Source organism: Cryobacterium glucosi, assembly GCF_004402235.1.
Lineage (GTDB): Bacteria > Actinomycetota > Actinomycetes > Actinomycetales > Microbacteriaceae > Cryobacterium > Cryobacterium glucosi.
This window is the reverse complement of the sequence record NZ_SOFS01000032.1, coordinates 1-56,724: the sequence shown is the minus strand read 5'-3', so window position 1 is coordinate 56,724 and position 56,724 is coordinate 1. Positions and strand designations below refer to the sequence as shown.

The following is a 56,724-nucleotide window of genomic DNA, read 5'->3' as shown; positions in this document are numbered from 1 at the left end:
GTGTCGAGGACGGCGGATGCCTCTTCGCTCGTCGAGCTCTGGGCGAGTGCGAGTTCGGAGACGAGCACCTGGCGGGCCTTGACGAGCATGTTCTTCTCGCCGGCGGACACGCCGCGCTCCTGGTCACGACGCCACAGGTCGCGGACGACCTCGCCGACACGGTAGACGCTGCCGCTCGCCATCTTCTCCTGGTTGGCCTTGTACCGGCGCGACCAGTTCCCCGGCTCCTCGACGAAGGATTCGCGGAGAACGTCGAACACGGCCTGGACGCCGGCGCTGTCGATGACGTCGCGCACGCCGACGAGCTCGGCGTTCTCGATCGGCAGCTTGATCGTCAGGTCGTTCGCGTGCACGGTGAGGGTCATGAACTTCTTCTCGATCCCCTTCACGGCGCGGGTCGTGATTTCGGTGATGGTGACCGCGCCGTGGTGCGGGTAGACCAGGGTTTCTCCCACGGTGAAATTCATATGCTGCCTCTGTTCGTTGGTGATGCGGGGTTCTCGCGACCATCGTCGGTCGGTTGTGTGGTGGTGTGTGGGGTGCCGGGTTCGCGGCGTCAGGCCGCGTCGACCAGCCATTCGGGGAGGAATTCGACCAGCTGGTCGACGATCTCGTCGTCCGTGACGTCGAGCTGGCCGCGCATCCAGGCGCTGATCAGGGTGAGCGCTCCCCCGGCCACGTAGGTGGCGAAGGACTCGGGGTGCACGACCCTGGGCGTGCCGGAGAGCACGACGAGCGATTCGACGAGGCGGCGCGAGTACGCTTCGATCTCGTCGTCGTATGCCGTGCGGGTGATCGGCAGGTCGAGCACACTCGAGTACAGCGGGTAGTGCTCCACGATGTGGGAGATGAGCCGCTGGTAACCGACCCGTGCGGCCTGGGCCCCGGTGAGGTCGTCGCTCAGCAGGTCGAACCCGGTCACGCCGATCTCGGCGAACTGCTCGCGGAGGAACCCGGTCGCGAGATCGTCGAGGCTGCTGAAGTGCGCGTAGAACGAACTGCGGCTGATCGAGGCCGTGCGCACGATGTCGCTGACCGAGACGGATGCGACGCGCTGGGTCATGAGCGTGCGGACCGCTGTGAAAATGGCCTGCCTGGTGCGTTCCGCCCGGGGGTCCGAGGCACGCACGGCGCTGATTGTACCGCGCACCACGCTTTCTCGGACATACTCGGTGCGGGTCATCAGGACAGTCTAGCACTTCTCGGACACCTGTCCGAGAAGTGGGCAAGGGGGCCGGATGAGCGCCGCAACAACCGCACGTCTCCAGCCGCACGTCTCCAGCCGCAGGGATCTAGCCGCACGAAACAAGCCGCGCGTAACAAAGGGACGTTGGCGCGTCAGACCGGGCAGAATGAGGGCATATGGAATGGCAGACCTCGGCGGACACGGTCCCGTCCAGCTTCATCACCGAGGCTCAGGCGCGCTCGCTGTTCGGCAAGCCCCCGGCGACGGGCGCGTGGCGCGACGGCGACCCCGTCGGCAACCGCAGGTTCCAGGACGTGGGCGCACTCGACCTCGAGGCCGGCGGGCGACTGGGCGCCGTCCGGATCGCCTACGAGACCTGGGGCGAACTCTCCCCCGCGCGGGACAACGCGGTGCTCGTGCTGCACGCCCTCACCGGGGACAGCCACCTGCTCGGCGCGGCAGGGCCCGGCCACGCGACCGCCGGCTGGTGGGGCGGCATCGTCGGCCCCGGCCTGGCCATCGACACCGACCGCTATTTTGTCGTCGCACCGAACATGCTCGGCGGCTGCCAGGGCAGCACGGGCCCGTCGTCCCTCGCCCCTGACGGCTCGGAGTGGGGCATCCGCTTCCCCTACCTGACCATCCGCGACCAGGTCGCCGCCCAGGTCGCATTCGCCGACCGGATCGGGATCGACGCCTGGGCCCTCGTGGTCGGCGGGTCGATGGGGGGAATGCACGCCCTCGAATGGGCGATCGACCGGCCGGACCGGGTGGAGAGGCTCGCGATCCTCGCGGCCCCGCCCGTGACGACGGCCGATCAGATCGCCCTGAATTCGGTGCAGATCGAAGCCATCCGCAGCGACCCGCTGTTCCGGTCCGGCGATTACTACGACGCCGTCGACGGCGACGGTCCGACCCGCGGGCTCGCCCTGGCCCGGCGGATGGCCCTGCTGAACTACCGCAGCCCGTCCGAGCTCAACGAGCGTTTCGAGCGCGGCTGGCAGAGCCGGATCTCCCCGCTAGGCTCCGGCGGCCGGTTCGCCGTCGAGTCCTACCTCGACTTCCACGGCAACAAGTTCACCCGACGTTTCGACGCGAACAGCTACATCGTCCTCGTCGAGGCGATGAACTCCCACGATGTGACCCGCGGCCGGGGTTCCCTCGCCGAGGCCCTCTCCTCGATCGAAGCAACCACCCTCGTCGTCGGAATCGACAGCGACCGGCTGTTCCCCGTCGAGGGCCAACGCCGGATCGCGGCACACCTCCGCAACGGCCTCGACGGCACCGAACCCGTCGTGCTCTCCTCGAGCTATGGCCACGACGGCTTTCTGATCGAGAATGCCGCCGTCGGCGAGCAACTCGGCCGCCTGCTCCGCTGACCTTCACGACGGCTGGACGTCGGCCGGTTCCGCCGGCTATCACACCGACTTTTCCGCTACCGCCCTGCGATTGACAGGGCAGGCATTCCGGACGACCCTGACAGGGAGCCCGGCCACTGCCTGCCTTGTCCAGACCGCCCAGCGAAGAGGAGTCCCGTGATGAAAGCCGGCTACGTCGTCATGGTCATCGTCGGAACGCTGCTCGCCGTGTCCGGCATCGGCTTGCTCGCGGGCGGAGTCGCCGTTGCAACGGTCGCGGCACAACAGGGCAGGGACGGGTTCCTGACCACGCCGAGCGGCTCATTCTCCGTGGCCTCGTATGCGATCACCTCACCGAACCTCACGACGGAGAGCGACTCAGGCACCGGGACCAGCACCCAGGCGGGGTCCGGCGGGATGCCCTCCGGGCTCGCGACCGTGATGCTCGAGGCGACGAGCGTCCGCGGCACCGGGGTCTTCATCGGCATCGCACCGCGGGCGGAGGTGGAACGCTACCTCGCCTCCGTCGCGCACAGCGAGCTCACCTCCGTGAACTCCACGCCATTCCGCACCGAGTACCGCGAGGTGCCCGGCAGCAGACGTCCCGCCCGTCCGGGCAGCCAGACCTGGTGGACGGTCGCGGCCTCCGGGCCGGGAACGCAGCGCCTGGTCTGGCCGGTCGTGAGCGGCGACTGGGCCGCCGTCGTCATGAACGCGGATGCGACGCAGGGCGTTGACGTAGAGGCGCGGGCCGGCGTCCGGTCCGGCCTCTTCGTGCCTGCGGCGGTCGCCCTGTTGCTCGGCGGCGGGCTGCTGCTCGTGGCCGGGGTGCTCCTCGTGGTCTTCGGCGCGTTGGGCCTCGGGAGGCGCGACGCCGCACAGGGGCCGGACGACCACGACGGCGCTGTCGGAACGACGGGCACTGCCGGAGCGATGGGCGCTGCCGGAGCGATGGGCGCTGCCGGAGCGATGGGTCCACCTGGTCCGGTCTACCCAGCCCGCCTCGAGGGCACACTGCAGCCCGACGTGTCCAGGGGATTGTGGCTCGTGAAATGGATCCTGATCTTCCCGCACGTCGTGGTGCTGTTCTTCCTCTGGTTCGCCACGTTCGTGACGACGATCGTCGCGGGCTTCGCCATCCTGTTCACCGGCCGGTATCCCCTGGCCCTCTTCACGTTCAACGTGGGCGTGCTGCGCTGGAGCTGGCGCGTCGGCTTCTACGCGTATTCGGCGCTCGGCACCGACAGGTACCCGCCGTTCACTCTCGCCCCGGCCGACTATCCAGCCGACCTCGACATCGACTACCCCGAGCGGTTGTCCCGGGGGCTTGTCCTGGTCAAGTGGTGGCTGCTCGCGATTCCACAGATCCTCATCGTGTCCGCCCTGACGAGCACCCCGACCGCTCGCTACACGATCGGGGACACGACCTATTCGACGACGACCGGAGTATCACTCCTCGGTCTCCTCGTGCTCATTGCGGGGCTGATGCTGCTGTTCACGGGCCACTACCGGCAGTCCCTGTTCGATTTCATCCTCGGTATCGACCGCTGGGTGTTCCGTGTGGTGGTGTACACCGGACTCTTCCGGGACGACTATCCACCGTTCCGCCTCGACCAGGGCGGGACCGAAACGGGGGGCACCGGACCGGGGGGAATCGACGAGGCTGCTAGGGTGAAAACGACCTGAGGAATCACGGATGCTGACCCGACAAAGCTCGAGGCGCCTAACTGTTCCCCCTGCACGCGCCCAAATACCCCCGGTTCGCCCCGTTCCCGGCGAACCCCCCGCACGCGTGGCCCGTAAACAAGGCACATTCGTGAAACTGAGCGCCACGCGCGCGTCGAAACCGGCCGCATCCGGATATGGTGCTTTCTGGAGCACGACGAGGGGTAATGCGACGGGTATGCAACGCATTTTCAAGGAACGGGATCGACTGCTGCGCAGGGGCGCGCAGCTGACCGGGCTCGCTGGTTCCATCGCCACGTTCCTGGCGCTCCTGATACCGGGCGGCCTCGACCGGTTGGCGCTCGCCGTGAGCCTTCCCCTGCTCCTTGTCATCGTCGGCGCCCAGTACTTGCTCGGCCGCAACGGTCACCTGCGATGGGCGGCACTCCTCGTCATCTGCGGGGTGGCCATGATCCTCGTGATCGGCTTCGTCGGCACGGGAACATCGGGACTCAACCTCGGCGAACAGGCAGTGATAGCGTGCGTCGCCTCACCCGCGATCGGTTCCATCGCCCTGGTACTCGTCACCACCTCGCGCCGGCTGATCATGCTGGGCGTCGCCTTCGGCGCGACGCTCGCGAGCGTGCTCGCTGCCGCGCGGCTCAGCACCGACGCACTCGTCCCGGTCATGCTCACGATCACCGGCTGGTTCGCGATCGCGATCGCCGGATGGTGGATCGCGCAGAGCATCCCCCGCGTCATGCAGCGCATCGCAGAAATCGGCCGTGCGCACCTCGCCGAACGGCACGCGAGCGAACTCGAGGCCCAGCGCCGGCAGGACGCCAGGCTCCTGCACGACACCGTCCTCGCGACCCTCACCCTGCTCGCGCACTCGGGCGTCGGCGTGAGCCCCGCCGCTTTGCGGCAGCAGGCCGGCGATGACGCCCGGCTGCTCAGGCAGCTCCGGCTCGGCGGGCTCCCGACCCCGCACCGCTCCGGCGTCTACACGCTCGAACCCGCGTCGGAGTCGACCCTCGGCAGCACCCTCGAGTCCGTGAAACAGCGCTTCAAGCGGATGGGGCTGGACGTGGACTGGCACGGGAGCGGCCAGGTCCTGCTGCCGAGCACCGTTCTGGACTCCTTCCTGCTCGCCCTGGGCGAGTGCCTCGAGAACGTGCGCAGGCACGCAGGGGTCGCCCGCGCCGACGTCACGATCACGGACGACGACACGACAGTTCGTGCCATGGTGACCGACGCCGGCGTCGGTTTCGACCTCGCGGCGGTGAGCCCGGAACGCCTCGGTTTCGCCGAGTCCGTCGTCGCCAGGCTCCGCGACGTCGGCGGCAACGCCCGGCTGTTCTCGTCCCCGGGTTCGGGAACGACGGTCGTACTCGAGGTGCCCAAGTGAGCACCCGCGGCGTGACCGTGCAGCCGGAGCGCGGCATCCGTCGACCGGCCAGGCGCGCCGTCACCGAAGCCGGCCCGCTCGCAGAACACGGACGCCAGGAGCGCCAGGATCGCCGCCGCAGCTTCCGCAGGCCGGAGCGAACGGTCAAGACGACGCGCGCCAACCAGAGCGGCCTCGGTGGACGCCACCTCGGGATCGGCCTCTCCGTCGCCGGCGGCATCGTCGCGGCCTACCTGTTCTGGGAGTACGTCGAGCAGTGGCCCCGGTACACGACTCCCGTCCCGACCCTCGTGGCGTGGGTGATCCTCGTGGCGGCGACGGCGTTCGCGATCGCCGTCGTTCAGCGACTCTCCGCACGGATGCCCGACTGGCTGTTCGCGGCGGCCCTCGCGTCCGGCGCGGTCGTCATCGCACTCGACCTGGCCGGCTCGCACGCCGGCGCCGACCGGGGGGTCTTCCCGACCGCCGCCGCCGCGGTCGGGAGCCTGCTGATCGCGCTCGTGACCGTTCGGCGAGGCAGGGACGTCGTCTCTTCCACAGCCGTCCTCGGAACGCTCCTCGCCGTGTTCGCGATCACAGAGCCGCGCAGCAACCCGCTGTCCTTCGCGCCGGAGCTCGTCGCGTTCGGGCTCGCGGTGATACCCCCCCTCCTCGGCGTCGCGATCGTCCGCTCGTTCCACCGGATGGTGCAGCGCGAACTGGACCTCGTGCTCGTACAGAGCACGGTCTCCCAGCCGCGGTTCGCCGTCGGCATGCTCGCCTCCGAGGAACTCGCGCGGATCGACCTCGACGCGGAGACCCTGCTCGACGATGTGTCCAAGGGCCGCACCGCGCTCCCCCTCAACGCGGCCAAGTCGACGACCGCGTCTTCGCTCGCGACCCAGTTGCGGCTGCACCTCATCCAGGGCCGCAGGGAGACCTGGCTGTACCACGCCATCACGGAGTCCGAGTTCCTCGGCCCCTCGGTGAGCCTCAACGACCCGGCCGGGCTCGCCGGGCTGCTCGATCCCGCCCAGCGCGACGCCCTGCTGCGCACCATCTGGCTCCTGATCAGCGACACCCAGCGCCCCGAGGCATCCGTCGCCCTCTCCCTCGGTCCGATCCGCCCGACGAATGGCCTGATCGACCGGCAGAAGTTACGATTCCCCATCGAATTGGCCACCACGGGTGTGCCTCGGCGCCGGGTCGACCCCGAGACGTGGCAAGCTATCCGGGTAGTTGGCCCGCACATCGCGTCGAGCCGGGGTGGCAGTCTCCACGTGGAGATCGAGTGCAGCATTGACAATCCCGCAGATGCGTGAAATTTTCTGGTCCGGCATCGCCGGGCTTCCAGTCGGATGCACAGGCAACAGGAGGCAACAGTGACGAACATCAGCACGACGACCCGGGCGGCGGCGCCCAGTCGGGAGAATCCGATCCGGCTTGCTCTCGTGGACGACCACCGGATGCTGCTGGGGGCGTTGACGGAGTGGATCCGCGGCGCCGCAGACGACATCAACATGGTCGCCGCTGTGACGACGTGGCCGGAACTTCTCACCCACCCCGAATTCCCGGTGGACGTCGTTCTCCTCGACCTCGATCTCAAGGACAACATCCCGGTTTCGCTCAAGATCTCGACCCTCAAGACGGCCGGTGTCAAGACCGTCCTGATGAGCACGTACTCGGAGCCCGGCCTCGTGCGCGAGGCACTCGCCGCCGGGGCACTCGGCTACCTCGTCAAGAGCGAAGAAGCCGGCATGATCGTCGACGCGATCCGGGCAGCCTTCGACGGGGAGTCGTACATCTCCGCTGAACTCGACGAAGCGCTCAGCGCCGGAACGGGCGGCGGTTCGCCGAGACTGAGCGCACAGGAACGCCGCGTGATGGCTCTCTACGGTGCCGGCGAGCCCGTCAAGGCCGTTGCCCACCAGCTCGGCATCTCCGAGGAGACCGCCAAGTCCTACCTCAAGCGGATCCGCGAGAAGTACCGTCTTGCGGGCTTCGACGTCGGAACCAAGGTCGCGCTGCGGAAGCGCGCGATTCACGACGGGATCCTGCTGCAGACGGACTGAGCTCGAGCTCCCGACCCTCTGTCGGAGTCTTCCGTGACCGTCGCAGGCGCAGACCGCGCCGACCCGAGTCGCGAAAGGTTCCGACTTCGGCGTTAAACGGCGTCCGTGACGACCTCGATGAGGGCGGTGCCGTACGGCACGTGCCGTCCGTTGCGGCGCCAGGACCGGTCGATCGCGAAGCTCACGACCGCGAGCGAAAGTCCGATGACGCTCAGGACCGCGCCGATCCAGACCGGGGCGACGTAGCCGAGGCCGCCGGCGATGGCCAGGCCGCCGAGGAACGCGCCGAGCGCGTTGCCGATGTTGAGGGCCGAGTGGTTGAGCGCAGCCGCAATGGACTGGCTGTCGTGCGAGACATCCATCAGCCGGGTCTGGATGGCCGGGGACAGCCCGGCCGCCGCGCCGCCGACGAGGAAGACGCCGGCCAGGAGTCCGGGCAGGAACTGGGCGGACAGGGCAAGTCCCACCAGGGCAACGATCATCACTGCGAAGAACCCGTAGAGGGTACGGCGGACGCTCTTGTCGGCGAGGTGGCCGCCGAGCAGGTTGCCGACGGTCATGCCGAGGCCGATGACCACGAGCACGAGCGGAACGGCGCCCGCGCCGAGGCCGGTCACCTCGATGACGAGCGGGGCGACATAGGTGTAGACGGCGAAGAGGCCGCCGAAGCCGATCGCCCCGATACCGAGCGCGAACCAGACCTGCAGCCGACCGAACGCCTTCAGCTCGTTGCGCATCGTCGCGAGCGCGTTACCCGCCTGGAACGGCACGAGCAGGATCACGGCGAGGAAGGTGACCGCGAAGACGGCGGCGACGACGAGGTAGGCGACCCGCCAGCCGGACACCTGCCCGATCCAGGTGATCACGGGCACGCCGATCACATTGGAGATGGTCAGGCCGCTGAGCACGAGCGCGACGCCGCGCGCCCGCTTGCCCGGGCCCATCAGGTCGGCAGCGACGAGCGAGGCGATGCCGAAGTAGGCGCCGTGCGGGAGCGCGGCCACGAACCGGGCCACGAGCACGAGCCCGAACGTCGGCAGCAGGGCGGAGGCGATCGTCGCGAGGGTGAACGCGGCGAGCAGGGCGAGCAGCAGCTGCTTGCGCGGCCAGCGTGCCGCTGCGGCCGCGATCGTCGGGGCTCCGACGACGACGCCGAGAGCGTACGCCGAGATCAGCCAGCCGATCTGGGCGTTCGCAGCGTCCGGCGCTGTCGCGTAGAGGCCGGGCAGGAGATCCCGCGCGAGGTTCGGCAGCAGCCCCATCGCCACGAACTCGGTCGCGCCGATGCCGAAGCCGCCGAGGGCGAGGGAGAGCAGGGCAAGGCGGATGCGGGCCGGAGACAGAATCGCCGACCCGTCGGTGGGTGGGGGCATGCGGTCCAGCCTAGGGCCGGACCGTTGCGGCGGGAAGCGCCCGGCAGCATCCGCCTGCCCGTGCGGTGCCTGCTATGCCGCGCCTCCGGCCGCCCGTGCGTTCTCGAGCGCGACCTCGAGGCGTTCGACCTTGCCGGTCAGCTCGCCGGTGCGACCGGGGCGGATGTCCGCCTTGAGCACGAGGGACACCCGCGGCCCGAAGGCGCCGACGGCCTCCGTGGCGGCCTTGACGACGGCGAAGACCTCGTCCCAGGAGCCCTCGATCGTCGTGAACATCGAGTCGGTGTGGTTCGGCAGGCCCGAGTCGCGGACGATCCGGACGGCCGCGGCGACGGCGTCGTGCACGGAACCCTCGGCATCCTGGGCTCCGGAGGGCGAGACGGAAAAGGCGACGAGCATGATTACTCCCTGGGGATGAGGATCGGGCGGTCGAGGCCGGCCGCCGGTGGGTCGTGCGGGGCGGCGTTGCCGTTCCCGTGGCGGCTGCCGTGCTGGGCGGAGCTGCTGCCGAGGGTCCACACCTCGCGGACGGCCCAGGCGAGCACGACGAACTCGAGCACGTTGCGCATGGAGAGGGCGAGCACCATCAGCGGGTTGGCGACGAGCAGCCAGTCGTACAGGTAGGGGTAGACGACCTGGGTGAGCCCGGCGATGACCGTGACGAGGATGGTCGGGGTACGCCAGCCGCGCCCTCGCAGGAGGATGCCGAGGATGGTCGGCGCGGCGAGCCAGATCACGAACTGCGGAGAGCCGACCTTGTTGACGGCCATCAGCGTCACGACGAGCGCGAGGACGAGCGGCGGGAACAGCCTCTCGAAGCTCGCCCCTGCCCGTGTCGCCCGCACCGCGATCAGCAGCACCGCTGCGATGCAGAGCGCGAGGACCGGCGTCATGAGCGCGACGGCGATGAAAGATCCTGGGCCGACGACCTGGAAGGTGAGGATGTCGTGGTCGTAGTAGATGTAGCTGCCCGGGATCCGCAGCGCGGCCTGCACCATCCAGATGGCGCCGACGGGAGACTCGATCTGGATGCCGCGGTTGGCCTGCTCGGAGATGAAGCTGAACACGCGGAGGCCGCTGCCGAGGCTGAGCGCCGTGACCACGATGACGGCGCTCGTGGCGAGGAAGGCGTAGCCGGCGCACATCCGTTGCTTCGATGCGATGACAAGCGCCGCGATGACAGCGATCGGCCAGATCTTCACCCACGTCGCGAGCGTGAGGATCACGGTGCCCCAGACCGGCCGGGTCCGCAGCCACAAAACGGCGAGGATGACGAGCGGGGCCGTGATCGAGTCGATCCTGGCGATCGCGATCGGACCGAGCAGCAGGAGGAAGGCCAGCCACCAGCCCGCGGCGAGGAGCGCGCGCGGCCCGCGGCGCCGGCCGGTCAGGGCCGCGAATGCGACCGCGTTGAGGAGGGTGACGATGCCGAGCCAGGTCGCCGTGTACGAGGCGGTGCCGAAGGCGAGGGCCGCGAAGATCGGCACGACGGCGAGCAGGGGGTAGACGAAGGGCGCGGTGATGCCGACGAGGGCCACTCCGCTCGCGGCGTCGGTCGCCCAGCCGAGGTAGACGACGTCGACATCGCCGAGCGGCCAGCCGATCGCGGCGAAGCAGATGTAGACGAGCCAGGCGTGCACAGCGATGAATCCGGCCCAGAGCAGGATGCGCAGGCTCGGCCCCGACGCGAACCGCACCGGTGGTTTCGGGGGGAGGGAATCGGGCACGTTCCACTTTCCCACACCCCGGTGTTCTTAACGAGACCGTCACATTCGCTGGTGGGTGCCGACGACCGCGAAAACATGCGTCATGATGGCCAGAGACAGTCATCTCGAGGAGTGGTCAATATGGTGAATCGCCGCAGGTCCCGTCACATTTTTGTGCTCGCCCTCTCCGTGGCGGGTGCGCTCCTGTTGAGCGCCTGTTCGGCAGCGAGCCCCACCCAGGGCAGCGCCCCGTCCACGAACGCGGAATCGCTGAGCTCCCCCGATCCCACGTCGTACCTCACACCGGGCAAGCTCACGATCGGAACCGGGGAACCCGCGTACTTCCCCTGGGTTATCGACGACTCACCAGCATCCGGCAAGGGCTTCGAAGCCGCCGTCGCCTACGCCGTCGCCGGCAAGCTCGGCTTCGCGAAGGAGAACGTGACCTGGGTGCGGAGCACCTTCGACGAGGCGATCGCTCCGGGGCCGAAGGCCTTCGACTTCAACCTGCAGCAGTTCTCGATCACGGCCGAGCGCGCCCAGCAGGTCGACTTTTCCTCTCCGTACTACGAGACCACCCAGGCCGTGATCACCGTCAGCACCTCTCCGGCGGCCGCCGTGACCTCGCTCGCCGGACTCAAGGGTCTCCTGATCGGGGCCGCGACCGGCACGACGAGCTTCACGGAAGCGGAGAAGCTGATCGCACCGACCCAGGGCGTGCAGGCGTTCAACACGAACGACGACGCGAAGCTCGCACTGCAGAACGGCACCGTCGACGCGATCGTCGTCGACCTCCCGACAGCGTTCTACCTCACCGGGGTCGAACTCGACGGCGGCACGATCATCGGGCAGCTGCCCGATGCCGCAGCGGGGTCGAGCAGCCAGACCCCCACCCCCGGCGCAACGCCCGGCGCCCAGGCGGGTACCGACGCATTCGGCCTCGTCCTCGCCAAGGACAGCCCACTCACCGCCGCCGTGAGCGCCGCCGTCGACGCCCTGCGCGCGGACGGAACCCTCGCGAACCTCGCCGATACCTGGCTCGCCGGCAACGCGGACGCGCCCGTCCTGAAGTGACACCGGAGGAAGGTCCAGTGGTCGGTCCCGACCTGGTCACCGACACGGTCACCGACACCGGTCGGCCGACGCGGCCGTCGAGCGCGGTCGAGCTCGGCCGCCGGGCGTACCGGCGCACGCAGACCGCCCGGTCTGTGCTGCTGAGCGCGGTGAGCACGGTCCTCTTCGCGATCGTGATCTGGGTGTTCGTGGTCAACACGCCGGGCTGGACCCGGGTACAGCAGTCCTTCTTCGACCCCGCCGTCGCGGTGAAGGCCTGGCCGCGCGTGTTCGAGGGACTGTTGCTCAACATCCGCGTGCTGCTCGTCGCCGCCGTCGGCGTGCTGATCGTGAGCCTGCTGCTCGCGACACTCCGCACCCTGCGCGGCGCGGTCTTCTTCCCGCTGCGCGCCCTCGCCGCCGGGTACACCGACCTGTTCCGCGGGTTGCCGCTCATCATCGTGCTCTACCTCGTCGGCTTCGGGCTGCCCGGCCTCGGGGTGTTCCCGAAGCTGCCCTCGTATGTCTGGGGCACGATCGCACTCGTCCTGACGTACTCGGCCTATGTCGCCGAGGTGTGGCGCGCCGGGATCGAGGCGGTTCACCCCTCGCAGGTGCTCGCCGGTCGCTCGCTCGGCCTCAGCCACGGCCGCACCCTGCGCACGATCGTGCTGCCGCAAGCGCTCCGCAAGGTGACGCCGGCCTTGATGAACGACTTCGTCGCGATGCAGAAGGACGTCGGCCTGATCAGCGTGCTCGGCGCCGTCGACGCGGTCAGGGCCGCCCAGATCGAGACGGCGGCGAGCTTCAACTTCACGCCGTACGTGCTCGCCGGGCTGCTTTTCGTGCTGCTCGCCCTGCCGATGATCCGCCTCACGGACTGGCTGTCCGCCCGGATGCGCCGCCGCGAGCAGGTCGGTGGGGTCGTATGAGCGAGGCAGCGGATGCCGTCGTTCCGGTCCTCCGGGTCGACGACGTCTACAAGAGCTTCGGCTCGGTTCCCGTGCTCCGCGGCATCGACCTCGTCGTGCACGAACACGAGGTCGTCGCACTGATCGGGGCGAGCGGGTCCGGCAAGTCGACCCTGCTCCGCGTGATCAACCTGCTCGAGCGCGTCGACGACGGGCAGGTCTGGCTCACCGGCCGGGACATCAGCGACCCGCGCGCGAACAGGGACGCCGTGCGCGCCAGGATCGGCGTGGTGTTCCAGCAGTTCAACCTATTCCCGCACCTGAGCGTGCTCGACAACGTCACCCTCGCCAGCCGGATCGTGCACCGGGTGCCGCGCCGCACGGCCGAGGCGCGCGGCCTCGAGCTGCTCGACCAGATCGGCCTGTCCGCGAAGGCCCGCGACTTCCCCGACCGGCTGTCCGGCGGCCAGCAGCAGCGTGCCGCGATCGTGCGGTCGATCATGACGAACCCCGAACTGCTCCTCCTCGACGAGGTGACGAGCGCGCTCGATCCCGAGCTCGTCGGCGAGGTCCTCGACCTCGTGCGGCAGCTCAAGCAGTCGGGAACGACGATCGTGATGGCGACCCACGAGATGGGCTTCGCGCGGGACGTCGCCGACCGGGTCGCGTTCATCGACGCCGGCCGGGTCCTCGAGTTCGGGCCGCCGGAGCAGGTCTTCGACGCCCCGCGCGAGCCCCGCACTCGCGCCTTCCTCGCCCGCATCCCGCGCCGCTGATTCGGTCCGGGTCAGGGGCGGAGGAGGGCCGCGATCGTCGCGGGGATGGCCTCGGCGACATCGAGGGCCACAAGCGGGCCGCCGGCGGACGCCCGGGCCGCCGCGAGGCCGTGCACGAGCGCCGCGGTCGCCGCGAGGACGGCGCAGGCCTCGGCATCCGCTTCGAGCGCCGCGGCGTGGGTGGCGAAGAGTGCGCCGAGGATGCCCCCGAGCACGTCCCCCGCGCCGGCCGTCGCGAGCCACGGCGGGGCACCGGTCACCGTGAGCCTGGCACCGCCGGGCGAGGCGACGTACGTCACAGCCCCCTTGAGCAAAACGGACACGCCGAGCAGGTCGGCGGCGCGCACGGCCCACTCCCCCGGGTCCGCCGCGATGTCCGCGGGCGTCACGTCGACACGCCGCCCGGAGACCGCGCAGGAGCCCGCGCCGGAGAGCAGCCCGGCGAGCTCCCGGTAGTGCGGGGTGATCACGGTCGGGCCGCTGTGACTGCCGACGAGGTCGAGGGCGCCCGCGTCGCACACGACGGGAACCCCCTCGGCGAACGCGCCCTCGAGCGCCTCGAGCGTCGCCGGCGAGCGCTCGGAGGCGTCCATCCCGGAGCCGAGCAACCAGGCCTGCACCCGCCCCTGCGCTGTGACGATCTCGGGCCTGCGCTGCAGCACGAGGCTCGTGGCCCGGCGCGGGCCGAGGTAGCGCACCATCCCGAGCCCCGTGCGCATGGCCGCCTCGACCCCGAGCACGGCGGCGCCCGGGTAGGCGCGTGAGCCCGTGCGCACGCCGAGAACGCCCCTGCTGTACTTGTCTGCGGATGCCCCTGGCACGGCGATCCACTCTCGCGCCCGCTCATCGTCCCAGGCCTGCCATCCCGCGAAACCACTCATGACCCCACGATAGATTGGTTTGCGTGCCCCTGACCCAGCCCACCCCCGCCCAGCAGCCCGCCCAGCCCCTCGCCTTCCGCCCCCTGACCGTCCGGGGCCTGACCGTGCGTAACCGGCTCTGGGTCGCCCCGATGTGCCAGTACTCGATCCTGAAAGAGGACGGCGTGCCGGAGGACTGGCACCTCGTGCACCTCGGCGGCCTCGCGGCGGGCGGGGCCGGCCTCGTCATCGCCGAGGCGAGCGCGGTGAGCCCGGAGGGTCGCATCACCGCCCGAGACACCGGCATCTGGAACACGGAGCAGGCCGACGCCTGGGCCCGCATCGTCCGCTTCATCCACGGACAGGGCGCACGCGCCGGCATCCAGCTCGCGCACGCCGGCCGCAAGGCATCGACCTGGCCGGCCTGGGGCACCGACAGCCACGGCGCCGTCCGGCACGGCACCGTCCCCGCGGCGGAGGGCGGCTGGCCGACGCTGTCGGCGTCGACCATCCCGTTCCCCGGCTACGCGGCTCCCGTCGCCCTCGACGCCCGCGGCATCGACATGGTCGTCGACGATTTCGCCGCCGCGGCCGTCCGCGCCATCGAAGCCGGCTTCGACGTGCTCGAGATCCATGCGGCACACGGGTACCTGCTGCACCAGTTCCTCTCCCCGCTCAGCAACGACCGCACCGACGAGTTCGGCGGTTCCCTCGAGAACCGCGCCAGGCTGCTGCTGCGGGTCGTCGCGGCCGTCCGCGCGGCGGTCGGCGAGTCGCATCCGCTCTTCGTGCGTTTCTCGGCCACCGACTGGGCCCCGGGAGGCTGGACCCCGGAGGAGACCGCCATCGTCGCCGGCTGGGCGCGCACCGCGGGCGCCGACTTCTTCGACATCTCCTCCGGCGGCAACGTCACGGGCGTGCAGATCCCGCTCAGTCCCGGCTACCAGGTGCCGCTCGCCGCTTTCGTGAAGGGCGAAGCGGATGTCCCGGTGAGCGCGGTCGGACTCATCACGACCCCGGCGCAGGCCGAGGAGATCCTCGCGAGCGGGCAGGCCGACGCCGTCATGCTCGCGAGGGAACTCCTGCGCGACCCGCACTTCCCGTTGCGGGCAGCCCACGAACTCGGGGCGACGATCGACTATTGGCCGCCGCAGTACCTGCGCGCCCGCTGGCCGGAGGCCTGAGCGCCCCACCGACCCGGCGCTCACTCCGGCCAGACGCTCAGGGCGTCTGGCCCTTCACGCCGTCTGGCCATTCACACCGACTGGGACACGCAGATGAAATTCCCTTCCGAATCCCGGAACCAGGCAGCCTTGCCCTCGGAGTCCGTTGCGATGCCGTTCTCGGTCTTGAGTCCCGGCACGTCGTACTCCTCGAACACAACTCCGCGGCTGCGCAGCGCGGCCATTTCGGCCTCGAGGTCGTCTGTCATCCAGCCGAGCGCGGTGTTCCTGGCCGTGCCGGCGTTCTCGGTTTCGTAGACCTGCACCCTGGCCCCGGACGGCGTGCGGTAGACGAGCCCGTGCTCGTGCTCCTCCGCCGGTTCGAGCCCGAGCTTGTCCCGGTAGAACTCCCTCGCGCGCTTCAGGTCCTTCGCCGGCAGTACCGAATAAGCTTCCAACTGGCTCAACATGAGTCTGCCTCACTTTCTTTCGGCGCACATTTTACGCCCTCGAGCACCCGCCGTCGAGGTCCCGGCCTGCCCGCAGCGTCCGTCGGACCCGGTACCTCGACGCCGCTCAGAGACGCCGGGTCGCGTCCTGCACTTCGCCGACGAGCTCTTCGATGATGTCCTCGAGGAAGAGCACCCCCGTCGTCGCCCCGACTGCGGTGAACGAGCGGGCGAGATGTGCCCCGGAGCGGCGCATGGTCGCGAGCGCGTCCTCGAGGTCGGTGCCTTCGTAGATCGACACGAGCTGGCGGATGCGCTTGGCCGGGATGGGATCGGCGTAGCTGCCGAGGCCGTTCCCGGCGGTGCTGCCCGTGACGGGGATTCCCGCGTCGCCGTCGAGGTCGATTACGTCCTTGAGGTGCACGTAGCCGGTCGGCTCCCCTTCGGCGGTCACGAGCACGTAGCGCGAGAAACCGTGCTTGGTGACGGCCTTCTCCACGTCGGCCGGGCTTGCGGACTCCGGCAGGCTGATCAGGTCCGCGAGCGGGACCGCGACGTCGCGCACCTTGCGGGTGGTGAACTCGAACGTAGCGCTGAGCGCACCGGTTCCGTCGCGGAGCACGCCCTCCCTGGTCGACTCCGACACGATCGTCGCGACCTCCTCGAGCGTGTACGTGCTGTTCGCCTCGTGCTTGGGCTCGACCCGGAACAGCCTCAGGACACCGTTGGCAGTCGAGTTGAGCGCCACGATCAGGGGCTTGACGAGGCGTCCGAAGAACACGAGCGGAGGCGCGAGCACGAGCACGGCCTTGTCGGGGATCGAGAACGACAGGTTCTTCGGCACCATCTCGCCGAACACGACGTGCAGGTAGGAGACGAGCAGAAGCGTCACGATGAACGCGATCGCGGTGAGCGCCTCGTCCGGCAGCCCGGTCAGGGCGAGCGGCGCCTCGAGCAGGTGGTGGATCGCCGGCTCAGAAACGTTCAGGATCAGCAGCGAGCACACCGTGATGCCGAGCTGGGTCGTCGCGAGCATGAGCGTCGCGTGCTCCATCGCGTAGAGCGCCGTCCGGGCGCCCATCCGGCCGGCGGCTGCGAGCGGCTCGATCTGGGAGCGCCTCGCGGAGATGACCGCGAACTCGGCGGCCACGAAGAAGGCATTTCCGGCGAGCAGCACGAACAGCCAGACGATTCCTGCCCAGTCACTCATGACGGCGCTCCTTCGGCTTCGCCGCGGTGGGTCGGGTGGGCGCAGAGGGTGCCGTCGCCGGCGTCGCCAGCGGTACGGGTGCGACCGCGACCGTGGTCCCCGGCTCGGACTCGGTCTCCGGTTCCGGCTCCGACGTGGGCGTGAAGCGGATGCGGTCGATCCGGCGACCGTCGAGACGTTCGACCGAGAGCTCTCCCGTTGCGATGCCGACGACGTCGCCGACGACGGGCAAACGGCCGAGCTCGCTCATCACGAAACCCGCGACCGTCTCGTACGGGCCGTCCTCAGGAACCACGACGCCGGTGCGTTCGAGGAGTTCGTCCGGGCGGAGCATCCCGGGGAAGGTCAGGGAGTCCGGCGAACGCACGACCCCCGCCCTGGTGCGGTCGTGCTCGTCGGCGACCTCGCCGACCAGTTCCTCGACGAGGTCCTCGAGGGTCGCGACACCGGCGGTTCCGCCGTATTCGTCGACGACGACGGCCATCTGGTAGCCGCGGCCGCGGAGTTCGACGAGGAGGCCGTCGAGTTTCATGGTCTCCGGCACGCGAACGGCCTCGGACTGGAGTGCGGACACCGGGACATCCGCCCGGCGGTGCCGCGGCACGGCGACGGCCTGCTTCACGTGCACGATGCCGACGACGTCGTCGACGCCCTCGTCGACGACGGGGAACCGCGAATACCCGGTTTGGCGGGTGAGGTCGATCACGGCCTGGGCGGAGGCGTTGCGCTGGATGCTCGCGACGCGCGGGCGGGGCGTCATGACGTCGGCGGCGGTGTGGCCGGAGAAGAGCAGGGTGCGGTGCAGCAGCGTCGCCGTGTCCTTCTCGAGCAGGCCGGCACTGGCAGAACGCCGCACGAGCGAGGAGAGCTCCTCTGCGGTGCGCGCTCCGGACAGCTCTTCCTTGGGTTCGATCCCGATCGACCGGAGCACGGCGTTCGCGCTGCCGTTGAGCACGGTCACGGCCGGGCGGAACACGGTCGTGAACAGGGTCTGGAACGGGATCACGAGCTTCGCGGTCTTGATCGGCAGGGCGAGGGCGAAGTTCTTCGGCACCAGCTCGCCGATGATCATCGAGGCGAGGGTCGCGATCACGATCGCGGCCGTCGAGGCGACGACGGGCACGACGAGTTTCGGGAACCCCGCAGCCAGCAGCGGCGGCGCGAGCAGGCTGCTGATCGCGGGCTCGAGAGCGTAGCCGGTGAGGAGCGTGGTCAGGGTGATGCCGAGCTGGGCGCTCGAGAGATGCGTCGAGGTGATCTTCAGGGCCGCGATGGTCTTCGCGAGCCGCGTCTCTCCGCGGGCCTGCCTGGCCTCGAGGTCGCTGCGCTCGAGATTCACGAGGGAGAACTCGCTCGCGACGAAGAGGCCGGTGCCGATGGTCAGGATGATGCCGACGCCGAGCATGACCCACTCAAACATCGCGGGGCCCGGCGTCCGCTGTCGTTTCAGCTGTCGTTGCAGCTGTCGTCACAAGGGGAAAACCGTTCTCACGGGGAGAACGGTCACTGGGCGAATTCGCAGGAGGAGGGTCGTCCATTATTCATCCAACTATACCGTGCAGGTCCCGTGCGGGACCGGGTGCGCGTGGCACACCCGGACCCGATTGTCAGGAAGCGACCGCTACCAGGAGACGGGGAGGGCCTTGCCCTCCTCGTAGCCGGCGGCCGACTGGATCCCGACGAGGGAGCGCTCGTGGAATTCGTCGAGGTTGGTCGCGCCCGCGTAGCTGAACGAGCTGCGCACACCGGAGGTGATCATGTCGAGCAGGTCCTCGAGTGAGGGACGGAGCGGGTCGAGGTAGATCTTCGAGCTCGAGATGCCCTCTGCGAAGAGGGTCTTCCGTGCGAGCTCGTACGGGTCGAGCCTGTCGAAGCGTTCCTGAACGGCCTTGGTCGATGCCATGCCCCAGCTCTCCTTGTAGACCGCGCCGGAGGCATCCGTGTCGAGCAGGCCAGGCGCCTCGATGGTGCCGGCGAACCACGAGCCGATCATGACGGATGCCGCGCCGGCGGCGAGTGCGAGCGCCACGTCCCTGGGGTAGCGCACCCCGCCGTCCGCCCAGACGTGCGCGCCGAGTTCGCGCGCGGCGGCTGCGGTCTCGAGCACGGCGGAGAACTGCGGCCGGCCGACGGCGGTCATCATCCGGGTCGTGCACATCGCGCCGGGTCCGACGCCGACCTTCACGATGGTGGCGCCCGCCCCGACCAGGTCGTTGACGGCATCCGCGGTCACGACGTTGCCTGCGACGATCGGGATGCCGAGGCCGAGCCCTGCGACGATGCCGAGCGCCCGCAGCATGCCGGCCTGGTGCCCGTGCGCGGTGTCGACGACGAGGACGTCGACACCGGCGGCGACGAGCGCGCGTGCCTTCGCGGCCACGTCGCCGTTGATGCCGATCGCCGCGGCGACGAGCAGACGCCCGTGGGCATCGACGGAGGGCTGATAGAGGGTCGAGCGGAGCGCGCTCTTGCGGCTCAGGGTGCCGACCATGACGCCGTGGCGGAGCACGGGGGCGAAGTCGAGTTCCGCGGCGGTCATCACGTCGAAGGCGCGGCGCGGGCCGTCGATGTCCTCGGCGTCGAGGGACGTCAGCGGGCCGTGCAGCAGGTCGCCGAGCTGGGCGTCCGGCAGGGCGGTGCCGAGCCTGGCGGCGTCGATGCAGCCGAGGTATGCGCCGCGGGCGTCGTTGACGACGATGCCCTGGCCGGCGACGGGGGGCACCTGGCGCAGGGCGCTCGCGACCGTTTCACCCGGCCCGAAGATGAACGGGGTGTCGAAACGGGTCGACTGGTCCTTCACCCAGCGGATCGCGGCGTCGAGTTCCTGCAGGTGCATGTCCTGCGGCAGCACGCCGAGTCCGCCGCGGCGTGCGAGGGACGCGGCGAGCCGGGGACCGGTCACCGAGTTCATGTTCGCGGACACGACAGGGATGGTGGCCCCTGTCCCGTCTCCGGGCGCGAGGGAGACGTCGAGCCTGCTCGTGACGGCCGATTCGCTCGGCACCAGGAAGACGTCGGAATACGTGAGATCGTGGCTGGGGATCGCTCCATAGAACTGCATGCAAATAACGCTAGCCCCCCGCATCGATACCCGCAGCCATGCGCGATTGGTTTAGGCTGGGCGGGCAGACCGAACCGGCGATTTTCGGCCGGGGATATCCAAAATTCAACGCAGAGAGTGGGAACCGGCTGTGTCGAGCCAGTTGACCGGTAGTGGATCCGACGAAGCAACGTCGGGTGAATTCGGAGCGAACGAGTGGCTCGTCGACGAGCTGTACGAACGGTACCTCGTCGACAAGAACTCGGTGGATGAGTCCTGGTGGCCCGTGCTGGAGAGCTACCACCAGACCGCGAACGGGGCAGGCCACGACGCGGAATCACCCGCTGCCGAGGCCGCGCAGCCGGCCCAGACGGCGGCATCCGCCCCCGCAGCAGCAACCCCGGTCGCACCGGCCCCCGTCGCATCCGCCCCGGTCGAGCCCGCCCCGATCACGGCACCGATCGCGATCATCGGCGGCCAGCGCACCGCCCGCACCACCTCGACCGCCCCGCGTTCGCTCCCCGTCCCTGCCGACGCGCCGGTCAAGGGTCAGCCGGCGCCGGCTGGCCCTGCCGAGACGCAGGACCTCGTCACCCCGCTCCGCGGCATGCAGAAGAGCCTCGCCGCCAACATGGCCACGAGCCTCACCGTGCCAACGGCGACGAGCGTGCGCACCATCCCGGCCAAGCTCCTGATCGACAACCGCATCGTGATGAACAACCACATGCGCAGGTCCCGCGGTGGCAAGGTCTCCTTCACGCACCTGATCGGCTGGGCGCTGATCAAGGCCCTCAAGATGTTCCCGAGCCAGAACGTCTGGTACGACGAGATCGACGGAAAGCCCTCCGTCGTCGCTCCCGCCCACGTCGGCCTCGGCATCGCGATCGACCTGCCCAAGCCGGACGGCACCCGCGCCCTGATGGTCCCCGCGATCAAGCGTGCGGACACCATGACCTTCGGCGAGTACCTGTCGTCCTACGAAGACCTCGTCACCCGCGCGCGCAAGAACAAGCTGACCGCCGACGACTTCTCCGGCGCGACCGTTTCGCTCACCAACCCGGGCGGCATCGGGACCGTGCACTCCGTCCCCAGGCTGATGAAGGGGCAGGGCTGCATCATCGGCGCCGGCGCCCTCGACTACCCGGCCGAGTTCCAGGGTGCGAGCGTCAAGACGCTCACCGGCCTGGCCATCTCCAAGACCATCACCCTCACGAGCACCTACGACCACCGCGTCATCCAGGGCGCCGGCTCCGGCGAATTCCTCAAGATCGTGCACGAGCTCCTCATCGGCGGGCACCACTTCTACGAAGACATCTTCGCGGCGCTGCGCATTCCATACGACCCGATCCACTGGGCGCCCGACATCAGCGTCGACCTCGCGAGCGCCGTCGACAAGACCGCGCGCGTGCAGGAACTGATCAACGCCTACCGGGTCCGCGGACACCTGATGGCCGACGTCGACCCGCTCGAATACACCCAGCGCACCCACCCCGACCTCGACATCGCCAACCACGGCCTGACCTTCTGGGACCTCGACCGCCAGTTCGTCACGGGCGGCTTCGGCAGCCAGCGGCTGATGCTGCTCCGCGACATCCTCGGTGTGCTCCGCGACTCCTACTGCCGCACGACCGGCATCGAGTACATGCACATCCAGGACCCTGCCCAGCGCAAGTGGATGCAGGAAAAGATGGAGAAGACCTACGTCAAGCCCACGCATGACGAGCAGATGCGCATCCTCGGAAAGCTCAACGAGGCCGAGGCCTTCGAGACCTTCCTGCAGACCAAGTACGTCGGCCAGAAGCGGTTCAGCCTCGAGGGCGGCGAGTCCACCATCCCGCTCCTCGACGCGATCCTCGAAGGTGCGGCGAATGCCGGCCTCGACGGCGTCGCGATCGGCATGGCCCACCGTGGCCGGCTGAACGTGCTCACCAACATCGCCGGAAAGACCTACGGCCAGATCTTCCGCGAGTTCGAGGGCACCCAGGACCCCAGAAGCGTGCAGGGCTCAGGGGACGTCAAGTACCACCTCGGCACGGAGGGCAGCTTCCGCGGAAACAACGGCGTGGAGATCCCGGTGTACCTCGCCGCGAACCCCTCGCACCTCGAAGCCGTCGACGGCGTCCTCGAGGGCATCGTGCGCGCCAAGCAGGACCGCAAGCCGATCGGCACCTTCTCGACCCTCCCCGTGCTCGTGCACGGCGACGCAGCCATGGCCGGCCAGGGCATCGTGCTCGAAACGCTGCAGATGTCCCAGCTGCGCGGCTTCCGCACCGGCGGCACGATCCACCTCGTCGTCAACAACCAGGTCGGCTTCACGACGCTGCCCCTCGACGCGCGCACCTCGGTGTATTCGACGGACGTCGCGAAGACCATCCAGGCGCCGATCTTCCACGTGAACGGCGACGACCCCGAGGCCGTCGTGCGGGTCGCTGAGCTCGCATTCGCCTACCGCCAGGAGTTCAAGCGCGACGTCGTGATCGACCTGATCTGCTACCGCAGGCGTGGCCACAACGAGGGCGACGACCCCTCGATGACCCAGCCCCTGATGTACAACCTGATCGAGGCCAAGCGCTCGGTGCGGAAGCTCTACACCGAGGCGCTCGTCGGACGTGGCGACATCACCGAGGCAGAGTACGAGGCCGCGCACGCCGACTTCCAGGACCGCCTCGAACGCGCGTTCATGGAGACGCACGCCGCGCAGTCCTCGTCGATTCCGGTCGTCGGCAGCCAGGGCCTGTCCTCCGGCAACAACCTCCAGGACGAAGCCGTCGGCGAGCCTGCGACCACGGGCGTCCCCGAGGCGGTCGTGCACCTCATCGGGGATGCCTTCCTCAACAAGCCCGCCGGCTTCACGGTCCACAACAAGCTCCAGCAGCTCATGCAGAAGCGTGCGGACATGAGCCGGAACGGCAACATCGACTGGGCGTTCGGTGAGCTCCTCGCCCTCGGTTCCCTCCTGCTCGAGCGCACCCCGGTGCGCTTCGCCGGCCAGGATGCCCGCCGCGGCACCTTCGTGCAGCGTCACGCCGTTCTCCACGACCGCATCAACGGCCAGGAATGGCTGCCGCTCGCGAACCTCAGCGAGGACCAGGCCCGGTTCTGGATCTACGACTCGCTCCTGAGCGAATACGCGGCGATGGGCTTCGAGTACGGCTACTCCGTCGAACGCGCCGACGCGCTCGTTCTCTGGGAGGCCCAGTTCGGCGACTTCGCCAACGGCGCCCAGACCGTGATCGACGAGTTCGTGTCCTCCGCCGAGCAGAAGTGGGGCCAGCGGTCCTCCGTCGTGCTCCTCCTCCCGCACGGGTACGAGGGCCAGGGTCCCGACCACTCCTCGGCGAGGATCGAACGCTACCTCCAGCTGTGCGCCGAGAACAACATGACCGTCGCCCGCCCCTCGACGCCGGCCTCGTACTTCCACCTGCTGCGCCGCCAGGCGTACATGCGCCCGCGGCGCCCGCTCGTGGTCTTCACGCCCAAGTCGATGCTCCGCCTGCGCGGCGCGACGAGCGCGGTCGCCGACTTCACCAGCGGACGTTTCGAGCCCGTGATCGACGACGCGCGCATCACAGACAAGTCCGCTGTCAAGCGCGTGCTGTTCATGGCGGGCAAGCTCTACTACGACCTGCTCAGCGAGCTCGAGAAGAACCCGAACCCCGAGATCGCACTCGTGCGGATCGAGCAGTTCTACCCGCTGCCCGCAGCCGAGATTCAGCAGGTCGTCGCCCAGTACCCGGACGCCGAACTCGCCTGGGTGCAGGATGAGCCGGAAAACCAGGGCGCCTGGCCGTTCTTCTACTTCAGCACCAGCAAGGTCGTCAAGCGCCCGGTTCGGGTGTTCTCCCGGGCCGCCTCCGCATCGCCGGCGGCCGGCTCCGCGAAGCGGCACGCCGCCGAACAGGTCGACCTGCTGAGGAACGCGCTCACCCTCTAGGCGTACCTTTCCGGTCGAGAGTTCCCGTTCTGGCGGGCACTCTCGACCGGAAGGGCACGGGCATTGCCCGGAGACGGGCCCGGTCGTAGGCTGGCCGCGATCGCGACCTCGAAGGTGACAGGGACCGCGACGCGACCGAAGGAGTGTTGCTGTGTCCACCCGCGATGTGACCCGGCTCGGCGAACCCTGCTGGAACGACCTGATGACCTCGGATCCCTCGAAGGACCGTGAGTTCTACACCCAGCTCTTCGGGTGGCACGCGAGCGAATCCGGACCCGAATACGGCAACTACGTGACCTTCTCGCGCGGAGCCGCAGATGTCGCAGGAATGGCCGCCGCCCCTGACGGGTCGAACGCGCCGGACGCGTGGCTCGTCTACCTCTCGGTCGACGACGTCGACGACACGGTGACGGCCGCGGTCGCAGCCGGAGGCCAGGTGCTCCTGGAGCCGCTCACGGTCGGCGGGATGGGACGCACCGCGGTGCTCACGGACCCCTCCGGCGCCGCGGTCGGCATCTGGCAGCCCATTGAGTTCGACGGCTTCCACACCGTCGCCCGGCCGGGGACACCGATCTGGCACGAACTCAGCAGTCGGGACTACGACGCCGCCCTGCCGTTCTACGCGACCGTCTTCGGCTGGGACCCGCAGGTCCTGAGCGACACCCCGGAATTCCGGTACAGCACGATCGGGCCGGAGGGCATGCCCGTCGCCGGGGTCATGGACTCGACGGCGTTCCTCCCGGAGGGTGTTCCCTCGCACTGGGCGGTGTACTTCGGCGTCCCGGACGCGGCAACGGCCGCCGCCCGGGTCGTCGAGCTGGGCGGCGCGGTGCTTCGCGAGCCGTGGGACTCGGAGTTCGGCACCTTCGCCCAGGTCGCAGACCCGACGGGAGCGATGTTCTACCTGGGTTCGGTCGAGGCCGGCACGCCGACCGGCGCGGCCAGGGACGACGCCACAACGACGGAAACGGTCGCGACCGGCGTCGGCGACGACGCTGCCTTCGCGGATGCCGCCTTCATCGACGTCGACGAGAGTGACGTCGAAACCAGCCAGTCCGCCGGGTGACCCGTCACGGGCATCCGCCGAACGACGGTGCCGCGAGGGACACGCCAGGCAGGAGTCAGTGCCAGGCGGGAGTCAGTGCGAGGACTGGATGGTACGCAGTTTGAGCAACACCTGGTCGCGGAGGTCTTCCGGAGCGATCTCCCGGCAGGCGCGCTGCACGGCCTCGGTCAGGGTGCGCCCGACGAGGTGTTCGCTGCTGCAGTCCGTGCAGTGGGCCAGGTGCTCCTGGATATCGGCGGTGTCCTCGCCGCAGAGTTCGTTGTGGAGGTATTCCTCGAGTTCGGCCTTGGCCTTCTCGCAGCCGCAATCGGTCATTTCGTGCTCCCAGAGGTGTTACGGCCGGCCCGGCCCGTTGCAGCCGGGGTCCCGGATGCGGGCTGGGCTGAGCCCAGGCCGCGCTCGAGCGCATAGCCGGCCAACAGGTCACGCAGGAGTCGCCGGCCACGGTGCAGGCGGCTCATCACGGTGCCGATCGGTGTTTTCATGATTTCGGCGATCTCCTGGTAGGAGAAGCCCTCGACGTCGGCGAAGTACACGGCCAGCCGGAAGTCTTCCGGGATGGACTGCAGGGCGTCCTTCACGGCGCTGTCCGGCAGGTGATCGATCGCTTCGGCCTCTGCCGAGCGACTCGCCATCGCGGTCGTCGATTCGGCGCCCCCGAGCTGCCAGTCTTCGAGGTCGTCGATGGTGCCCTGGTAGGGCTCGCGCTGCTTCTTGCGATAGGTGTTGATGAACGTGTTCGTGAGGATGCGGTAGAGCCACGCTTTGAGATTGGTGCCCTGCTCGAACTGCTTGAACGCGGCGAACGACTTGACGAACGTCTCCTGGACCAGGTCCTGCGCATCCGAGGGATTGCGCGTCATCCGCATTGCTGCGGCGTAGAGCTGGTCGATGTAGGGCATCGCCTGTTCTTCGAACAGGTCTCGCAGGTCGATCGCGTCAGTTGTCATCACGGACAATTCTAATGCGTCGATCACGGACGTTTCGGGTCGTTCAAGCACCGTTGACAGCACCATCGGGACCTCCCTCATCTGTTCATCACCGACTATCCTGATAACCGATGTTGATCTCGAGATATTCCAAGCCCGATTTCGATCCCTACGGCGACAACGCGCCCGAAGAGACGGATGCCTGGTGGCCGGCCCCTGTTGCAGCGCGGCCGCTCGCCGCCGTCGTCTCCCTGCCGGGCTCGAAGTCGCTCACCAACCGCGAGCTCGTGCTCGCGGCCCTCGCCGACGGGCCCTCCCTCCTCCGCGCACCGCTGCACTCCCGCGACAGCGACCTGATGGTCGCCGCGCTCCGGCAGCTGGGCGCCACGATCGAGTCCGTCCCCGGCGACGGCGAGTTCGGCGCGGACCTCCGGGTCACCCCGGGCGAGCTCTTCGGCTCGACGACGATCGACTGCGGCCTGGCCGGCACCGTGATGCGTTTCCTCCCGCCCGTCGCCGCCCTCGCGCTCGGCCCGACGACGTTCGACGGCGACGCCGGTGCACGCCGCCGCCCGATGGCGACCACGATCTCCTCCCTCAGCGCCCTCGGCGCCGACATCAACGACGACGGCCGCCACGCGCTGCCGTTCACGGTGCACGGCACCGGCAGCCTCTCCGGCGGTGAGGTCACGATCGACGCGTCCACCTCGAGCCAGTTCGTCTCCGGCCTGCTCCTCGCCGCCCCGCGGTTCGAGCGCGGACTGCACCTCCGACACGACGGCGAACGCCTGCCGAGCCTGCCGCACATCGAGATGACGATCGCGACCCTCGCCCGCCGCGGGGTCACCGTGACGAGCCCCGCCGTCGGCGAATGGATCGTCGAGCCCGGCCCGATCCGAGGTATCGACGTCGACATCGAACCAGACCTGTCCAACGCCGCGCCGTTCCTCGCGGCCGCGCTCGTGGCCGGCGGGAGCGTCACGATCACGGGCTGGCCTGCCGAGACGACCCAGGTCGGCGCCGACCTCGCGCACCTGCTGCCGCTGTTCGGCGCGATCGTCACCCGCGCGGGCGACCGGCTCACGGTCACCGCGGGCGAGCATCTCACCGGCGTCACTCTCGACCTCTCAACGGGAGGTGAGCTCGCGCCGGCCCTCGTCGCCCTCGCCGCCCTCGCGGATTCCCCGAGCACGATCACCGGCATCGGCCACATCCGAAACCACGAGACCGACCGCCTCGCCGCCCTCGTGACGGAGATCAACGGGCTCGGCGGCGCCGTCACGGAGCTGCCGGACGGCCTGCAGATCGACCCGCGGCCCCTGCACGGCGGACAGTGGCACAGCTACGACGACCACCGGATGGCGACGGCGGGAGCCCTGATCGGCCTCGCTGTTCCCGGCGTCCTGGTCGAGGACATCGGCACGACTGCGAAGACGCTCCCCCAGTTCCCCGAACTGTGGCACGCGCTCCTCGCCTCGACCGTGCTCGCATGAGCTGGTGGGCCGGCGCGGACGACGACGAACCCGAGTTCGACGAGTCGAGCGTGCGGGTGCGCCCCAACCGCAAGGGCAGCAAACCGCGCACCAAGACCCGCCCTGACCACGAGGACGCGCTCACCGGGCGCATCCTCTCGGTCGACCGCGGCCGCTACACCGTCATGCTCGACGAGAACAAGCACACCGAACGACGGGTGACCGCGGCCAGGGCGAGCGAGCTGCGCAAGCACGCCGTCGTGACCGGCGACCGCGTCGACATCGTCGGAGACACCACCGGAGCGGAGGGCAGCCTCGCCCGCATCGTGCGGATCGTGCCGCGGGTCACCCTGCTGCGCCGCAGCGCCGACGACACCGACGCCGTCGAACGGGTCATCGTCGCCAATGCCGACCAGATGCTCATCGTCGTCGCCGCCGCGAACCCGGAGCCGCGCATCCGCCTGGTCGACCGGTATCTCGTCGCGGCGTACGACGCGGGCGTCACGCCGATCCTCTGCATCACGAAGACCGACCTCGCCGATCCCGCCGAGTTCCTGAACAACTTCGCCGGCCTCGACCTGATCGTCTTCACGAGCCGCGACGACGCCATGCCGCTCGAGAGCATCTCCGCTGCGCTCGTCGGCCATGACACCGTCTTCGTCGGCCACTCCGGCGTCGGCAAGTCCACGCTCGTCAACGCCCTCGTGCCGGACGCGCACCGCGCCGTCGGCGTCGTGAACACCGTGACCGGCCGCGGCAGGCACACCTCGTCCTCGACGGTCTCGCTGCGACTCGAAACGGATGCCGGCCGCGGCTGGGTCATCGACACTCCCGGAGTGCGCTCCTTCGGCCTCGGGCATATCAACACCGACAACATCCTCAAGGCGTTCACCGACCTCGCCGCGATCGCGGAGAAGTGCCCGCGCGGCTGTACCCATCTGCCGGACTCGCCGGACTGCGCCATCAACGAGGCCGTCGCGGCCGGCGAACTCGGCGACACCGGCAAGGCCCGCCTCGACTCGCTGCAACGACTGCTCGCGACCTTCGCGGTGTCCCCGCACCACTAACGTGGGGGCATGACGGATTCCACGCGCCTCGAAGCCGGCGACCCGGCACCGCAGTTCACGCTCACCGACCAGGACGGCGCATCCGTCTCGCTCGCCGGGTTCGCGGGCTCGAAGGTCGTCGTCTACTTCTACCCGGCCGCGCTCACCCCGGCCTGCACGAAGCAGGCCTGCGATTTCCGCGACAGCCTCGGTTCGCTCGAGACTGCGGGCTACCGCGTGCTCGGCGTCTCGCGGGACACGCCGGAGAAGCTCCGGGCCTTCCGGGACGCCGAGGGCCTCACGTTCCCGCTCCTGAGCGACAGCGACCTCACCGTGCACCGGGCGTACGCCGCCTGGGGCGAGAAAAACCTCTACGGCAAGACCGTCACGGGCGTCCTGCGGTCCACCTTCGTGATCGACGAGGCCGGACTGATCACGCTCGCGCTCTACAACGTACGTGCGACGGGCCACGTCGCGAGCCTGCGCAAGAAGCTCGGCCTCGGCGACTGACACCCGGTCCCACTTCCCCGGGGCCGTCAGGGGCCCCCAGCGGCCGCTGACGACATCCGCTGCCGTCCGGGCGGCACCGACCTGCTGCCTGGACGAAATACTGTGTGAACACTCGGCGACGGATGTCTACCCGGCCGTGTCGCCCTCATCCCGCGGGGTCTGCGTGGCCGCGAGCACCGCTGGGGTGAACAGGAGCCCGAGCACCACGATCGAGGGCACCAGGAGCGCCCAGCCGAGATCCGGACGCGCGTACAGCCCCTGGAAGCAGCCGACGGCGACGGCGATCTGCACGACCTGCCAGGTCACCGCGGCGCCGCGGATCCAGCCGCGGCGCCTCAGGGAATTGACCGCGATCGCGGTCACCCAGGCGGCGGCGATCAGCACGATGATCAGGATCGCGACCCCGCTCGCGAGCGAGGTCGGCGTCGCGGTGAGAAGCTCGAGGACGAGCCAGACCACCGCGGCCCAGAGCAGGGCGGCCTCGGCCCAGAGCAGGCCGGCGAGGAGAAGGAGTGCGGGCGCACGACGCGGGCGGAACGCACCGGCGTCACCGTCCGGACGCTGGTCGAACTGTTGATTCACAGAGATATCCCATACCAAACTATTGATTTGACCCCACCATTATGCGACCATAATTGAGGCCCGGTTGACGCTCACAGGGACGTGAGCCCTATGAATGCGTAAATCGCTTACCTTCCTGCAATCGGCAGCCTCTCATCTTCGGCCAATCGGCCAGGCACCCTGCAATAAAGGAGCATCTCTATGGACTGGCGCGACAAAGCGGCCTGCCTCACCGCCGACCCGGAATTGTTCTTCCCTGTCGGTAACACTGGACCCGCTGTGGACCAGATCGAGAAGGCCAAGTCTGTGTGTGCCCGTTGCAATGTGACCGAGGTGTGCCTCCAGTACGCACTGGAGACCGGACAGGATTCCGGCGTCTGGGGCGGCCTGAGCGAAGACGAACGCCGCGCCCTCAAGCGCCGTGCCGCACGGGCGCGCCGCGCGTCCTAGCCCCACCGCCCGTGTCCTGAGACCTGGCGCGCCGCCCCCGCGGCAGTCAGGTCTCACGCATGTACCGCAGGGGAATCTCGATCGTCACTTCGGTGCCGCTGCCCATCATCGTGTGCCAGTCGATGCTCCCGCTGAGCTCGCCCTGGATCAAGGTGCGCACGATCTGCGTGCCCAGTCCCGATCCGACCTTGCCCTCGGGAAGACCGGAACCGTTGTCACGCACGCGCACCGTGAGGGTCTCTTCGTTGCGCTCGGCCTCGATCACGACTTCGCCCTCCCGGCCGGCGAGGCCATGCTCGACCGCGTTCGTGACGAGCTCCGTGAGCGCGAGCGCGAGCGGGGTGGCGAAGGCGCTCGGCAGAACGCCGAAACTGCCGGACAGCTTCGGGTGCGCCGTCGTGTTGTGAGCGGATGCGACCTCGGCGATCAGGAGCAGCACCCGGTCGAAGACGACGTCGAAGTCGACCTGCTGGTTCAGCCCCGTCGACAGGGTGTCGTGGACGACAGCGATCGCCGCGACCCGGCGCATGGCCTGGTTGAGCGCCTCGCGCGCGGTATCGGAGTGGGTCCGCCTGGCCTGGATCCGGAGCAGCGACGCCACGGTCTGGAGGTTGTTCTTCACCCGGTGGTGGATCTCCCGGATGGTCGCGTCCTTCGTGATGAGCTCGCGCTCCTGGTGGCGCAGTTCGGTCACGTCGCGGCAGAGCACGATCGCGCCGATCCGCTGGCCGCGGTTGCGGATCGGGATCGCGCGGAGCGAGACGGTCACCCCGCGAGCCTCGACATCGGTTCGCCAGGGAGCCCGGCCGGTGACGACGAGCGGGAGCGATTCGTCGACGACGACCGTGCCGGTGAGCAATCCCGTCGTGACCTCGGCGAGTGACTCGCCCTCGAGCTCGTCGACGAAGCCCATCCGGTTGAAGGCGGAGAGCGCGTTGGGGCTCGCGAAGGTCGTGACACCGTCGAGGTCGAGCCGGATCAGGCCGTCCGAGGCGCGCGGGGCGCCGCGGCGCGGGCCGGTCGGAGCGCCGAGATCGGGGAAATCGCCGGAGGCGATCATCGCGAACAGGTCGTTGGCGCAGTCGTTGAAGGTAAGTTCCTGGCGGCTCGGCGTGCGCGCCTCGCTGAGGTTCGTGTGCCGGGTGAGCACGGCGACGGGCACGGGTGCGATCTGGGAACCGGTCGTGCTGAGCCGGCGCATCACGGGGATCGCCCTGACGCGGGTCGGAGTCTCCTCGTACCAGTCCGGGGCCGTCGTATCCACGATCCTGGCGGACTCGAAGGCCTCCGTCACCTGCTGGCGCCATTCCCCCTTGATTCCCTGCCCGACGAAGTCGCGGTAGAACAGGGTCGCGGCGCTCGAGGGGCGCGCGTGCGCGACCGCCACGAAGCTCCCGGTCGTGCCGGGCACCCACACCACGATGTCCGCGAAAGCAAGGTCGGCGAGGAGCTGACCGTCCGCGACGAGCATGTGGAGCCAGTCCACATCCTCGGCACTGCTGCGGCCCTGGGCAAGTACGAGATCACTGAGCGTCGACACCCTGCCAGCCTAGGTCCCCCTGAACGAGGAAAGTGACTGGGGCGACCATGAATCGGCGCGCGGTGTCATGCTGGTCAGATGAACCCCACTCCGGGCAGGCCCGATCGCACCCTGATCGCCGTTCTGTCCGTGATCGTAGTTCTGGTCATCGTCGCGCTCGTCGTCGTCTTCTCCCGCGGAGCGCCGGAGCAGCTCGGCCAGGCGACCCCGGCCGGTGTCGTCCAGCGCTACTCTGCCGCTGTCATCGACGGCGACGAGCAGAAGGCGGCCGGATTCCTCACCCCGCACGCCCTCGCGAGTTGCGACGCGGTCGGCGGCCGGGCCGCCGGCGACCTGAGGGTCACGCTCGTCTCGACGACGGAGCGGCCCGGTTCGGCCGACGTCACGGTGTCCATCGTCACCTCGGAGGATGCCGGCCCCTTCGGGTCCTCGGAATACGAGAGCCAGGAGGTGTTCGACCTGCTCACGGTCGACGGCGCCTGGAAGATCGACTCCGCGCCCTGGCAACTCGCGATCTGCCCGGGCACCACGACCTCGACGGATGCCCCGTGATCGTCGGGGCAGGTCTCCTGGTCGCGCTCGGCGTCGTCATCGCCGCCATCGTGATCGGGGTCCGCCGGTCGCCGGCACCGCGGGGAGGGTCGGCCCAGCCGACGGTCCGGCGCCTGATCGCCTTCGTCCTCCTGTTCGCCCTCGTCGTGATCGCCGCGATCGGTCTGGCCGGGCTGCTGGGGCGCCTGCTCGATGCGGGTAATGCTCTCGCAGGGGATGACGTCGCCGGACTCGCCCGCTCGCTCGCCTTCACCCTGGTCGCCGGCCCCTTCGCCGCCCTGCTGTGGTGGGTGCTCCGGCGGCGCCTGGACGGCGAAGATCGGTCGTCCCTCGCCTGGGGCCTCTACCTCGCCGGCATACGCACCGTCGCGCTCGTCGTCGCCTCGACCGCCCTGCTCGGCTCCGCAGCGGCCCTCGTGCGCGCGGACTGGCAGCCGCGCACCCTCGCCACCGGACTGGTCTGGGCCGCCGTGTGGGTGTGGCACACGTGGATGTCCAGGAATCCGGCCACGCATCCGCTGCGGCTCCCGACGGCGGCGATCGTTCTCGGGAGCGTGTTCGGTCTCGTGATCGGTACCGGCGGAGCCGTCACGGCGCTCGGCGCGCTGCTCGACTCGGCCATCACCGGGTCGGGGGCATCGACGTTCGCGGGTGCCCAGTGGTGGTGGCTCCCCCTCGAAGGCCTGGTCTGGTGCGCCGGCGGCGGCGCCGTGTGGTGGTGGCACTGGCTGCACGACAGGGCAGTCACCCTCCGCGGCGGGCTCGCCGACGTCGCTTTCATCGCCAGCGGAATCGGCGGAGCGGCGATCCTCACCCTCGCCGGGGCGGGCACAACGGTGTTCGTGCTGCTCAGGCTCGGCTTCGACCGCTCAGGCGCGTTCGGAAACGCCGAGTCCCTCACCGTCATCCTCGATCCCCTCGGCAACGCACTCGCGGCGGCGTCGATGGGCGCATTCGTCTGGGCCTATCACCGGGTCCTGGTTCCAGTCCGCGGCGACCAGACCCGGCAGGCGGCCGGCCTGGTCGTGTCCGGCATCGGGCTCGTCGGTGCGGCCTCCGGGCTCGGGGTCGTGGTGAACTCCCTGCTCGCGGCACTCGCGCAGCCGCTCGCCGACTCGAACCCGCGCACCCTGCTGCTCGGCGGCATCAGCGTCATGATCGCGGGCGGACCGGTCTGGTGTCTGGCCTGGCGTCCGCTGGCCCCGGCCGATCCATCCACAAGCTCCGCGACCGCCCGGCGCGTCTACCTGATCCTGGTCTTCGGTGTCAGCGCCGTCGTCGCGCTGGTCGCCCTCCTCCTGATCGGCTACCGCATCTTCGAGTTCGGTCTCGGGTCCGCGTCCGGGTCCCCATCCGGGAGCAGCCTGCTCGAGCGGGTGCGCGCCCCGCTGGGGCTCCTCATCGCGACCGGCCTCGCCGCCGGGTACCACTTCGCCGTCTGGCAGCGCGACAGGGCCATGAGCGCCGCGACGCCGGGCCGGCAATGCACCATCGGACGGGTGATCCTGGTCACCGGCGCGTCCCCCGAACCGCTCCGGCGGGCGATCACCGAGAACACAGGGGCATCCGTGACCGTCTGGGCGCGGGCAGAGGGCAACGCAGACACAACAGCAGACGCAGGCGCCGAAGCGGGCACGGACAGCACTGCAGGCGGCCCATCCGCCGCGGAGATCACCGCGGCCCTCGACGGGGTCACCGGCAAACGGGTGCTCGTCGTGACGGGCCCCGGCTCCGGGGTCACCGTGATCCGGCTGCGGGACTGAACCTCGGGCACCGGCGTCAGGACGCCGGATTCAGAGCGCGGGTTCAGAGGGCGGGGTTCAGAGGGCGGGGTTCAGAGGGCGGGCGCCCGGCGACGCCACGGCATCCGCCCCAGTCCCCGGCCCCGCGCCCGCACCGGTTCGGGCAGAAGCTCCCTGTGCACCAGACGCAGGATGCCCGTGCGTGCGGGCGACTTCGGCGCGGCATCGCGCAGCGTGCGGCCGGTCAGCACGGCAGCGTCGGCGCCGGACTGGTCGTGCGGGACCAGGAACGGGGCGTGGATGCCGCCGAACCGGCGCAGCGCTGCGACGACCTGCCGGTTGGCGTCGATCCCGACGGCGCTCGGCCGCACCCGGTTCATCACGACGCTGACCCTGTCCGTCGAGACCGCCTCGGCGAGTTCGGCCCACGACCGCAGGAATCGGGCAAGCCCGACGGGGTCGGCAAGCCCGCACGCGACGACGTGGTCCGCTGACCGGAGCGCGGTCAGCGTCGCAGCGTTCCGCCGCGGCGCGAACAGGTCGCTCGAGATCTCCTCGTCGCTTTCGAGGCTGAAGCCGGTGTCGAGGACGACGTAGTCGGCCCACTTCCGCAGCACCTCGATGGTCTTCGAGACGCGCTCGCCCGACAGCTCCGGCCAGCGCGACGGGCGCCCGATGCCCGTGAGCACCCAGAACGCGCCGCGCGGCGAGGTGTAGCGCTGCGCGATGCGTTCGAGTTCCGGCCGGGTGAGGCTGTCGGTCCCTGCGAGGCGGCAGGCCGCGGCGAAACCGGGCGATTCGTCGAGCATCCCGAGGGCCGGCGCGATCCCGCCTCCGTAGCTGTCGACGTCGACGAGCGCCACGGTGTGGCCCGCCGCCGCGACCTCGGCGGCGATGTTGATCGCGAGCGTCGTGCGGCCCGGCGCGCCGGAGGGCCCCCAGACCGCGATCACGGTGCCACGAGCGGACACTGTGCGCGTGGCCTCCCGCTCGGCGACCCGCAACGGGATCACGACGCCGGCCTCAATCACCGCCTCGATGCCCGCCCATTCCGCTGTCGCGTCGATCACGTCGAGGAGGCCGAGTCCCGCCGCGTTCCTGCGGTCCTGGTCGGTCGCGGCGAGGGCGATCACGCGCACACCGTGCTCGTCGCACGCCCGGATCACGGCGGCACTCAGCGTCGCCCGTCCCGCGCTCACGAGCGCGACGTCGGCCTCTGTGCGGTCCAGGACAGCGAGCAGTTCCGCTCCCCCCGACAGCCGGGCGAGGACGGAGTGCCCGTACTGCACGATATCCGCGAGGAGGCGGTCTTCCGTCGAACGGTCGAGCGCGAGCAGCAGCCGGGCCATGGTCAACCTCCGAGGGGCTGGTTGACCGGAACGACCGCGATCGCCGCTCCGTTGGCGATCGCAGTGAGTACGGCGGCGACGGCCTCCCTGGGCACCCGGAGCTCGACCGAGCGGCGGCCGGCTCCCACCGAAAGCCCGCCCGGTTCAAGCACGCGCACCACCCCGGCCTGCCCGACGAGCACGGCAGGCGGCCCGAATGCACCCCGCTCGGTCTGCGGCGAGGACCACACGTCGACAACAGCGCCAGGCGCGACCGCCTGCGCGAGGGCGTCCGTCGGTTCGACGACGACCGTCGTCACGCCCGCCTCAGCGGATGCGCCGACCGCGGACACCGGGATCAGCTCGCCTGCTGCGACGGTCCTGGCCAGGACCAGGCCGTCCGCGGGCATCCGCTCGGGGGTCACGTAGAGCGGGAGCGCGCCGTCCAGGCGGACCTGGCTGAGCTCGAGGTCGGCGGCCGTGACCCGGTCGCCGACGATGAGGGCGCCACGGGCGGCGTAGACGGCGGTCGTGCGGTCGCTGCCTGCGACGACCGCAGAGACGCCGCCGACCGCACCGAGCACGAGCACCAGGCCGATGAGCAGGCGCGGGTCGAACCAGGCTCCCGGGCGTCGTGCGCGATTCGGCCTCGAGACCATGGTCGCCCCTCTCCTCGGCGAGGGCAGCTGCCGCCCGCCTGATCAGTGGTCTCTATCGTCGCCGTTCCCGGCCCACGGCGGGAAAGTTATCCACAGGCTGTCGTTTTCCCGGCGGGACACCGCGGGAACCCCCGATAATCGAAGCATGAACGCTCCCGACGCCTATCGTGGGCTGGGCCGCTTCCTCACCCTCGCGGACACCGCCGACATACTCGCCCTGACCGCGGCAGAGGTGAGCGAGCTTGTGCACACGGGCGAGCTTCCTGCCATCCGGATCGGCCCGTCCGCGCCCGAGCGGATGCAGCACTGGCGCGTGGAGCGGGTCGTGCTCGAGTCGTACATCGAGGCCAAGTACGAAGAGGCCAGGCGGCTGTCGCTGTGGGAGCAGTCCGACTACGCGAACATCCCCGAGCTCTCCGGCGGCACGATCATCCGGCCGCCCGACTGAACCCGGCCGGCGCGGTCAGGGCAGGCACAGCAGCTGGATCCCGGCGAGGGGAATGATCCGGTATTGCCTCACCTCGGAGCTGCGGCGCGGCACCCCGCGGTCGTGCATCGCGAGGTCGATGTGGTCGCGACCGACCCGGTCGATCGTTCCACTGAGGAGACCACCCGGCGTGTGCACCTCGACGAACCTGCGCCGCCTGGCCAGGTCGCGGAGCACGAAGGCGAACCCGATGCGGTCGACGACCCCCGACCCGGGTTCCGCGGGCGCGGCGAGGGAGGCACGCACCTCCGCAGACTGCAGGATCACCCCGGCGATCGCCGCGATCGGAACGACGCACTGCGGAGCGCCCCGGGCGGGGACACCGGGCGGGGCCGTCCCTGCCGACGCCGTTGGCGTGTCGAGGATCTCGGCGGCGAGCCAGTCCCGCCCGAACGTCGTCGGGCGGATGGCCAGCGTGACCCCGGAGGTGAGCACCAGCCGCACGACACCGCCGCCCGCGCGCGGGCCCGAACCGGCGCCCAGGCCCATCAGCCGGTGCCGCAGCGATAACCGGCCGAGCCGGAGCCGTTCCTCTTCCGCGCGCAGCTCGAGGTCCTCGGCGTTCAGCTCGTGTTCGAGCTGTCCCTCGAGGTCGTCGAACAGGTTGTCCCAGCGCACACACACGACGCTAACTCGCCGCGAACCGGCCAGCCGGGTTATCCACAGGACATATAAGCGCTCGACACCGCGGGCATCCGCTGGTTGAGTAGCGAACCTGCACCTCAGCACCCGGAACCCCCGGAGGAGTCATGAGCGATTCAGTCGGCAAGAGTGAGCAGGCGAGCGCCCGAGCGGAGCGGTTCGCCGAGGAAGATTACTTCGGGCAGCAGCCGAGTTCCCGCGGGCAACTGCCGGATCCGGAGCCGCTGCTCATCAACCTCACCCGGTGCGTGATCGAGGTGCTCTCCGGGGCCCGCGAACTCGACCAGCTCGCGCGCTGGGTGAGCGACGACGTCTACCGGCACCTGCTGAAACGGGTCGTCCTCTCCAACCGGGCGCGGGCGGTCAAAGGGCTCCGGGCGCAACGGCCCACGATCTCCATCGGCAGGGTCACCATCACGGAACCGAGGGACGGGGTGGTCGAAGCCGTCGTCATCGTGCACAGCAAGGTGCGGGTGCGCGCGGTGGCGTTGCGCCTCGAGGGCCTCGACAACCGCTGGCGGGCCAGCGCGATCAACGTGCTGTGACGGCAGTATCCCCTGCAGCTCGCGACTCCGGGTCCGCGCCGGCCGCCGGACCGGCACCCAGGCCCACCGCGGGAAGGATCACCCCGTCGATCAAGGAGATCAGGAATTCCCTGTCGATGGTCTTGCGCTCGAACAGGATCCGCATGGAGGCCATGGCCGTGGTCACGGTCGACAGGTTGTCGATGTCGCAGCGCGACGAGATCTCGCCGCGCTCGACGGCCCGGCGCAACAGGAAGCGATGCGCGGTCACCCGGGGTTCGACGACGGAGACGCGGGCGGTTTCGGCGAGCTCGGGCGAGTGGGCGAGGAGGGACATCAGGCCGGCGATGACCCGGAGCTTCTTCTCGCCGTCCTCGATCGAGTGCGGCTTGATCATGGCGATCAGGTCCCCGCGCAGCGTGCCCGTGTCCGGGAGTTGGGACAGGTTCAGGTCACCGTTCTTCATGCACGCGACCGCGTCGATGACAAGTTCGCCCTTCGAGGGCCATCGCCGGTAGAGGGTGGCCTTGCCCGCTTTGGCCCGGGCCGCGACCATGTCGATGGTCATGCCCTCATACCCGCATTCGGCGAGCACGTCGACGGCAGCGGCGAGGATGTCAGGGTCGCGGGTGTGGTCCCGTCTGCGTCCGAGCTTGACGGGCTCCGTCTCCTCGGCGGGATCGAGCTGCGTCGTCGCCACACTCACCACTTTCTGATCGAAGTCTTCTGATCGAATGTTACCCGGAGGTAAATTCAGGAACTGTTAAGATCCGGAACTCCACAGTATCGTATATAGTCGCCTTCATGCCAAAGACTTCCGCCACTTCGTCCACTCTAACGAGCACGCCCGTGCCGCATTCCCGGCGCTGGTGGACCCTCAGCACCGTCGCCCTCGCCCAGCTCATGGTCGTACTCGACTCGACCGTGGTCAACATCGCCCTGCCCTCCGCGCAGACCGACCTCGGCTTCTCCAACGGAGACCGCCAGTGGATCATCACCGCGTATTCCCTCGCGTTCGCGAGCCTCCTCCTGCTCGGCGGACGCCTGTCCGACCTGATCGGCCGGAAGCGCACCTTCATCATCGGACTGATCGGCTTCGCAGCCGCCTCGGCACTCGGCGGTGCGGCAGGCACCTTCGGGCTGCTCGTCGGCGCCCGGGCCCTGCAGGGCGCGTTCGGCGCCCTCCTCGCCCCGACCGCCCTCGCCGTTCTCACGACGACGTTCACCATTCCGAAGGAACGCGCCCGTGCCTTCGGGATCTTCGGAGCGATCGCCGGTGCCGGCGGCGCCGTCGGACTGCTCCTCGGCGGCTTCCTCACCCAGAACCTCGACTGGCGCTGGAACCTCTACATCAACATCCCCATCGCCGTGATCGGGGTGATCGGTGCGATCGTCTTCGTCGACCACCTCGAGCGCACCGGCCCGCGCCCGAAGCTCGACATTCCCGGCACGATCCTGGTCTCCGGAGCCCTCTTCGGCCTCGTCTACGGCTTCTCCAACGCCGAGACCGACGGCTGGGACTCACCGCTGACCTGGGGCATGCTCGCGGGGGCCGTCGTGCTGCTCGTCGCGTTCGTGCTGTGGCAGCGCCGTGCCGCGCATCCGCTTCTGCCGCTCGTGATCGTGCTCGACCGCAACCGCGGTGCCGCGTACCTCTCGGTGCTGATCGCCGGCGCAGGCATGTTCGGCATCTTCCTGTTCGTCACGTACTACCTGCAGGTCTCACTGGGCTACACCCCGGTCCAGACCGGACTGTCGTTCCTGCCGATGATCGCCATGCTCGTCGTCGCGGCCCAGTTGTCGACGAACATCTTCGTGCCCCGGTTCGGCCCGAAGATCATGGTGCCGTTCGGCATGACGCTCGGAGCCCTCGGGATGATCTACCTGACCCATCTCGACCTGGGCAGCACCTACGCCGCCGACATACTGCCGCCCCTGATGATCCTCGGCTTCGCGATGGGCTCGATCATGCCCGCCTCGATGCAGACGGCGACGCTCGGCGTCGACCGGCAGTTCGCCGGGGTCGCCTCCGCGATGGTGAACACGAGCCAGCAGGTCGGCGGGTCGATCGGCACCGCTCTTCTCAACACGCTCGCCGCGACCGCCGCGACGAACTTCCTGGCCGCGAACACCCCGCTCACCGCTGCGGTGGCCGCGGATGCCGCAATCCACAGCTACGCGGTCGCATACTGGTGGGGCGCCGGCTTCTTCGCCGTCGGCGCGGTCCTCGCGGCGCTGCTCTTCCGGCGGATGGGCCATGGCGTGTCGCTCTCGAACCCGCACGGCACCCCCGCGGCAGCGCCCACCGAAGTGCCGCTTCCGGTGCACTAGGCACGGGTCGCACACGACGGAAGGCCGGGTCCCTCGGGACCCGGCCTTCCGTCGTGTGCGACGGGCGGTGCTACTTCTTGCCCTGGGCCCGACGCTCGGCGCGGTTCACCGGAACGGCCGGCGTCCCGGAGTCGCGCTGGCCGAAGGCGCCGCGACGGGGAGGACCAGCGGGAGCCGCTGACTCCTCCGCAGGGGCATCTCCTGCGTTCGCGTCCGTCTCGGCCCGGCGGGCACGGTCGGTCGCGGCCTGCTGGATCTGGCCGCGCTGGTTGCGCACCTCGACTCCGCCGGAATCGCTCGGTGCGGTGTAGCTGAGCTTGTCGGCACCGGAATCCTCACCGGGGGTGAGGCCCTTGGCGACGACGACGGGCGCGGCGACGGGATCTGGCGCCTGGTTGACCTCGACCTCGAGGTTGAACAGGAAGCCGACGGTCTCCTCGCGGATCTGGCCCATCATCTGCTGGAACATGGCGAAACCCTCACGCTGGTACTCGACGAGCGGGTCACGCTGGGCCATCGCACGGAGGCCGATGCCGTCCTTGAGGTAGTCCATCTCGTAGAGGTGCTCGCGCCAGCGGCGGTCGATCACGGAGAGCACGACGCGGCGCTCGAGTTCGCGCATGGCCGGGGAGCCGAGGCTGGCTTCGCGCTTCTGGTAGGCGACCCGAGCGTCGGAGAGGATCTCCCTGCGCATGAAGTCGCGGTTGATCCTGCCCCGGTTGCCTGCCTCGGAGATGACCTCGTCGATGGTGATGCCGACGGGATAGAGGGTTCTGAGCTCGGTCCACAGCGCGTCGAAGTCCCAGTCGTCGCCGTTGCCCTCACCGGTGTGCACGCTGAGAACCTCGTCGATCACGTCTTCCAGGAAGCGCTGGGTGCGCTCGTGGAGGTCGTCACCCTCGAGGATGTGACGGCGGTCGCCGTAGATCGCTTCGCGCTGGCGGTTGAGCACGTCGTCGTACTTGAGCACGTTCTTGCGAATCTCGGCGTTGCGGCCCTCGACCTGCGACTGGGCAGAGCGGATGGCGCGGCTCACGACCTTGGATTCGATCGCCATGTCATCCGGCACACCCTGGCGGCTCATCAGGCTCTCGGCGGCTCCCGCGTTGAAGAGGCGCATCAGGTCGTCGGTCAGGGACAGGTAGAAGCGGCTCTCTCCCGGGTCGCCCTGGCGTCCGCTGCGTCCGCGGAGCTGGTTGTCGATGCGGCGCGATTCGTGGCGCTCTGTGCCGAGAACGTAGAGACCGCCGGCCTCGACGACCTTCTCGGCTTCCTCGGAGACCTTCGCCTTGACCGCGGCGAAGACGTCGTCCCACTCGGTCTCGTATTCTTCGGGCGTCTCGATGGGGCTGAGGCCCTTCGCGTTCATCTCGGCGACGGCGAGGAACTCGGCGTTGCCACCGAGCATGACGTCGGTTCCACGACCGGCCATGTTCGTGGCGACCGTGACGGAGCCGAGGCGACCGGCCTGGGCGACGATCGCGGCTTCCCGCGCGTGGTTCTTCGCGTTGAGAACCTCGTGGCGGACCCCGCGCTTGGCGAGCAGGCGGGAGAGGTATTCGCTCTTCTCGACGCTCGTCGTTCCGACGAGGACGGGCTGGCCCTTCTCGTGCCTGCCGACGATGTCCTCGACGACCTGGCCGAACTTGGCCTCCTCGTTCTTGTAGACGAGGTCGGACTGGTCGATGCGCTTCATCGGCTTGTTGGTGGGGATCGAGACCACGCCGAGCTTGTATGTGCTCATGAACTCGGCTGCCTCGGTCTCTGCGGTTCCGGTCATGCCGGACAGCTTCGTGTAGAGCCGGAAGTAGTTCTGCAGGGTGACTGTCGCGAGGGTCTGGTTCTCGGCCTTGACCGCGACACCCTCCTTGGCCTCGATGGCCTGGTGAATGCCCTCGTTGTACCGTCGGCCCATCAGAATGCGACCGGTGTGCTCGTCGACGATGAGAACCTCGCCGTTCATCACGACGTAGTCCTTGTCCTTCTTGAACAGGGCGTTCGCCTTGATCGCGTTGTTCAGGAACGAGATCAGCGGGGTGTTCGCCGATTCGTAGAGGTTGTCGATGCCGAGGTAGTCCTCGACCTTTTCGATGCCGGGTTCGAGCACGCCGACGGTGCGCTTCTTCTCGTCGACCTCGAAGTCGACCTCGGGGACGAGCCGCTTGGTCAGGCTCGCGAACTCGGTGAACCAGCGGTTCGCCTCGCCAGATGCCGGGCCGGAGATGATCAGCGGGGTGCGGGCCTCGTCGATCAGGATCGAGTCGACCTCGTCGACGATCGCGTAGTAGTGGCCGCGCTGGACCATGTCGGCTGCCTGCCACGCCATGTTGTCGCGCAGGTAGTCGAAGCCGAACTCATTGTTCGTGCCGTAGGTGATGTCCGCGAGGTACTGGTCGTGGCGCTGCGCGGGGGTCTGGCCGGAGAGGATGCACCCGGTGGTCATGCCGAGGGCACGGAACACGCGGCCCATCAGCTCGCTCTGGTAGCTCGCGAGGTAGTCGTTCACGGTGATGATGTGCACACCGCGGCTTGTGATGGCGTTGAGGTACGCCGCGGTCGTCGCGACGAGCGTCTTGCCCTCACCGGTCTTCATCTCGGCGATGTTGCCGAGGTGCAGGGCCGCCCCGCCCATGAGCTGCACGTCGAAGTGCCGCAAGCCCAGGGTGCGGGTCGAGGCCTCGCGTACGGCGGCGAACGCCTCTGGCAGCAGGTCGTCGAGCGACTCGCCGTTCGAGTAGCGTTCCCGCAGCACGACGGTTTCGTTCTTCAGCTCCTCGTCGGTGAGTTGGCTGAAGTCTTCTTCCAGCGCATTGATGGCTTTCGCATACTGCTCGAGACGACGCAGAACGCGTCCTTCACCAACACGAAGAACCTTTTCAAGGATTGAGGCCACGAATGCACTCCACTAGTCACGGCGCCGTTACGCCTGTCGTCTCGGTGAGATGAACCAGGGTCTGGCTGCTCACGCGACGGATTGAACCACGCCGGCACTGTTGTGCGCCGGTGTGCGGCAACTATAACAATGCTAGTTGGTCAGGGAGTGCACTCGACGGCCTACCGGACGCCTTACTCGGCGGCGACCCGCAACTCCTCGCTGTTCTCGGCCAGTTCGATGACCCCGTAGTCCCAGCCCTTGCGGCGGTAGACCACACTCGGCCGGTTCGTCTCGGAGTCCTGGAACAGGTAGAAGTCGTGCCCGACGAGTTCCATGAAGTACAGGGCGTCGTCGACGGTCATCGGGGCGGCGGAGAAGACCTTGCGGCGGATGACGACCGGCGTGTACACCTCGTCCGCTTCCTCCTCGGCGGCGGTGGCCGCGGCGGCCGCCTCCGACTCGGTGGGGCGGATCACCCGGATGACTCCGGTGCGCACCTCGTCGAGGGTTTCGGCGTCGGCCGGCTTGATGTCGACGACGCTGAAGTCAACGGATGCCGCGTCGTGCAGCGAGGTGGGGCGGTGCGCTCCGCCACGGTGCAGCTTCTGGCGGTCCTTGGCGCGGCGCACGCGCTCGAGGAGCCGTCCGAGTGCCACGTCGAAGGCTGCGTACTTGTCCGAACCGTCCGCTTCAGCGCGGACGATGGGACCCTTCCCGATCAGGGTCAGCTCGACCCTGTCATTGCCGGTGGCTGAACCCTTTTCGCGGTTCCGGCTGAGCTTGACTTCGAGGGCGAGGGCCTTGTCGGCAAGGCCGGCGATCTTCTCAGCCTTTTCCGACGCATATGACCGGAAACGATCAGTGATCCCCAGGTTTCGTCCGACGATATTAGTTTCCATGACGACCTCCAGATCTGGCGAACCGCCCGGTCCCGGGCGATTGGTGCGCGCCTTTAGCTCCACCGTAGCCCTGCCGGAGGGAGAAGTCACCGCAATTTGTCAATCGGTTTCTGATGAACGATGTGTGACAGGTAGGCGTCTCCGGGTTTCCGCGAGGGCGGCCACGCCCACGACCTCTCCCCCGGCGGCGAGGATGGCGCGGCGGGCTTCGAGAACGGTGGCGCCCGTCGTCACGATGTCGTCGACGAGCAGGCAGCGCACCCCGGTCAGGGAACGAAGGGCGCGCAGCGAACCGTCCCGGTTCCTGGACCTGGCGGCACGGTCGAGCCCGACCTGGTCGGCGGTCTCCCGGCCGGTGAGGACCCGGTGCGGTGCGAGTCCGGCCCGGCGGAGCAGCAGCTCGACCGGGAGGAAACCGCGCGCCCGCCAGGCCCGTCGCGACGAGGGAATCGTGACCAGGCGGATGCCGGTCTCCGCAGCGCCGCGGGACTCCACTGGTCCGCCGGACTCCACTGCGGCGAGCGCGGCCACGACCGCGGCCAGGAGCGCAGGGGCGAGCGCGGCGGCGGCATCCGTTCGCCCTCCGTCCTTGAAACTCGCGATCACGCGTCGCGGAACGCCGGCATAGTCGAGCCCCGCCCAGACCCGCAGGCCGCCGCGCTCGGTCACGCGCACGGCAGGCACCAGGAGGGCGCGGCAGGCCGCGCAGAGGGCGCGGTCCGGCGCCCCGCAACCGCTGCACGCCGTGGGCAGGAGAACGGCCCACGCGTCCAGGACGGCCCGCCACGCCTCCCGTGCCGTTCGTGCCGTTCGTGCCGTTCGTGCCGCGCCGGTCCCGGTCATGCCGCCAGACTGCCCGACCTGACGCGAGCGCATGATCGCGAGCGCACGGCGGTGCGCGCGCGGCCGTGCGCCGGCGCTGTGGAGGACAGGCCCGCGCCTACCCGCCGATTCCCTGCTGGGTGGCCACGAGAGTCACGTCGTCGATGCGCTCCTGCCAGCCGACTCCGCGCTGCATCATCAGGCCGCCCGTTGTGGCGAGTGCGCGCACGTCCCTCAGGGTGTTGCTTCCCGTGATCGTCGCACTGCCCGGCGCTGACTCGATGCTGGAACTGACGCCGCCGAGCTGCTGGGTCACGATGCGGTCCTCTCCGGTCGGGAGCGCGACGAGGTAGGCGACCGTGAGCTCGTCGATCCAGGTGGCGTCGAGGGGGATGCCCGTGACGGACTGGAGCTGGACTTCGTCTCCGAGGGCGACAGGGACGGACTTGTCCCGCTTGATCGAGACGACCACGAAGCGGGTCTCCGTTCCAGAGGTGAGCAGCGCGATCAGCCGGGTACCGTCCCGGGACACCCGCAACGCCACGATTCCGGAGGCCTCCGGCCAGGAGGTCGGCACGGCCGTCGCATCCCCGTTCGGGCTGTAGACGAACAGCTCACCGGGACGGTTCGAGGGCACGGACCAGACGTAGCCGAAGTTGTCTACGGCCGGCGCGATGAGGCCGGGCCGCGGATCGAGCAGCTTCGCGACCTCGCCGACCCGGACGGAGGAGACCCCTGTCGCGGCCCGCGCCGCCGCGACGGTCTGCCCCGGTGAGAGGGTGACCGCCGTCGGGCCGAGCGCGACGACCTGGTCGGAGAGCCCGGGGATCGGGGTGACCGTCTTCCCTGCTGCGGACAGGAACCCGAAGGCGCCCTGGCGGAGTACGAGCGCCCGGGCGTCCACCCGCGGGTTGACGATCGGGGCGTTGGCGCCGAGGTCCCCGATGTCCTGGGAGTTCTGGTTGATCGAGATCGTGACGGTGATGCCCGTGGGGAGGCTGTTCGTGAGCTGCGCCCGCATCCGCTGCAGGGTGACCCTGTCTGCGTTCAGGGCTTCGCCGTTGAGGTCGACCTTCGCGTCGCGCGAGACGACCTGCACGGCATCCGCGGTGAGCTTGGTTCCATCGGGGAACGCGCTGACAACCGCCCCGCCCAGCCACGGGCTCGGCCCGTGCAGCACTCCGTTGACGATCTTGGTCAGGGTGGCGCCCCCGCGCGGGAACCAGCGCAGGTCTGGCACCAGGAACGCGAAGCTCGAATCGAAGAAGTAGAGCGCCTGGGAGCTGAACACGTCACTGAACGTGGTCTGGTCGACGACGGTGCCGTTCGGCGCAGCGCTGATCCGCCACTGGTCACCGACCTTCTGGAACTGGTAGCGCAGCACGACGGGCGAGGGAGACTCGACCTCGTGGTATTCACCGATCCCGTCGACGTCGGCGATGGGATTCACCGAGAACTGCATGGTCTGGCCGTCGACGGGGATGATGGTGCGCGCCGTCCCGTCGTCGACCGTCACCCCGGCATCCGCCGCCCAGGCGCCGCTGAAACCGGGGGCGAGGAATTCGCGGGCGATCGCGTAGTCGTTCTCCGGGCTGGTCTGGGCGTCGATGAAACCCCGCAGGATGCTTTCCTGGCTGGCATCGGCCTGCGGGTGCGACGGCAGGAAGACGGGTGCGGGGTTGTCCCCGGCTGCGACCGCCTGCCCGGTGCGCACGCTGCCGCTCCGGGGAATCCCCGAGCATCCGCTGAGCAGGACCGCGAGCACGAGGAGGGCTGCCAGCGTGCCCCCTGCGCGCCAGGGTCCGCCTCCACGGGTTTCCCGGGTCGCATGGATTGCACGGCGGATGCCGTCGCTCCGGTCAGTCATGGATCGCTCCCTCACCGTGTTGGGCGCCCTTGACCCCGGCCCGGCCGACCTCGCCGACCGTGAGGCGCGGCAGGGTTCCGTCGGACCCGGCGTCCTCCGGCGGCAGCGGGCTCGGCGAGCTCGTGATCTCGCCGCGCGCGGTCCGGGGCAGGGTCAGCCGGAAGCACGAGCCCTTCCCGGGGCTCGACCAGACCTGGAGCCAGCCGCGGTGCACGGTCGCGTCCTCGAGTGAGATCGAGAGGCCGAGGCCCGTGCCGCCGATGGTGCGCTTGCGGGAGGGGTCTGCCCGCCAGAACCGGTCGAAGACGTGGTTGACGTCGACCTGGCTCATGCCGAGGCCGTAGTCGCGCACCGAGAGGGCAACGGCGGACTCGTTGCTGTCGACCGAGACGATGACGGGCTTGCCCTCGCCGTGCTCGATCGCGTTGCCGATCAGGTTGTGCATGATCCGGCGGATGCGACGGGGATCGACCTCCGCGTCGAGGTGTCCTCCCGGGGCGACGAGGTTGAGCCGGGTGCCCTTGGATTCGGCGAGCGACCGCAGGCCCTCGACGGCATCTGCGGCGAGGTGCACGAGGTTCGTCGGCTCGGCCTCGAGTTCGACCGACCCGGCGTCGTACTTGCTGATCTCGAGCAGGTCCGCGAGCAGGAGTTCGAATCGCTCGACCTGGGTGTGCAGGAGTTCCGCAGTACGACCCGTCGCAGGGGGGAAGGCGGCCCGCTGATCGTAGAGCATGTCGCCGGCCAGCCGGATCGTCGTCAGCGGGGTGCGCAGCTCGTGCGACACGTCGGAGACGAAGCGCTGCTGCACCTCGGAGAGGTCGGCGAGCTCCTTGATCTGGCTCTGCAGGCTGTCCGCCATCCCATTGAACGACCGGGCGAGGGTCGTGATGACGTCGTCGCCCTTGACGGGCAGCCGCACACCGAGGTCCCCGGAGGCCAGCCGCTGGCTGGTCTCGGCCGCGACCCGGATCGGCGTCACCACGAAGCGCACCACGATCCAGGTCACCGCACCGATCAGGATGATGAGCAGGAGCCCGGCGATGCCGAGGGTTCGCTGCACGAACTGCAGTGTCGTTTCCGCCTCGCCGAGGTTGTAGCCGATGTAGAGCTCGTACCGGCCGGCGACGGGGACGGTGATCTGCGAACCGACGACGATCCCGGCGACCTGGCCGTCGTCATCCGTCGCCAGGGCCACCGACTGCCAGAACTGGGTGCCCGGCGAGCCCTGGACGGCGGTGCGCAGCTCGGGCGAGATGACCTCGGTCGAGTCGCCGAATGTCGAGAAGTCCTGGGGCACGGACGTCGACGGGTCCTGACCGGGAACCCGGAACACGGCGACAAGCCGGCTCGAGGACGCCGCGGAAATGGCGCTCCGCGCCGAGGCAAGCAGGCTCTGCACCTGGACCCGGTCGGCCGCGTCCGAGGAATCCAGGATCCCCTGGGCCGCGCTCGTCGCCCGGTTCGAGTCGAGCTCGACCTGGCTGAGCCGGGACTGGAAGAGATCGTTGCCGACGCTCACCGAGACATACACGCCGACCATGACGATGGCGATGCCGGACAGCACGACCGTGATGGTCACGGTGCGGAACTGCAGGGAGGACCGCCAGGTGCGAAGCAGGCGGGCACGCCAGGATCTCCAGTCGCGCCAGTCCCGCCACCCCCTGCGCCATGTTCGGGCAAACCCGGTCGGTTCGGCCATGCGGAGCCTAGATGGCCGCGCCGGCCCGGTACCCGACACCGCGGACCGTCATCACGATGCGGGGGTTGTCCGGATCGTCCTCGACCTTGGCGCGGAGGCGTTGCACGTGCACGTTCACGAGCCGGGTGTCGGCCTTGTAGTGGTAGCCCCACACCTGCTCGAGCAGCATCTCCCGGGTGAACACCTGCTGGGGACGGGACGCGAGGGTGAGGAGGAGGTCGAATTCGAGTGGGGTCAGGCCGATCTGCCGGTCGCCGCGGCGCACCTCGTGCCCGGCGGCGTCGACGGTGAGGTCGCCGATCGAGAGGTTCGCGGGAGAATCCGTTGACACCGGCCGCAGCCGCGTGCGGATCCTGGCGACGAGTTCCTTCGGGTTGAACGGTTTGACCATGTAGTCGTCCGCGCCGGATTCGAGGCCCTTGACCACATCCGTCGTATCGGTGCGAGCGGTGAGCATGATGATGGGCGTTCCCGATTCGGCGCGGATCAGGGTGCACACCTCGATGCCGTCGAGGCCGGGCAGCATCAGGTCGAGCAGAACCAGATCGGGTTTGATCGTCCGGAATGCGTCGAGCGCGAGTGAGCCGTCTTCGCAGAAGTGCGGGTCGAAACCTTCACCCTGCAAGACAATGCCGATCATTTCCGCCAGCGCGGTGTCGTCGTCGACGACCAAAATGCGTGCGTTCATCCAACCGTTTTCTGCTTAGGTTACCGGAGGGAATACTCCCGGTGAGTCATGCAATCACTGACACCAGAGTAGTCGAGGGGGGCTGGCATTGCCCGTCGCGCCCGTTTCGATGCCGAGTATGCCAGCATAGGTCTCGTGACGGACCCGCAGAACTGGCACGCACCGACAGGTGACGCGTACGATCGACCGCGCTACGGCGAATACGCGCCGCCGCCGGCGTCCGGTGCACCCCAGGCCTGGGGTCCTCCTCCCGCGTGGACCCCGCCGCCGCGCCCCGGCCTCCTCCCGTTGCGGCCGCTCGGTTTCGGCTCCCTGCTCTGGGCGCCCTTCCAGGTGCTGCGGCGCAATCCCAAGGCCACGTTCGGAAGCGCACTCCTCGTGCAGGGCGCGATCCTCCTGGTCACCCTGCTGATCGTCGGCCCGGTGACGGTGCTCGCCCTCGGCAGGGTCGACAGCGCCCCGCTCGCGGACAGGGACGCGGTCCAGGCCGGCGCCAACCTCACCATCGTGTTGTCGGCGATCGTGCCGATCCTCCTCTCCGTGATCGCCTCCGCGATGCTCCAGGGCGTCATCGTCGTCGAGGTCTCCCGTGCCATGCTCGGCCAGAAGCTCCGGCTCGGCCAGCTCTGGCGGGCGGCCGGCCGACGCCTCTGGCCGCTCGCACTCTGGTCCGCGATCCTCAGCGGAGCCCTTCTCCTCGGCCTGGCCATCGTCGCGGGGGTCGTCGTCGTGTTCGTGTTGCTCGGAGGAGCCGGCGTCGTCTTCGGGATCGTCTTCGGCATCCTCGGCGCACTCGGCATCCTCGCGCTCTCGGCCTGGCTGGCCACGAAGACGTCCCTCGTCCCGAGCCTGATCGTGCTCGAACGCCTCGGCATCGGGGCGGCCATCGCCCGATCGTGGTCGCTCACGAGGGGCTATTTCTGGCGCACGCTCGGAGTGCAGTTCCTTGTCGCCGCGATTGTGAACATCGTCTCGCAGATCGTCTCGACACCGCTGTCGCTGCTCGGCGGCGTCGCGGTCTCCCTCATCGACCCGACCGGCGCCATCGACTCCTGGATCCCCGTGATCGTGCTGTACGTGCTGACCATTCTCCTGAGCCTCGTACTCGGGGCCGTCGCCGCGGTGGTCCAGTCCGGCACGACAGCGCTGATCTACATCGACCTGCGGATGCGCAAGGAAGGCCTCGACCTCGACCTGCAGCGCTTCGTCGAGTCTTCCCCCGGCAACGACGCTGCCGACCCGTACCTGGTCCCTGCCGGGCGGATGCCGGCGGCCCCGCAGTCATGACCGGTGCGGGGGGCGCGTGGTCTGGTCCGTTCCTGGGGGGCATCCCTGTCGATCCCGATGCCCCGACGGCCACGGCCTGGTTGCGGGACGAGCTCGCCAAGCCGCCGTACCAGGCCGCGCGGCCGACCTGGTTCGACCTGGTCAGCAAGGCCTTATTTGACTGGTTCGCTTCACTGGGCGTGCCGTCTGGCGCGGGCCTCGGACCCTGGGTCCCGCTCGTCGTGACGCTTGTCGTCGTCGCCGTCGTCGTGGTCGCCGTGCTCGTCTTCGGGTTGCCTCGGTGGAACAGGCGCAGCGCCCTGCAGCACGAGATGTTCGGCAGGAACGACGCCCGGTCCTCAGACGAGTTGCGCCGGGCGGCGCTGTCGGCAGCATCGCACAAGGACTGGAACCTCGCGATCAGCGAGATGTTCCGGGCCCTGGCACGGTCGCTCATCGAACGCACGGTGCTCTTCATCACGCCCGGCACGACCGCGCACAACTTCGCCGACCGGGCGGCAACGGCGTTCCCGGAGGAGCGGGTCAGCCTCCGGACGGCGGCTGACCTCTTCGACGGCGTGCGCTACCTCAACGCCGAGGGCACCGAGTCCGGCTTCCTGTCCCTCGCCGCGCTCGAAAGCGCCCTGCGCACGCGGACGCCGACGACCCGCGAAGACCCGGCCCCGACGGCAATGCGGTGACCACTCTCGCGGGCGCCGATGCCGTAGCGACGACCCCGACCCTGCGCGCCGCCGCACGGCGCTCGCGGTTCTGGGTGCTCGCCGGCGTCGGCGCCCTGCTCGTCGCCATCGCGGCGACGCTGCTCGCGGGCGCCGGTTCAAGCGGAGGGACCCCGCTCGCCGCCGACAACGCCGCACCGGCGGGCGCCCGCGCCCTCGTCGAGGTGCTGCGCCAGCAGGGGGTGCGCGTCACGACAGCGGACTCCCTGGACGAGGCTCGCACGATCGCCGCGGCGAGCACGGATCCGACCCTGTTCTTCAGTGACCCGAACGGCTATCTGACGAACGACCGGATCTCGGCCATGGCGGCCCTCGCACCCCGGACCGTCGTGGTCTCCCCCGATTTCCTCCTGCTGCAGACGCTGACCCCCGCAGTCGGCTTCGGCGGGGTCGCCGACAGCCTGGACGGCCCTGGCGATCGCTGCGACCTGCCCGCTGCGATCAGGGCAGGCGGCGTCGCCCCCGGCGGGAAGACGCTCAGCCTCCCCGCCGACTCCGCGGAAATCGGTTGTTTCCCGTCCGGTCGGAACTCATTCGCCGTCGTCGGCGCGACCCTGCCGTCCACAGAGCTGACCCTCGTCGCCGATGGCGCCATCTTCAGCAACGACGAGATCACGGCATCCGGTCACGCGGCGCTCGCACTCGGGCTGCTCGGGCCGAGCGCCGACCTGATCTGGTACCTGCCGACCCTGACGGATGTCGCGGTCACCGGCCCGCCGAGCCTCGGCGAGTTGACGCCGGGCTGGGTCACGCCCTCGATCCTGCTGCTCGCGGTCGTCTTCCTCGCCGCGGCCGTGTGGCAGGGCAGGCGACTCGGACCGCTCGTCGCCGAGAACCTGCCGGTGACCGTACGCGCGAGCGAGACGATGGAAGGCAGGGCCCGCCTCTATGCCCGCAGCAACGCGCGCCTCCGCGCCCTCGACTCCCTGCGGGTCGCCACCGTGCAGCGCCTCGCGACCCGGGTCGGGCTGTCCAGGCTCGCGAGCCTCGACGACGTCGTGCTCGCGGTGTCCGCACTGACCGGTCGGGCACCGGCCGAGGTGCGCTTCGTCCTCGTCGACGGAGTCCCGGCGACGGACCGCGACCTCATTGCCCAGTCCGACCTCCTCCAGGACCTGGAGCGAGCCGTGATCGCCGCGAGCGGCCTGCCCGCTGATCCGCCGGCATCCGCCCCACCCACCGCAACCACCCCCGGAAGAATGGACCCATGAGCACACCGACCGATACCATCGTTTCCCTTCGGGAATCGCTCGCGCAGGTTCGCACCGAGGTCGGCAAGGCCGTCGTCGGCCAGGACGGCGCAGTGACGGGACTCATCATCGCCCTGCTCGCGCGCGGCCACGTGCTGCTCGAGGGCGTGCCCGGTGTCGCCAAGACCCTCCTGGTGCGCTCGCTCAGCCACGCGCTCAGCCTCGAGACGAAACGGGTTCAGTTCACGCCCGACCTGATGCCGGGCGACGTCACAGGGTCGCTCATCTACGACGCGCGGGCCGGCGAGTTCGAGTTCCGGAAGGGCCCGGTGTTCACGAACATCCTGCTCGCGGACGAGATCAACCGGACACCGCCGAAGACCCAGTCCGCACTGCTCGAGGCGATGGAGGAACGCCAGGTCAGCGTCGACGGCCGGACGATTCCGTTGCCGGACCCGTTCATCGTCGCCGCGACCATGAATCCGATCGAATACGAGGGCACGTACTCGCTGCCCGAGGCGCAGCTCGACCGGTTCCTGCTCAAGCTCGTGCTCGACGTGCCGGAACGCGACGCGGAGTTCGAGGTGCTCCGCCGCCACGCCGCCGGTTTCAACCCCCGCGACCTCACCGCGGCCGGGGTCACTCCCGTGCTCGGCGCCGAGCAGCTCACCGCCGCGCAGGCCGCCGTCATGGAGGTCGGCTCGAGCGCGGACGTGCTCGCATACATCGTGGATCTCGCGCGCGCGACCCGGCGCAGCCCCTCGGTCAAGCTCGGCGTGAGCCCCCGCGGGACGACGGCGCTTCTCGCGGCGACGAAAGCCTGGGCGTGGCTCAGCGGCTACGACTCGATCACTCCCGACCACGTCCAGGCGATGGTCCTCCCGGTCTGGCGGCACCGGATCCAGCTCCAGCCGGAAGCCGAGCTCGAGGGCGTGTCCGTGGACGCCATCCTGCGCAGCGTGCTCCAGCAGGTCCAGGTTCCGATCTAAGGTGACGGTCTCCGGTCGGTTCACACTGCTCATCGCCCTCGGCGTCGTGCCGATTGTGCTGCTCGGACGCAGCCAGGCGGCCGCGGGCGGCATCCTCGCCCTGTGGCTGCTGCTTTCGGTCGGGCTCGGCCTGCTCGACCTCGCGCTGGCCGGCTCGCCCAGAGCCGTGCGCCTCGAACGCAGGCTGCCGGCCAGGGTGCGCCTCGGCGAAACCGTGACGAGCCTGCTGTACGTCACCAATTCCGGCTCCCGTCGCCTCCGCGCCCTCGTGCGGGATGCCTGGCAACCGTCGGCCGGCGCAGGCAACAACCGCACCCCTCTGTCCGTCCCGACAGGGGAACGCCGGCTCGTGTCCCTCCCGCTGACTCCGTTCCGGAGGGGAGAACGACGGGTGGACCGGGTCACGATCCGCTCGTACGGGCCGCTCGGCCTGTGGGCGCGCCAGGCCACGCTCGAGGCGCCCGGGCGCATCCGTGTCCTGCCGCCCTTCAACGCCCGGAAGCACCTGCCCTCGCGCATCACCCGGCTCAAGGAACTCGACGGGCGCACGAGCGTGCTCGTGCGCGGACAGGGCACCGAGTTCGACTCGCTGCGGGAGTATGTGCGCGGCGACGACGTGCGCTCGATCGACTGGCGGGCTACGGCGCGGCACAACGACGTGGTCGTGCGCACCTGGCGACCGGAGCGCGACCGGCGGGTGGTCATCGTGATCGACACCGGACGCACCTCCGCCGCGCGGATCGACAACGAGACGAGGCTCGACACCGCGTTCGAGGCGGCGCTGCTGCTCGCCGCGCTCGCGTCGAAGGCCGGAGACCGTGTCGACATGGTCGCCTTCGACCGGCGGGTGCGCGGCCGGGTGCAGGGCGCGCAGGGCGCAGAACTGCTGTCGCGGATGGTCGACACCCTTGCGGTGATCGACCCCGAACTCCTCGAAATGGACTGGGCCGGAGTGCCGGCCCAGGTGCGCGCGATCACGAGCCAGCGCGCCCTCGTCGTGCTGCTGACCTCGATCGATGCCGCGGGGGCGTCGACCGGACTGCTCGCGGTACTGCCCCAGCTGACCCGCCGCCACACCGTCGTCGTCGCGTCGGTCACCGACCCGACGACCGTGCAGGCGACCCACGAACGCGCCGACCGGGAGCAGGTCTACCGCGCCGCCGCTGCCGAACGGGCGCTGCTCGACGTCGCCAGGGTCGCCGCGGCGATCCGCCAGCAGGGTGCCGACGTCGTCACCGGTCCGCCAGCGGACCTGCCGCCCCGCCTCGCCGACCACTACCTCGCCCTGAAGCTCGCCGGCCGACTGTAGCCCGCTCGCGGCCCTCAGGACGCGTAGATGCGGGTGCTGCCGGCCTCGAACTCACCGATGTCGCCGGTCTCGCCGGAACGTGCGGCCCGTCGGCCGAGCACGAGCATGTACGTCAGGAACGCACACAGCGCGGCGAAGCCGATGCCGATCTTGACCGGCCACGGCCACGGCGCCGGGGTCACGAAGCCTTCGATCACGCCGGAGACGAGGAGGACGAAGACGAGGCCGATCGCAACCGTCGCGAGGGCTCGCGAGTCCGCCGCGAGAGCCTGCCCGCGGGTACGCCCACCGGGGGCGATCCAGGACCAGAAGATGCGAAGCCCCGCGGCGGCAGCGACGAAGATCGCGGTGAGCTCCAGCATCCCGTGCGGCGCGATGTAGAGGAAGAAGACGTCGCCCTTGCCGTATGCGAACATCACCGCGGCTGTCGTGCCGATGTTCTGGGCATTCGAGAGCACGATGTACGGCACGTAGAGGCCGAGGATACCGAAGGCGACGCACTGCGCGGCGATCCAGGCGTTGTTCGTCCAGACCTGGCCGGTGAACGACGCGGCGGGGTTGGCGGAGTAGTAGTCGACGAATTCAGAGTTCACGAGTTGCTGGAGCTGGGCGTCGGAGCCGAGGTTGGCGAGCACCCGGGGGTCGCCGGTGATCCAGACGGCATAGAGCACCGCGACCGCGACCGTCACGACCGCGACGCACAGCGTGAGCCAGCGCAGGCGGTAGAGCGCGGCGGGCAGTTGAAGGACGAAGAACCGAGGCACCTGGGACACGAGGTTCGCGCCGGCTCCGGTGAAGCGCAGCCGGGCGCGGGACAACGCGACGGAGAGCCGGTCGCCCGGGATCGTGGAGCCGGCCGTGCTCTTGATTGCGGACAGCTGGGTCGCGCCGGACTGGTACAGGCCGATCAGTTCGTCGGACTGCGCGCCGGAGAGCCGCCGCTCCCTGCCGAGCTCGGCGAGGCGGTCCCACTGGGCGCGGTGCGCCGTTGAATATGCGTCGAGGTCCATCTGCTCTAATAGTAGACATGGCACACCCCGGAAACGCGGCGGATCAGGGAGAAAGTTCTCCCTATGAGTACGAACTCGTCACTGGCGAGGCGGTCGCGCTTGATGTGCGGCCGGCGAGTTTCATCCTGCGCGCGGCCGGCGCCATCATCGACTGGCTCGCCTATCTCGGTTTCTTCGTGGGACTCGCCTTCGCGGTCGACTTCGTCATGGGCGACGCCCTGGATCCAGCGCTCGCACAGACGCTGGCGATTTCAGGGCTCGCGTTCTCGATCCTCGTCCTCCCGACTGTCGTGGAGACCGTGACCGGAGGACGCTCGCTCGGCAAGCTCGCGATCGGCGCCCGCATCGTGCGTGACGACGGCGGGTCCATTCAGCTGCGGCACGCCTTCACCCGCGCCCTCAGCGGGATCTTCGAGATCTACCTCACCTTCGGCGGCCTGGCCGCCACGACGGCTCTGCTGAACGGCAAGTCCAAGCGCCTCGGCGACCTGATGGCCGGCACGTACAGCCAGTATGAACGGGTGGCCCGGTTCGACGAGCCGGTCCTCGGGCTTCCGCAAGAGCTCACCACCTGGTCGTACACCGTCGATGTCGTGCGGCTGCCTGACCGGCTCTCGCGCCGCATCGCCCAGTTCCTCCGCCAGTCCGGACGCCTGACCCCGGAGACACGCGTGCGCGTGGCAAGTGACCTCGCGGCGGAAGCGGCGCCCTTCGTCTCCCCGGTTCCCGCCGTCTCCCCCGAGGAGTTCCTCGCCGGCGTCGCCGCCGTGCGCCGCAGCCGCGAGTACGCGGCACTCCTCCTGGAACGAGAACGCCTCGAGCGCCTCCGCCCGGTGCTCACGCGCCTCCCCCACGATTTCCCCAACCGCTGAGCGGATGCTGCGCCGCCCCGCTACGGGTTGCGCGCCGGTTGCGCCGTTACGCGCCCGGCGTGTCCGGGGCGTAGCGGCGCTGGTGTCGCGCGGGGCCAGTGCAGGGCGGGCCGGCTGGCTGGCTGGCTGGTGGTTGCGGTGTGCGGNGGCTGGCTGGCTGGCTGGTGGTTGCGGTGTGCGGGTTAAAGCAGAAAAGCCACCCCGTGGGGTGGCTTTTCTGGTGTTTCTAAGTTAAGTCCGGCGGTGTCCTACTCTCCCACAGGGTCCCCCCTGCAGTACCATCGGCGCTGAGAGTCTTAGCTTCCGGGTTCGGAATGTGACCGGGCGTTTCCCTCTCGCTATAGCCGCCGAAACATCTTTCGATGAATCGATTCTATATTTTTCAGTTATAGACCCCGGGTGTTATGCCGGGGTTGTTCTCGACCGTACGTCGAGAACCACATAGTGGACGCTTGCAGCTAATTCAAACTGGTGTGTTATCAAATTATTGGCTTATTAGTACCGGTCAGCTCC

General features: G+C 69.4%; 51 protein-coding genes and 1 rRNA gene (1 of these 52 only partly in view). 26 read left to right on the top strand and 26 right to left on the bottom strand.

What is annotated here, in order from left to right; genetic code table 11:
* Together E3O46_RS14005 and E3O46_RS14000 are read right to left on the bottom strand one after the other, a co-directional pair.
* Positions 1 to 467, bottom strand: the 5' portion of a protein-coding gene (locus tag E3O46_RS14005; RefSeq protein WP_134449786.1) for a CarD family transcriptional regulator. 46 nt of this gene lie to the left of the window's left edge; only the first 467 of its 513 coding nucleotides appear in the window; its start codon is at positions 465 to 467; its stop codon lies beyond the left edge, outside the window.
* An 89-nt stretch (positions 468 to 556) separates the two neighbouring features.
* Positions 557 to 1,183 carry a TetR/AcrR family transcriptional regulator gene (locus E3O46_RS14000; RefSeq protein ID WP_134449785.1) on the bottom strand — a complete coding sequence of 209 codons (627 nt, stop codon included), beginning with the start codon at positions 1,181 to 1,183 and terminating at the stop codon, positions 557 to 559.
* A 179-nt stretch (positions 1,184 to 1,362) separates the two neighbouring features.
* Between E3O46_RS14000 and metX the strand changes: the two genes are divergently transcribed.
* From metX to E3O46_RS13975, 5 genes are all read left to right on the top strand, one after another.
* Positions 1,363 to 2,565, top strand: coding sequence for a homoserine O-acetyltransferase MetX (gene metX / locus E3O46_RS13995; RefSeq protein ID WP_134449784.1), 1,203 nt, complete (start codon positions 1,363 to 1,365; stop codon positions 2,563 to 2,565).
* A 159-nt stretch (positions 2,566 to 2,724) separates the two neighbouring features.
* Entirely contained in the window at positions 2,725 to 4,230 is a 1,506-nt protein-coding gene (locus E3O46_RS13990) for a DUF4389 domain-containing protein (RefSeq protein WP_241987431.1), read from the top strand.
* Between the two features lie 217 nt (positions 4,231 to 4,447).
* A complete protein-coding gene (locus E3O46_RS13985; protein ID WP_134561913.1) occupies positions 4,448 to 5,617 on the top strand; it encodes a sensor histidine kinase in 1,170 nt (389 codons plus the stop codon).
* Positions 5,614 to 6,918, top strand: coding sequence for a hypothetical protein (locus E3O46_RS13980; RefSeq protein WP_134560614.1), 1,305 nt, complete (start codon positions 5,614 to 5,616; stop codon positions 6,916 to 6,918). The genes E3O46_RS13985 and E3O46_RS13980 overlap by 4 nt, the downstream gene beginning before the upstream one ends.
* A 69-nt stretch (positions 6,919 to 6,987) precedes the next feature.
* A complete protein-coding gene (locus E3O46_RS13975; RefSeq protein WP_255454140.1) occupies positions 6,988 to 7,668 on the top strand; it encodes a response regulator transcription factor in 681 nt (226 codons plus the stop codon).
* A 92-nt stretch (positions 7,669 to 7,760) separates the two neighbouring features.
* Here the strand turns inward: E3O46_RS13975 and E3O46_RS13970 are convergent, their stop codons facing one another.
* From E3O46_RS13970 to E3O46_RS13960, 3 genes are all read right to left on the bottom strand, one after another.
* Positions 7,761 to 9,041 (bottom strand): MFS transporter, encoded by a 1,281-nt coding sequence (locus E3O46_RS13970; RefSeq protein WP_134561912.1) that lies wholly within the window; start codon positions 9,039 to 9,041, stop codon positions 7,761 to 7,763.
* 72 nt (positions 9,042 to 9,113) lie between these two features.
* Complete coding sequence (locus E3O46_RS13965) at positions 9,114 to 9,440, bottom strand: thiamine-binding protein (protein ID WP_134449780.1); 327 nt, start codon at positions 9,438 to 9,440, stop codon at positions 9,114 to 9,116.
* Positions 9,441 to 9,442: 2 nt separating this feature from the next.
* The gene (locus E3O46_RS13960) at positions 9,443 to 10,768 is read right to left on the bottom strand and encodes a glycosyltransferase family 87 protein (RefSeq protein WP_166791084.1); all 1,326 of its coding nucleotides are present in this window, start codon (positions 10,766 to 10,768) and stop codon (positions 9,443 to 9,445) included.
* Positions 10,769 to 10,888: 120 nt separating this feature from the next.
* Between E3O46_RS13960 and E3O46_RS13955 the strand changes: the two genes are divergently transcribed.
* From E3O46_RS13955 to E3O46_RS13945, 3 genes are read left to right on the top strand one after another with little or no spacing between them, the layout of a single operon-like run.
* Positions 10,889 to 11,821, top strand: coding sequence for an ABC transporter substrate-binding protein (locus E3O46_RS13955; RefSeq protein WP_134449778.1), 933 nt, complete (start codon positions 10,889 to 10,891; stop codon positions 11,819 to 11,821).
* A gap of 17 nt (positions 11,822 to 11,838) precedes the next feature.
* Positions 11,839 to 12,732 (top strand): amino acid ABC transporter permease, encoded by an 894-nt coding sequence (locus tag E3O46_RS13950; protein WP_420897746.1) that lies wholly within the window; start codon positions 11,839 to 11,841, stop codon positions 12,730 to 12,732.
* Positions 12,729 to 13,487 carry an amino acid ABC transporter ATP-binding protein gene (locus E3O46_RS13945; protein ID WP_134561910.1) on the top strand — a complete coding sequence of 253 codons (759 nt, stop codon included), beginning with the start codon at positions 12,729 to 12,731 and terminating at the stop codon, positions 13,485 to 13,487. The genes E3O46_RS13950 and E3O46_RS13945 overlap by 4 nt, the downstream gene beginning before the upstream one ends.
* 11 nt (positions 13,488 to 13,498) lie before the next feature.
* Here the strand turns inward: E3O46_RS13945 and E3O46_RS13940 are convergent, their stop codons facing one another.
* Positions 13,499 to 14,368: an ADP-dependent NAD(P)H-hydrate dehydratase gene (locus E3O46_RS13940; protein ID WP_134561909.1), complete on the bottom strand. Its 870-nt coding sequence runs from the start codon at positions 14,366 to 14,368 to the stop codon at positions 13,499 to 13,501.
* A gap of 23 nt (positions 14,369 to 14,391) precedes the next feature.
* Here E3O46_RS13940 and E3O46_RS13935 point away from each other — a divergent pair, with 23 nt between their 5' ends.
* Positions 14,392 to 15,531: an NADH:flavin oxidoreductase/NADH oxidase gene (locus tag E3O46_RS13935; RefSeq protein WP_370294765.1), complete on the top strand. Its 1,140-nt coding sequence runs from the start codon at positions 14,392 to 14,394 to the stop codon at positions 15,529 to 15,531.
* A gap of 71 nt (positions 15,532 to 15,602) precedes the next feature.
* Here the strand turns inward: E3O46_RS13935 and E3O46_RS13930 are convergent, their stop codons facing one another.
* From E3O46_RS13930 to guaB1, 4 genes are all read right to left on the bottom strand, one after another.
* The gene (locus E3O46_RS13930) at positions 15,603 to 15,980 is read right to left on the bottom strand and encodes a VOC family protein (RefSeq protein ID WP_134449775.1); all 378 of its coding nucleotides are present in this window, start codon (positions 15,978 to 15,980) and stop codon (positions 15,603 to 15,605) included.
* A gap of 106 nt (positions 15,981 to 16,086) precedes the next feature.
* On the bottom strand, positions 16,087 to 17,169 hold the full coding sequence (locus tag E3O46_RS13925; protein ID WP_134560600.1) for a hemolysin family protein: 1,083 nt from the start codon (positions 17,167 to 17,169) through the stop codon (positions 16,087 to 16,089).
* A complete protein-coding gene (locus E3O46_RS13920) occupies positions 17,162 to 18,589 on the bottom strand; it encodes a hemolysin family protein (protein WP_134449773.1) in 1,428 nt (475 codons plus the stop codon). Before E3O46_RS13920 ends, E3O46_RS13925 begins: the two co-directional genes overlap by 8 nt.
* A 201-nt stretch (positions 18,590 to 18,790) precedes the next feature.
* Entirely contained in the window at positions 18,791 to 20,230 is a 1,440-nt protein-coding gene (gene guaB1 / locus E3O46_RS13915; protein WP_134449772.1) for a GMP reductase, read from the bottom strand.
* A gap of 130 nt (positions 20,231 to 20,360) precedes the next feature.
* Between guaB1 and E3O46_RS13910 the strand changes: the two genes are divergently transcribed.
* Positions 20,361 to 24,143 (top strand): multifunctional oxoglutarate decarboxylase/oxoglutarate dehydrogenase thiamine pyrophosphate-binding subunit/dihydrolipoyllysine-residue succinyltransferase subunit, encoded by a 3,783-nt coding sequence (locus E3O46_RS13910; protein WP_134449771.1) that lies wholly within the window; start codon positions 20,361 to 20,363, stop codon positions 24,141 to 24,143.
* 151 nt (positions 24,144 to 24,294) lie between these two features.
* Positions 24,295 to 25,209 carry a VOC family protein gene (locus E3O46_RS13905; protein WP_241987427.1) on the top strand — a complete coding sequence of 305 codons (915 nt, stop codon included), beginning with the start codon at positions 24,295 to 24,297 and terminating at the stop codon, positions 25,207 to 25,209.
* Between the two features lie 72 nt (positions 25,210 to 25,281).
* Here the strand turns inward: E3O46_RS13905 and E3O46_RS13900 are convergent, their stop codons facing one another.
* Together E3O46_RS13900 and E3O46_RS13895 are read right to left on the bottom strand one after the other, a co-directional pair.
* Positions 25,282 to 25,524 carry a zf-HC2 domain-containing protein gene (locus tag E3O46_RS13900; RefSeq protein ID WP_134449770.1) on the bottom strand — a complete coding sequence of 81 codons (243 nt, stop codon included), beginning with the start codon at positions 25,522 to 25,524 and terminating at the stop codon, positions 25,282 to 25,284.
* Complete coding sequence (locus E3O46_RS13895) at positions 25,521 to 26,159, bottom strand: sigma-70 family RNA polymerase sigma factor (RefSeq protein ID WP_174774656.1); 639 nt, start codon at positions 26,157 to 26,159, stop codon at positions 25,521 to 25,523. Before E3O46_RS13895 ends, E3O46_RS13900 begins: the two co-directional genes overlap by 4 nt.
* Positions 26,160 to 26,269: 110 nt before the next feature.
* On the opposite strand from E3O46_RS13895, the gene aroA reads away from it, so the two are divergent.
* Genes aroA through bcp form a run of 3 tightly spaced genes read left to right on the top strand, consistent with a single transcriptional unit; the run spans position 26,270 to position 29,166 of the window.
* Positions 26,270 to 27,631 carry a 3-phosphoshikimate 1-carboxyvinyltransferase gene (aroA, locus tag E3O46_RS13890; RefSeq protein ID WP_134449768.1) on the top strand — a complete coding sequence of 454 codons (1,362 nt, stop codon included), beginning with the start codon at positions 26,270 to 26,272 and terminating at the stop codon, positions 27,629 to 27,631.
* Positions 27,628 to 28,677 (top strand): ribosome small subunit-dependent GTPase A, encoded by a 1,050-nt coding sequence (gene rsgA / locus E3O46_RS13885; protein ID WP_134449767.1) that lies wholly within the window; start codon positions 27,628 to 27,630, stop codon positions 28,675 to 28,677. Before aroA ends, rsgA begins: the two co-directional genes overlap by 4 nt.
* Before the next feature lie 9 nt (positions 28,678 to 28,686).
* On the top strand, positions 28,687 to 29,166 hold the full coding sequence (bcp, locus tag E3O46_RS13880) for a thioredoxin-dependent thiol peroxidase (protein ID WP_134561908.1): 480 nt from the start codon (positions 28,687 to 28,689) through the stop codon (positions 29,164 to 29,166).
* Between the two features lie 126 nt (positions 29,167 to 29,292).
* Here the strand turns inward: bcp and E3O46_RS13875 are convergent, their stop codons facing one another.
* Positions 29,293 to 29,748 carry a hypothetical protein gene (locus E3O46_RS13875; RefSeq protein ID WP_134449765.1) on the bottom strand — a complete coding sequence of 152 codons (456 nt, stop codon included), beginning with the start codon at positions 29,746 to 29,748 and terminating at the stop codon, positions 29,293 to 29,295.
* Positions 29,749 to 29,928: 180 nt separating this feature from the next.
* On the opposite strand from E3O46_RS13875, the gene E3O46_RS13870 reads away from it, so the two are divergent.
* The gene (locus E3O46_RS13870; RefSeq protein WP_035837005.1) at positions 29,929 to 30,177 is read left to right on the top strand and encodes a WhiB family transcriptional regulator; all 249 of its coding nucleotides are present in this window, start codon (positions 29,929 to 29,931) and stop codon (positions 30,175 to 30,177) included.
* Between the two features lie 46 nt (positions 30,178 to 30,223).
* On the opposite strand, the gene E3O46_RS13865 is transcribed toward E3O46_RS13870, so the two are convergent.
* Positions 30,224 to 31,717 carry a sensor histidine kinase gene (locus E3O46_RS13865; RefSeq protein WP_134449764.1) on the bottom strand — a complete coding sequence of 498 codons (1,494 nt, stop codon included), beginning with the start codon at positions 31,715 to 31,717 and terminating at the stop codon, positions 30,224 to 30,226.
* Between the two features lie 78 nt (positions 31,718 to 31,795).
* Here E3O46_RS13865 and E3O46_RS13860 point away from each other — a divergent pair, with 78 nt between their 5' ends.
* Positions 31,796 to 32,269, top strand: a complete 474-nt coding sequence (locus tag E3O46_RS13860; protein WP_134561907.1) for an LpqB family beta-propeller domain-containing protein — start codon at positions 31,796 to 31,798, stop codon at positions 32,267 to 32,269.
* Positions 32,266 to 34,032: a DUF5671 domain-containing protein gene (locus E3O46_RS13855; RefSeq protein ID WP_241987426.1), complete on the top strand. Its 1,767-nt coding sequence runs from the start codon at positions 32,266 to 32,268 to the stop codon at positions 34,030 to 34,032. Before E3O46_RS13860 ends, E3O46_RS13855 begins: the two co-directional genes overlap by 4 nt.
* 71 nt (positions 34,033 to 34,103) lie before the next feature.
* Here E3O46_RS13855 and E3O46_RS13850 read toward each other — a convergent pair whose 3' ends face one another.
* Positions 34,104 to 35,360 carry a CpaE/TadZ family protein gene (locus tag E3O46_RS13850; protein WP_174775134.1) on the bottom strand — a complete coding sequence of 419 codons (1,257 nt, stop codon included), beginning with the start codon at positions 35,358 to 35,360 and terminating at the stop codon, positions 34,104 to 34,106.
* 2 nt (positions 35,361 to 35,362) lie between these two features.
* Positions 35,363 to 35,998, bottom strand: coding sequence for a hypothetical protein (locus E3O46_RS13845; RefSeq protein WP_134561906.1), 636 nt, complete (start codon positions 35,996 to 35,998; stop codon positions 35,363 to 35,365).
* Positions 35,999 to 36,143: 145 nt separating this feature from the next.
* Here E3O46_RS13845 and E3O46_RS13840 point away from each other — a divergent pair, with 145 nt between their 5' ends.
* Complete coding sequence (locus E3O46_RS13840; RefSeq protein ID WP_134449761.1) at positions 36,144 to 36,446, top strand: helix-turn-helix domain-containing protein; 303 nt, start codon at positions 36,144 to 36,146, stop codon at positions 36,444 to 36,446.
* Between the two features lie 15 nt (positions 36,447 to 36,461).
* On the opposite strand, the gene E3O46_RS13835 is transcribed toward E3O46_RS13840, so the two are convergent.
* Positions 36,462 to 37,103, bottom strand: a complete 642-nt coding sequence (locus tag E3O46_RS13835) for a hypothetical protein (RefSeq protein ID WP_134449760.1) — start codon at positions 37,101 to 37,103, stop codon at positions 36,462 to 36,464.
* A gap of 131 nt (positions 37,104 to 37,234) precedes the next feature.
* On the opposite strand from E3O46_RS13835, the gene E3O46_RS13830 reads away from it, so the two are divergent.
* Positions 37,235 to 37,672 carry an Rv3235 family protein gene (locus tag E3O46_RS13830; protein ID WP_241975493.1) on the top strand — a complete coding sequence of 146 codons (438 nt, stop codon included), beginning with the start codon at positions 37,235 to 37,237 and terminating at the stop codon, positions 37,670 to 37,672.
* Here the strand turns inward: E3O46_RS13830 and E3O46_RS13825 are convergent.
* Complete coding sequence (locus E3O46_RS13825; RefSeq protein ID WP_134449759.1) at positions 37,659 to 38,351, bottom strand: TetR/AcrR family transcriptional regulator; 693 nt, start codon at positions 38,349 to 38,351, stop codon at positions 37,659 to 37,661. The genes E3O46_RS13830 and E3O46_RS13825 overlap by 14 nt on opposite strands.
* A 104-nt stretch (positions 38,352 to 38,455) precedes the next feature.
* Here E3O46_RS13825 and E3O46_RS13820 point away from each other — a divergent pair, with 104 nt between their 5' ends.
* Complete coding sequence (locus E3O46_RS13820) at positions 38,456 to 39,982, top strand: MFS transporter (RefSeq protein ID WP_134449758.1); 1,527 nt, start codon at positions 38,456 to 38,458, stop codon at positions 39,980 to 39,982.
* 70 nt (positions 39,983 to 40,052) lie between these two features.
* On the opposite strand, the gene secA is transcribed toward E3O46_RS13820, so the two are convergent.
* The 6 genes from secA to mtrA form a co-directional block, all read right to left on the bottom strand.
* Complete coding sequence (gene secA, locus E3O46_RS13815; RefSeq protein ID WP_134449757.1) at positions 40,053 to 42,875, bottom strand: preprotein translocase subunit SecA; 2,823 nt, start codon at positions 42,873 to 42,875, stop codon at positions 40,053 to 40,055.
* Between the two features lie 173 nt (positions 42,876 to 43,048).
* Entirely contained in the window at positions 43,049 to 43,756 is a 708-nt protein-coding gene (gene hpf / locus E3O46_RS13810; protein WP_134449756.1) for a ribosome hibernation-promoting factor, HPF/YfiA family, read from the bottom strand.
* 99 nt (positions 43,757 to 43,855) lie between these two features.
* The gene (locus tag E3O46_RS13805; protein ID WP_166791083.1) at positions 43,856 to 44,599 is read right to left on the bottom strand and encodes a ComF family protein; all 744 of its coding nucleotides are present in this window, start codon (positions 44,597 to 44,599) and stop codon (positions 43,856 to 43,858) included.
* Positions 44,600 to 44,696: 97 nt separating this feature from the next.
* Positions 44,697 to 46,445 carry an LpqB family beta-propeller domain-containing protein gene (locus E3O46_RS13800; protein WP_134561904.1) on the bottom strand — a complete coding sequence of 583 codons (1,749 nt, stop codon included), beginning with the start codon at positions 46,443 to 46,445 and terminating at the stop codon, positions 44,697 to 44,699.
* Complete coding sequence (mtrB, locus tag E3O46_RS13795) at positions 46,438 to 48,147, bottom strand: MtrAB system histidine kinase MtrB (RefSeq protein WP_134449753.1); 1,710 nt, start codon at positions 48,145 to 48,147, stop codon at positions 46,438 to 46,440. The genes E3O46_RS13800 and mtrB overlap by 8 nt, the downstream gene beginning before the upstream one ends.
* Positions 48,148 to 48,154: 7 nt before the next feature.
* Positions 48,155 to 48,835 (bottom strand): MtrAB system response regulator MtrA, encoded by a 681-nt coding sequence (gene mtrA / locus E3O46_RS13790; RefSeq protein WP_134449752.1) that lies wholly within the window; start codon positions 48,833 to 48,835, stop codon positions 48,155 to 48,157.
* Positions 48,836 to 48,970: 135 nt separating this feature from the next.
* Between mtrA and E3O46_RS13785 the strand changes: the two genes are divergently transcribed.
* From E3O46_RS13785 to E3O46_RS13765, 5 genes are read left to right on the top strand one after another with little or no spacing between them, the layout of a single operon-like run.
* On the top strand, positions 48,971 to 50,122 hold the full coding sequence (locus E3O46_RS13785) for a DUF7847 domain-containing protein (protein WP_134449751.1): 1,152 nt from the start codon (positions 48,971 to 48,973) through the stop codon (positions 50,120 to 50,122).
* The gene (locus tag E3O46_RS13780) at positions 50,119 to 50,802 is read left to right on the top strand and encodes a DUF4129 domain-containing protein (protein WP_134561903.1); all 684 of its coding nucleotides are present in this window, start codon (positions 50,119 to 50,121) and stop codon (positions 50,800 to 50,802) included. Before E3O46_RS13785 ends, E3O46_RS13780 begins: the two co-directional genes overlap by 4 nt.
* The gene (locus E3O46_RS13775) at positions 50,799 to 52,052 is read left to right on the top strand and encodes a DUF4350 domain-containing protein (protein ID WP_134561902.1); all 1,254 of its coding nucleotides are present in this window, start codon (positions 50,799 to 50,801) and stop codon (positions 52,050 to 52,052) included. The genes E3O46_RS13780 and E3O46_RS13775 overlap by 4 nt, the downstream gene beginning before the upstream one ends.
* On the top strand, positions 52,049 to 53,020 hold the full coding sequence (locus E3O46_RS13770; RefSeq protein WP_134561901.1) for an AAA family ATPase: 972 nt from the start codon (positions 52,049 to 52,051) through the stop codon (positions 53,018 to 53,020). Before E3O46_RS13775 ends, E3O46_RS13770 begins: the two co-directional genes overlap by 4 nt.
* 1 nt (position 53,021) lies before the next feature.
* On the top strand, positions 53,022 to 54,329 hold the full coding sequence (locus E3O46_RS13765; RefSeq protein WP_134561900.1) for a DUF58 domain-containing protein: 1,308 nt from the start codon (positions 53,022 to 53,024) through the stop codon (positions 54,327 to 54,329).
* Positions 54,330 to 54,343: 14 nt separating this feature from the next.
* Here the strand turns inward: E3O46_RS13765 and E3O46_RS13760 are convergent, their stop codons facing one another.
* The gene (locus E3O46_RS13760) at positions 54,344 to 55,339 is read right to left on the bottom strand and encodes a stage II sporulation protein M (RefSeq protein ID WP_134560564.1); all 996 of its coding nucleotides are present in this window, start codon (positions 55,337 to 55,339) and stop codon (positions 54,344 to 54,346) included.
* A gap of 17 nt (positions 55,340 to 55,356) precedes the next feature.
* Between E3O46_RS13760 and E3O46_RS13755 the strand changes: the two genes are divergently transcribed.
* Positions 55,357 to 56,211, top strand: coding sequence for an RDD family protein (locus E3O46_RS13755; protein WP_134449745.1), 855 nt, complete (start codon positions 55,357 to 55,359; stop codon positions 56,209 to 56,211).
* A gap of 235 nt (positions 56,212 to 56,446) precedes the next feature.
* Here E3O46_RS13755 and rrf read toward each other — a convergent pair.
* Positions 56,447 to 56,563: ribosomal RNA gene (gene rrf, locus E3O46_RS13750) — 5S ribosomal RNA — on the bottom strand.
* Positions 56,564 to 56,724 lie beyond the last annotated feature (161 nt).

Bases quoted from the DNA above. Each gene is read 5' to 3' on its own strand.
- E3O46_RS14000 (WP_134449785.1), bottom strand. From the start codon at position 1,183: ATGACCCGCACCGAGTATGTCCGAGAAAGCGTGGTGCGCGGTACAATC.
- metX (WP_134449784.1), top strand. From the start codon at position 1,363: ATGGAATGGCAGACCTCGGCGGACACGGTCCCGTCCAGCTTCATCACC.
- E3O46_RS13990 (WP_241987431.1), top strand. From the start codon at position 2,725: ATGAAAGCCGGCTACGTCGTCATGGTCATCGTCGGAACGCTGCTCGCC.
- E3O46_RS13985 (WP_134561913.1), top strand. From the start codon at position 4,448: ATGCAACGCATTTTCAAGGAACGGGATCGACTGCTGCGCAGGGGCGCG.
- E3O46_RS13970 (WP_134561912.1), bottom strand. From the start codon at position 9,041: ATGCCCCCACCCACCGACGGGTCGGCGATTCTGTCTCCGGCCCGCATC.
- E3O46_RS13965 (WP_134449780.1), bottom strand. From the start codon at position 9,440: ATGCTCGTCGCCTTTTCCGTCTCGCCCTCCGGAGCCCAGGATGCCGAG.
- E3O46_RS13955 (WP_134449778.1), top strand. From the start codon at position 10,889: ATGGTGAATCGCCGCAGGTCCCGTCACATTTTTGTGCTCGCCCTCTCC.
- E3O46_RS13945 (WP_134561910.1), top strand. From the start codon at position 12,729: ATGAGCGAGGCAGCGGATGCCGTCGTTCCGGTCCTCCGGGTCGACGAC.
- E3O46_RS13940 (WP_134561909.1), bottom strand. From the start codon at position 14,368: ATGAGTGGTTTCGCGGGATGGCAGGCCTGGGACGATGAGCGGGCGCGA.
- E3O46_RS13930 (WP_134449775.1), bottom strand. From the start codon at position 15,980: ATGTTGAGCCAGTTGGAAGCTTATTCGGTACTGCCGGCGAAGGACCTG.
- E3O46_RS13925 (WP_134560600.1), bottom strand. From the start codon at position 17,169: ATGAGTGACTGGGCAGGAATCGTCTGGCTGTTCGTGCTGCTCGCCGGA.
- E3O46_RS13920 (WP_134449773.1), bottom strand. From the start codon at position 18,589: ATGTTTGAGTGGGTCATGCTCGGCGTCGGCATCATCCTGACCATCGGC.
- guaB1 (WP_134449772.1), bottom strand. From the start codon at position 20,230: ATGCAGTTCTATGGAGCGATCCCCAGCCACGATCTCACGTATTCCGAC.
- E3O46_RS13900 (WP_134449770.1), bottom strand. From the start codon at position 25,524: ATGACCGATTGCGGCTGCGAGAAGGCCAAGGCCGAACTCGAGGAATAC.
- E3O46_RS13895 (WP_174774656.1), bottom strand. From the start codon at position 26,159: ATGACAACTGACGCGATCGACCTGCGAGACCTGTTCGAAGAACAGGCG.
- aroA (WP_134449768.1), top strand. From the start codon at position 26,270: ATGTTGATCTCGAGATATTCCAAGCCCGATTTCGATCCCTACGGCGAC.
- rsgA (WP_134449767.1), top strand. From the start codon at position 27,628: ATGAGCTGGTGGGCCGGCGCGGACGACGACGAACCCGAGTTCGACGAG.
- bcp (WP_134561908.1), top strand. From the start codon at position 28,687: ATGACGGATTCCACGCGCCTCGAAGCCGGCGACCCGGCACCGCAGTTC.
- E3O46_RS13870 (WP_035837005.1), top strand. From the start codon at position 29,929: ATGGACTGGCGCGACAAAGCGGCCTGCCTCACCGCCGACCCGGAATTG.
- E3O46_RS13860 (WP_134561907.1), top strand. From the start codon at position 31,796: ATGAACCCCACTCCGGGCAGGCCCGATCGCACCCTGATCGCCGTTCTG.
- E3O46_RS13850 (WP_174775134.1), bottom strand. From the start codon at position 35,360: ATGGCCCGGCTGCTGCTCGCGCTCGACCGTTCGACGGAAGACCGCCTC.
- E3O46_RS13845 (WP_134561906.1), bottom strand. From the start codon at position 35,998: ATGGTCTCGAGGCCGAATCGCGCACGACGCCCGGGAGCCTGGTTCGAC.
- E3O46_RS13840 (WP_134449761.1), top strand. From the start codon at position 36,144: ATGAACGCTCCCGACGCCTATCGTGGGCTGGGCCGCTTCCTCACCCTC.
- E3O46_RS13830 (WP_241975493.1), top strand. From the start codon at position 37,235: ATGAGCGATTCAGTCGGCAAGAGTGAGCAGGCGAGCGCCCGAGCGGAG.
- E3O46_RS13820 (WP_134449758.1), top strand. From the start codon at position 38,456: ATGCCAAAGACTTCCGCCACTTCGTCCACTCTAACGAGCACGCCCGTG.
- hpf (WP_134449756.1), bottom strand. From the start codon at position 43,756: ATGGAAACTAATATCGTCGGACGAAACCTGGGGATCACTGATCGTTTC.
- E3O46_RS13805 (WP_166791083.1), bottom strand. From the start codon at position 44,599: ATGACCGGGACCGGCGCGGCACGAACGGCACGAACGGCACGAACGGCA.
- E3O46_RS13800 (WP_134561904.1), bottom strand. From the start codon at position 46,445: ATGACTGACCGGAGCGACGGCATCCGCCGTGCAATCCATGCGACCCGG.
- mtrB (WP_134449753.1), bottom strand. From the start codon at position 48,147: ATGGCCGAACCGACCGGGTTTGCCCGAACATGGCGCAGGGGGTGGCGG.
- mtrA (WP_134449752.1), bottom strand. From the start codon at position 48,835: ATGAACGCACGCATTTTGGTCGTCGACGACGACACCGCGCTGGCGGAA.
- E3O46_RS13780 (WP_134561903.1), top strand. From the start codon at position 50,119: ATGACCGGTGCGGGGGGCGCGTGGTCTGGTCCGTTCCTGGGGGGCATC.
- E3O46_RS13770 (WP_134561901.1), top strand. From the start codon at position 52,049: ATGAGCACACCGACCGATACCATCGTTTCCCTTCGGGAATCGCTCGCG.
- E3O46_RS13760 (WP_134560564.1), bottom strand. From the start codon at position 55,339: ATGGACCTCGACGCATATTCAACGGCGCACCGCGCCCAGTGGGACCGC.
- E3O46_RS13755 (WP_134449745.1), top strand. From the start codon at position 55,357: ATGGCACACCCCGGAAACGCGGCGGATCAGGGAGAAAGTTCTCCCTAT.